This is a genomic window from Streptomyces sp. NPDC050121 (assembly GCF_044460385.1).
Lineage (GTDB): Bacteria > Actinomycetota > Actinomycetes > Streptomycetales > Streptomycetaceae > Streptomyces > Streptomyces soliscabiei.
This window is the reverse complement of record NZ_JBITJV010000024.1, coordinates 94,291-151,961: the sequence shown is the minus strand read 5'-3', so window position 1 is coordinate 151,961 and position 57,671 is coordinate 94,291. Positions and strand designations below refer to the sequence as shown.

Sequence of the window (57,671 nt, the reverse complement as noted above, 5' to 3'; positions counted from 1 at the left end):
TTGACGCCCTCACGGTCCTCGTAGGACCGCTGCTTCAGCCGGCCCTGCACGATGACGCGCATGCCTCGCTGGAGCGACTCCGCGACGTTCTCCGCCGCCTGACGCCAGACCGAGCAGGTCAGGAACAGGCTCTCGCCGTCCTTCCACTCGTTCGTCTGACGGTCGAAGGTGCGGGGAGTGGACGCGACACGGAACTTCGCGACCGCCGCACCGGAGGGGGTGAAGCGCAGCTCGGGGTCGTCGACAAGATTGCCGACGACCGTGATGACGGTCTCGCCTGCCATGGGGGTACCTCTCGGCGGGTTTGCTGCTGGCTGCTTGTGCTGCTACTCAGAATCCCGAGATCAGCTGAGCGTGCGAGCTCAGTGGGTCTCGGGACGGAGGACCTTGGTCCGGAGGACCGACTCGTTCAGGTTCATCTGGCGGTCGAGCTCCTTGACGACCGCAGGCTCGGCCTGCAGGTCGATGACCGAGTAGATGCCCTCAGGCTTCTTCTTGATCTCGTACGAGAGACGACGACGGCCCCAGGTGTCGACCTTCTCCACCTTTCCGTTGCCCTCACGGACGACGGAGAGGAAGTTCTCGATCAGCGGGGAGACAGCGCGCTCCTCGAGATCGGGGTCGAGGATGACCATCACCTCGTAGTGACGCATGTGGAACCCACCTCCTTTGGACTCAGCGGCCACGGTCGATCCGTGGCAGGAGGGTTGTGATGCGTACGCAACGGTATCGGCCGCCACTGACAGTCGGGGATCGGCAAGCGACATCCCCGCTCTGAGCTGGGCGGACTCCCTGGCTCTGCCTGGGCAGACACCGGTGCAGACGGTACAGACTACCTGCACACGTGCTTCCGGTTGAAATCCGGCGTGGGTGGGCGTCAATCTGTACACGTCGGGTGTGTATGGCGCTACGATGCGCCGCCTTCCGCAGGAGGTGCCACATGGCACAGGCATTGCGACCCAATACCGCCGGATCTCTCTTCGCCACCGACGGCAAACCCCATCCGCTCCAGGACACCCTGCTCGCAGTGACGCTGGTGCTCGGCGTGACGGCCTTCATCACGTCGTTCTTCCACAGCCTGCATCTGCTCAGTTCCTGGGCCGGCCTGGTGGCGATTCTCACCGGTGCGTACGGACAGTGGATCTCCGAGACCACCCGTGAGCGCTTCGGTCTGATCCTGGGTCTCGGTGCCGCGGGCGTCGGCTTCTTCATCGGAATGGCCCACGGGGGTCTCTTCGGCGGGGTCTGGTGACCCGGCCGGTGCCGGCACCGGGGACACCGTCCGCACCGAGAGACACGTAGAACACATACGAACCCTGACGGAACTCCCCGGCCGCGCACGGGCCGGGGCGAAGGTGCCGTACGCCCAGTCGGGGCGCTCGCAAGGCGCAGTAGGCTTCGGCGCGAGAGCCGGAGCCCCTGTACCCATGGGGACACACCAGCCCGAGGAGCGCCCCGAATGAGCCTGACCCTGAGGACGATCAGCCGCGAGCAGCATCTGGCATACATCCAGAGCCTGCCCTCGGCGAGCCACATGCAGGTTCCGGCCTGGGCAGACGTCAAGGCCGAGTGGCGGTCGGAGAGCCTCGGCTGGTTCGACGAGCGGACCGGTGAACTGGTCGGCGTGGGTCTCGTCCTCTACCGTCAGCTGCCCAAGATCAAGCGCTACCTGGCCTATCTGCCCGAGGGTCCGGTCATCAACTGGTATGCGCCGAATCTGACCGAGTGGCTGGAACCGATGCTCGCGCACCTCAAGCAGCAGGGCGCCTTCTCGGTGAAGATGGGCCCGCCGGTGATCATCCGGCGCTGGGAAGCCACCTCCATCAAGGCGGGCATCCAGAACCCGGACGTGAAGCGGCTGCGCGACATCGAGGCCGACTTCATCGAGCCGCGCGCCTTCGAGGTGGCCGACAAGCTGCGCCGTATGGGCTGGCAGCAGGGCGAGGACGGCGGCGCCGGCTTCGGCGACGTCCAGCCGCGTTACGTCTACCAGGTGCCGTTGGCGAACCGCTCGCTCGAAGAGGTCCACAAGAACTTCAACCAGTTGTGGCGCCGCAACATCAAGAAGGCCGAGAAGGCCGGTGTCGAGGTCGTCCAGGGCGGTTACCACGACCTCGAGGAGTGGCAGCGGCTGTACGAGATCACGGCCGTGCGCGACCACTTCCGGCCACGCCCGCTGTCGTACTTCCAGCGCATGTGGTCGGCCCTCAACACCGAGGACCCCAACCGCATGCGGCTGTACTTCGCCCGCCACAACGGCGTGAACCTGTCGGCGGCGACGATGCTGATCGTCGGCGGACACGTCTGGTACTCCTACGGCGCCTCGGACAACATCGGCCGTGAGTTCCGCCCGTCGAACGCCATGCAGTGGCGGATGCTGCGCGACGCATACGCGCTCGGCGCCACCGTCTACGACCTGCGCGGCATCTCCGACTCGCTGGACGAGACCGATCACCTGTTCGGCCTGATCCAGTTCAAGGTCGGCACGGGCGGACAGGCCGCGGAGTACCTCGGCGAGTGGGACTTCCCGCTCAACAAGCTGCTCCACAAGGCGCTCGACATCTACATGTCGCGCCGCTGACGTCGCGTTTCAGTGCTTCCATACCTCTGAACCCCTGACGCACTTCCCCACATCGCAGCCACGAGAAAGGTCCCAGGTCCGGCCATGGCGCTCACGCTCTACGTCGACACCGCGCGCTGGCGGGCGCACCACAAGCACGTGCAGGAGCAGTTCCCGGCACTCGTCCCGGTCTGCAAGGGCAACGGCTACGGCTTCGGGCACGAGCGGCTGGCGGAGGAGGCCACCCGGCTGGGCTCGGACATCCTCGCCGTCGGCACCACCTACGAGGCCGCGCGCATCAAGGACTTCTTCGGCGGCGATCTGCTGGTGCTGACGCCCTACCGGCGCGGCGAGGAGCCCGTCCCGCTGCCGGACCGCGTGGTGCGCTCGGTGTCGTCGGTGGACGGCGTGTACGGCCTTGTGGGGGCCCGTGTGGTCATCGAGGTGATGTCGTCGATGAAGCGGCACGGCATCAGCGAGCAGGACCTGGCGCAGCTGCACTCCGCGATCGAGAACGTCCGGCTGGAGGGCTTCGCCATCCACCTGCCGCTGGACCGAACCGACGGCTCCGACGCCGTCGAGGAGGTCATCGGCTGGATGGACCGCCTGCGGGCGGCCCGGCTGCCGCTGCACACGATGTTCGTCAGCCACCTCAAGGCGGACGAACTCGCCCGGTTGCAGCAGCAGTTCCCGCAGACCCGATTCCGCGCCCGGATCGGCACGCGGCTGTGGCTGGGGGACCACGACGCCACCGAGTACCGCGGGGCCGTCCTGGACGTCACGCGCGTCGCCAAGGGCGACCGCTTCGGCTACCGGCAGCAGAAGGCGGCCTCGGACGGCTTCCTGGTGGTCGTGGCGGGCGGAACGTCGCACGGGGTGGGTCTGGAGGCCCCGAAGGCCCTGCACGGCGTCATGCCGCGCGCCAAGGGCGTCGCCCGTGCCGGCCTCGCCACGGTGAACCGGAACCTCTCGCCGTTCGTCTGGGGTGGCAAACAGCGCTGGTTCGCCGAGCCACCGCACATGCAGGTGTCGATCCTGTTCGTGCCCTCGGACGCCCCGGAGCCGCACGTCGGCGACGAACTGGTGGCGCATCTGCGGCACACGACCACGCAGTTCGACCGACTGGTGGACCGCTGACCGTCGGGGCCCGCTGAACGGACGCAGCACAGGGAAGGGCCGTGTACGGAGACTCCGTGCACGGCCCTTCCCTGTGACGTATGGCCCCCGCAGCCCGGTGTTCGCTCAGGGCGAACCTTCGGTGGCGTCCTGCCTGCCCCATTCCACCAGCGGTCCGTCGAGGTGGGAGGCGTGCCGCGGCGGGTGGGCCGCGGCGCCGAGGACGAAGACGTCCTGCGCCCCGTCGAGCACGCCGCCCGAGGGATCGTCGTCTCCTGCCTGTCGCACCACATCCCTCTCCGGCATCAGGATGTCGCGCACGACCACCCCGCACAGGTAGAGCGTGCCCAGCAGGTGCACGCCGATGGCCCAGTGGTAGCCGTCGGTCGGCAGGCCCTTGTGGGCGTCTCCGCTCATCGTGTACGCGAGGTACATCCAGATGCCCAGGAAGTAGGCGACCTCGCAGGCCTGCCAGATCAGGAAGTCCCGCCACTTCGGCCGGGCCAGCACCGCCAGCGGCACCAACCACAGGACGTACTGCGGTGAATAGACCTTGTTGGTGAGGATGAAGGCCGCCACGATCAGGAAGGCCAGCTGGGCGAAGCGGGGCCGGCGGGGCGCGGTCAGGGCCAGCACCGCGATACCGACGGCGCAGAGCGCGACGAGCAACGTGGCGAGGGTGTTGACGCTGTCCGTGGTGAGGGGATCGCTGGAGTTCTGGGCAAGGATCAGCCAGAAGGAACCGAAGTCGACGCCCCGCTCCTGACTGAACCGGTAGAACTTCGACCACCCCTCGAAGGCGAAGAGCATCACCGGCAGGTTCACCACCACCCAGGCGACGGCCGCACCGCCGAACGCCTTGCCGAAGTCCCGCCATTTCCCCGCGCGCCAGCACAGCACGAACAGGGGGCCGAGCAGGAAGACGGGATAGAGCTTGGCGGCCGTGGCGAGCCCCAGCAGGACGCCGAAGGCCAGGGACCGGCCCCGCGACCACATGAGCATCGCGGCGGCCGTCAGAGCGACCGCCAGCAGGTCCCAGTTGATGGTCGCGGTCAGGGCGAAAGCGGGTGCCAGGGCGACGAGCAGGCCGTCCCAGGGGCGCCGCGCGTGCGTCCGGGCCACACAGACGGCGATGACGGCCGCGCACGCCATCAGCATCCCGGCGTTGACCATCCAGTACCACTGTTCCTGGTGTTGGATGCTGCCGCTGCCGGGCGTGAGCCAGGCGGCCACCTCCATGAACACACCGGTCAGCACCGGGTACTCGAGGTAGTCCATGTCGCCGGGGAGCTTGTCGAAGTACGGCACGAGCCCGTCGGCGAAACCGCGCCCCTGGTAGAGATGCGGGATGTCCGAGTAGCAGGCGTGGGTGTACTGGGAGGTGGCACCGAAGAACCAGCCTCCGTCGTAGCACGGCGCCTTCTGGATCAGTCCTAGGGCGAACATCCCGATCGCCACGAGCGCGACGATCCGCACGGGAGTCCACCAGGACGTCCCCAGCAGGGCCCGTCGGCCGAGAGGACCGCCGATGAGCTCACTGCCGGCCGCGGCCACCGGGTCGTCACTGGTCGGCCTCACCGGATCCGGCTCGTGCACGGGCGTCGGCGTCGATTCTGCACTGGGCATGGGCGACATCCTGCCGTACCGACCTAGGAAAAGGCCGAGGGCCGCTCCACCTGGTCCGGTGGAGCGGCCCTCGTTTCACGTGAAACATGCGCACGTTTCACGTGAAACACCCAAGCTGGGCACAGCGCGGCTAACCGTTTGAGCCTCCGAAGATGCCGCCGTTGCCGTTGCCTCTGCTGTTGCCGCTCGTGTCCGTGACGGTCGGCGTCGGGGTGACGTTTCCTGTTCCGCCGTTGTCGTTTCCGTTGGTCGTTCCACCGTTGCCGTCACAGAAGAAGCCGGAGCACGTCTGGGTAGCCGAGGGCGACGGCTCCACCTGCGTCACACTCGGAGACGGGGAAGGCGACGGCTTCTCGTCCTGGGTCTCGGTGGCCGAAGGAGTCGGGGTGGGGGACGGCTCCGCGTTGACGACCTCGCCGATCGGCTCGGGCTCGGGGAAGTCCTTCGGCTCTGTGCCCTTCAGCGCCTCGGCCATGTAGTCGTGCCAGATCTGCGCCGGGAACGAGGCTCCGTGGATCTTCTTCTGGCCACCCGTACCAAACATCTCCAAGAACGTACGGTTCTTTTTCGACTCGTCGTCGTCATAGCGGAACATGGTCACCGCGGTCGACAGCTGCGGGGTGTAGCCCACGAACCAGGCCGACTTGTTGCCGTCGGTGGTACCGGTCTTGCCCGCGACCTGACGGCCGGGCAGCTGGGCGTTGGTACCGGTGCCGTCCTCGACCACGGTCTTCAGGACATCGGTGACGTTGTCGGCGACCTTCGAGGTGAAGGCCTGCTTCGTCTGGTTCTCGTGCGTGAAGATCTGGCCCTTCTCGCTCGTGACCTTCTCCACCGAGTACGGATCACGCTGCTTGCCGCTGGCGGCGAAGGTGGCGTACGCCCCCGCCATCCGGATCGCGCTCGGGTCGGAGATGCCGATCGAGAACGACGGGAAGCCGCTGTTGGTGAGGCTGGAGTTCTTCAGGCCCGCGCTGACGGCGGCTTCCTTCACCTTGTCCAGACCGACATCCATGCCGAGCTGCACGAAAGCGGAGTTCACCGACTCGCGCATCGCCTCCCGCAGGTCGATCTTGTAGTCGGGCGGATTGCCGACGGAGACGTTGCCGTCATTGGTCTGCAGCCACTCCTCGCCCTTCTCGTTCTTCCAGACCGTGCGGTCATAGTTCTCGATCTTGAGCTTGTTCTTTCCGCTGAACAGGCTCTTGGGCGAGACGATGGTGCGTTCGTCCTGCGCCTGCGAGGACCCCAGGTCCGGATCGCGCACACCCCAGGTCATCGCGGCCGCCAGCACGAACGGCTTGAACGTCGAACCGACCTGGGCACCCGTCTGGTCGGCGTTGTCGGTGAAGTGCTTGGTGGCGTCCTCGCCGCCGTAGATGGCACGGATGGCGCCGGTGTCCGGTTCGACGGACGCCCCGCCGAACTGGACGTGTGTGTCCTCCGGCCGTTTCTCCGGCTTGATGTTGGCCTTCTGGACCTTGGTGACCGACTCCTCGAGCTCCTTGACCTTGTTCTTGTCGAAGGTCGTGTAGATCGAGTAACCGCCCTGCTGCAGCAGGTCCTGGGTAATCCCCGTCGTCTTGCTGTTGGTGACCAGGTAGCCGTTGGCGAGGTCGACGAGGTAGCCGATCTGCCCCTTCAGGTCGGTGTTCGACCGGGGGTTCTGCCACTTGGGGAGCGTCGTGTACTGGGCCCGCTTCGAAGCGTTGAGGTGACCGTACTCGACCATCTTGTTCAGGGTGTCCTGCATCTGCCGCAGGGCCCGCTTGCTGTTGGCCGCGGGCGTGGCGCCCGTCGGGTCGACGGAGGTCGCGCCGGCGGGGTCGTAGTACGTGGCGCCCTTCAGCATGGCGGCCAGGAAGGCGCACTCGCCAGGGTTGAGCTTGATCGCGTCCTTGTTGAAGTAGGCGCGGGCGGCGGCCTGGATTCCGTAGGCGTTGCGCCCGTAGTACGCGGAGTTCAGATAGCCGGCCATGATCTCGTCCTTGTCGACCTCCGCGCCCACCTTGATGGACACGAAGATCTCCTTGAACTTCCGGGAGATCGTCTGCGACTGGTCGTTCAGCATGGCGTTCTTGACGTACTGCTGGGTGATCGTCGAACCACCCTGCGTCTGTCCGCCCCGGGCCATGTTGAACACGGCGCGGGCGATGCCCTTGGGGTCGATGCCGCTGTCGTCGTAGAAGGTCTTGTTCTCCTGCGAGATCACCGCCCAGCGCATCTCCTCCGGGATCTGCGAGAGGTCGATGTTCTGACGGTTCGTCTCACCACCGGTGGCAACCATCTGGCTGCCGTCCTTCCAGTAGTAGACGTTGTTCTGCGCAGTCGCCGTCTTGGCGATGTCCGGGATGCCCACCATGGCGTATCCGATGCCCGCCACCGCCACCAGGCTGCCGACGAAGCCGACGAACAGGCCCGCGACAAGCTTCCAGGACGGCATCCAGCGCTGCCAGCCGTACTTGTCGGCGCGCGGATAGTCGATCAGGCGTTTACGGTCGGAGGCTGTGCGCCCTCGGCCCCGTCCGGGGCCGGTCGGGGCGCCACGGCGGCCCCCTGCGGGTTCGGCCGCTCTGCGCCGCCCGCCCGAGTTTCTCTGGGACGCGCGCCGGGCTTCGGTGCGGTTGCCGTTCGGCAGTTCCTCGCCTGCGGACCCGGTACCCAACCCGTAGTCGGAAGGAGATCCGGTGGCGCCTCGCGGTGCCGCGCGGCGGCCGGAGGACGGACCGGACTGGCCGCGTCGGGCCGCGGCACGTCCGCCTTCCTGCGGCTGCGGCGGTTTGCGACGGTGCTCGCTCATCGAACGATTACTCCTCGGGCAGGCGCATCCGTGCGCGCCTGGAAAGGGCGGCTGGTTTCCTGTCCCCCCGATGTACGGATGCGGTCGGTCGCGCATTCACCCGTACTGCACCGAGGACCTCGACGCCCCCCGGCGTCTCATGGGTCCCGGTGGTGTGCATGGCGCACAGACTACGCACCGCCAAAACCTGCCTAGGCCCGAAGTTCACCCCAAATCGGGCAAGTCACCTGCAACGAATCAGTGATGTGATCCCGTTCACCATCCCCCCTCTTGTCGCATCCGGAAGGCCGTTCTATCGTCGTGATGTATCGAGTCGATACATCGGAGCGACATAAGGACGAGAGGAGCGAACATGAGCCGGCGTGCCGGGATCCTTGAGTTCGCCGTCCTGGGCCTTCTTCGCGAGTCCCCGATGCACGGCTATGAGCTGCGTAAACGACTCAATACGTCACTGGGCGTGTTCCGTGCGTTCAGCTACGGCACGCTCTATCCCTGCCTCAAGACGCTGGTCGCCAACGGCTGGTTGATCGAAGAGCCGGGAAACACCTCTGAGGACGCCCTCGCCGCTCCACTCGCGGGGCGTCGCGCCAAGATCGTCTACAGATTGACGGCGGAGGGTAAGGAGCACTTCGAGGACCTGCTCTCGCAGACAGGCCCCGACGCGTACGAGGACGAACACTTCGCCGCCCGTTTCGCCTTCTTCGGGCAGACGTCACGCGATGTTCGCATGCGCGTACTGGAAGGCCGGCGCAGCCGGCTGGAGGAGCGCCTGGAGAAGATGCGCGCCTCCCTGGCACGCACGCGAGAGCGCCTCGACGACTACACGCTCGAGCTCCAGCGCCACGGGATGGAGTCCGTGGAGCGCGAAGTGCGCTGGCTGAACGAGCTCATCGAGAGCGAGCGGGCCGGACGGGACCTGAAGGGTTCCGCCTCCGGGGAGTCCGCTCAGCAGAACACCACATCTGGATCGTCGGGCGGCCTGCCCCGTCCCGGGGACACCCCCGAGGCGGATACGCCCGACGAAACCGCCACGTGAGCGCCCACTCAGGGCCTCACTCGTACACACAGGGAGCAACCGGAATGGGTTCGGTTCGCGTAGCCATCGTCGGCGTGGGCAACTGCGCGGCGTCGCTGGTGCAGGGCGTCGAGTACTACAAGGACGCCGACCCGGCGTCCAAGGTCCCGGGCCTGATGCACGTGCAGTTCGGGGACTACCACGTCGGTGACGTCGAGTTCGTCGCCGCCTTCGACGTCGACGCGAAGAAGGTCGGCCTCGACCTCTCGGACGCCATCGGTGCCAGCGAGAACAACACCATCAAGATCTGCGACGTCCCGAACAAGGGCGTCACGGTCCAGCGCGGTCACACCCTCGACGGTCTCGGCAAGTACTACCGCGAGACCATCGAGGAGTCCGCGGAGACCCCGGTCGACGTGGTGAAGGTCCTCAAGGACAAGCAGGTCGACGTCCTCGTCTGCTACCTGCCCGTCGGCTCGGAGGACGCGGCGAAGTTCTACGCCCAGGCCGCCATCGACGCCAAGGTCGCGTTCGTCAACGCCCTTCCGGTCTTCATCGCCGGCACCAAGGAGTGGGCGGACAAGTTCACCGAGGCGGGCGTCCCGATCGTCGGCGACGACATCAAGTCGCAGGTCGGCGCCACCATCACGCACCGTGTGATGGCGAAGCTGTTCGAGGACCGCGGTGTCCGTCTCGAGCGCACCATGCAGCTCAACGTCGGCGGCAACATGGACTTCAAGAACATGCTGGAGCGCGACCGCCTCGAGTCCAAGAAGATCTCGAAGACGCAGGCCGTCACCTCGCAGATCCCCGACCGCGACATGGGCGCGAAGAACGTCCACATCGGCCCGTCGGACTACGTGGCCTGGCTGGACGACCGCAAGTGGGCGTACGTCCGCCTCGAGGGCCGCGCCTTCGGCGATGTCCCGCTGAACCTGGAGTACAAGCTCGAGGTCTGGGACTCCCCGAACTCGGCCGGCGTCATCATCGACGCCCTGCGCGCCGCGAAGATCGCCAAGGACCGCGGCATCGGCGGCCCGATCCTGTCGGCGTCGAGCTACTTCATGAAGTCCCCGCCGGTCCAGTACTTCGACGACGAGGCCTACGACAACGTCGAGAAGTTCATCCGCGGCGAGGTCGAGCACTAGCTCGACCCGGACCGGAAAATTCGCTCCTGCCAGGGCTGAGAAGGGTCCCCGGGTCGCACGACCCGGGGACCCTCCCCGTGTGTGAGGCTGTGCCCCATGGCCGTCGTCCGTGATCTGCGCGTCCTGCTGCGCCTCGGAAACTTCCGGCGTCTGCTCGCCGTGCGGTTGCTGTCCCAGTGCGCGGACGGCGTCTATCAGGTCGCGCTCGCCACCTACGTCGTCTTCTCCCCCGAGAAACAGACCTCGGCCGCCGCGATCGCTTCCGCCATGGCGGTCCTGCTCCTGCCGTACTCGCTGGTCGGCCCCTTCGCCGGCGTCCTGCTGGACCGCTGGCGCCGCCGACAGGTCTTCCTCTACGGCAACCTGTTACGCGCCCTGCTGGCGTCCGCGACGGCCGTCCTGATGATCACCCACGTGCCGGACTGGCTCTTCTACGCCTCCGCGCTGTGCGTCACCGCGGTCAACCGCTTCGTCCTCGCCGGTCTGTCGGCGGCTCTGCCGCGCGTGGTCGACGGCGAGCGCCTGGTGCTGGCCAACTCCCTCTCCCCGACGGCCGGCACGCTCGCCGCGATCGCAGGCGGCGGCCTCGCCTTCGTCGTCCGACTGGTCATCGCGGACTCCGACGCCGCGGTGGTACTGCTGGGCTGCGTGCTGTACCTGTGCTCTGCGCTGGCGTCCCTGACCATGACCGCGGATCTGCTCGGGCCCGACCGTGACCTGGTCCAGCCCCGGCTGGCGACCGCGCTCAGGGGCACCGCCCGCGGCCTTTCGGCCGGCGTACGCCACCTGACCGAGCCGAAGCGCAGGGAGGCGGCCTGGGCACTCGGCTCGATCACCCTGATGCGGTTCTGCTACGGCGCCCTGACCGTCATGGTGCTGATGCTGTGCCGGTACGCGTGGTCGTCCGACCCGGACAAGGGGCTGGCCCTCCTGGGGCTGGCAGTGGGCATCTCCGGTGTCGGCTTCTTCGTCGCTGCGGTGGTGACCCCGCCGGCGGCGGGACGACTGGGCCCGCTGCGCTGGATCGTCGTCTGCTCGGCGGCCGCCGCGGTCCTGGAGCTCGCCCTGATGCTGCCGTTCACCCAAGTCACCACCTTCATCGCGGCGTTCGTGCTGGGGCTGGTCACCCAGGGAGCGAAGATCGCCACCGACACCATCGTCCAGTCCTCCGTGCAGGATGGCTTCCGCGGCCGAATCTTCTCCCTCTACGACGTCCTGTTCAACGTCGCCTTCGTCGGCGCCGCCGGGGTCGCCGCCCTGATGCTGCCGCCTGATGGCCGTTCAGCAGCGCTGGTGATCACGGTCGCCGTTATCTACGGAGCAATTGCTGGTGCTATGGCCCGCTTTGAACGCCAGTAAGTGTCACATCAATGACACAGACTCCCACTCGGTTACAAGGTTGTCAGTGGGTCCCGGTAACTTACGTGCGTCTTACCTCGCGCGCTGATTTCGCGCCACACGTCCACGTTTTCTAGGGGGACCCCCAAGTGTCGACTCCGCCGCCCCAGGGCCAGAACCCGTTCGCGCAGCAGGGCCAGCAGCCCTACGGCCAGCCCCAGGGCCAGGCCCCGTACCCGCCGCAGGGCGGTTACCCCCAGCAGCCCGGCCAGCCCGGCTACCCCACCGCCCCCTACGGCGCGGTTCCGCCGGAGCAGCCCCGCCGCAAGGTCAGCTTCAAGCTGATCAAGAACGTCGTCATCGTTCTCGCCGTCGCCGGTGTGGCCATCGGCGGCTACATATCCAGCCAGGACGACGCCAACACGGCGGCGGTCGGCGACTGCATGCACCGGGGCAGCAGCAACGACGACAACCCCGACCTCGAGGTCGTCAAGTGCGACTCCTCACAGGCGCAGTACATCGTGCTGGCGAAGGTCGAGGGCACGTACACCGACGTCACGGCCGACAGCAAGTGCCAGGAGAAGGCCAAGGACTTCCAGTACTCGTACACCGAGAGCGGTGACGGCAGTAACTTCCTGCTCTGTCTGAAGGACTACGCGAAGAAGTAAGGCAGCTGTGGAGAGGGGCGGTGTTTCACGTGAAACACCGCCCCTTCGCCTGTCCGCCTGCCGTGCCGCCCGGGTCATGTTTCACGTGAAACATGACTGGTTTCACGGCCTCAGTCCTGCTGGGCCCACCACTCCTTGAGGGCCTCCACAGCCGCGTCGTACTCCATCGGACCGTTCTCCAGGCGCAGTTCCAGCAGGTGCTTGTACGCCTTGCCGATGGCAGGCCCGGGACCGATGCCCAGGATCTCCATGATCTGGTTGCCGTCGAGGTCGGGACGGATCGCGTCCAGCTCCTCCTGCTCCTTCAGCTGGCTGATGCGCTCCTCCAGCCCGTCGTACGCCCGCGAGAGTGCGACCGCCTTGCGCTTGTTGCGCGTCGTGCAGTCCGAGCGGGTCAGCTTGTGGAGGCGTTCGAGGAGCGGGCCCCCGTCACGTACATAACGACGCACGGCGGAGTCCGTCCACTCGCCCGTGCCGTACCCGTGGAAGCGCAGGTGGAGCTCGACCAGGCGGGAAACGTCCTTCACCAGTTCGTTGGAGTACTTCAGAGCCGTCATCCGCTTCTTCGTCATCTTCGCTCCGACCACCTCGTGGTGGTGGAACGAGACCCGGCCGTCCTTCTCGAAGCGACGGGTGCGCGGCTTGCCGATGTCGTGCAGCAGTGCGGCGAGCCGCAGGGTGAGGTCGGGACCGCTCTCCTCCAGCTCGATGGCCTGCTCCAGGACGATCAGCGTGTGCTCGTAGACGTCCTTGTGCCGGTGGTGCTCGTCGCTCTCCAGCCGCAGCGCGGGCAGCTCCGGCAGCACATGGTCGGCGATGCCGGTGTCGACCAGGAGCGACAGGCCCTTGCGCGGACGCGCGGACAGGATCAGCTTGTTCAACTCGTCCCGGACCCGCTCGGCCGAGACGATCTCGATTCGGCCGGCCATCTCGCCCATCGCCGTGACGACCTCGGGGGCGACCTCGAAGTCGAGCTGGGCGGCGAAGCGCGCCGCCCGCATCATGCGCAGCGGGTCGTCCGAGAAGGACTCCTCGGGCGTACCCGGGGTGCGCAGCACCCGGCCCGCGAGGTCCTCCAGGCCACCGTGCGGGTCGATGAACTCCTTCTCGGGAAGCGCCACGGCCATGGCGTTCACGGTGAAGTCACGCCGGACGAGGTCCTGCTCGATGGAGTCGCCGTACGACACCTCGGGCTTGCGCGAGGTGCGGTCGTAGGCCTCGGAGCGATACGTCGTCACCTCGATCTGAAAACTTCGATCGACGTCTCCGACACGGGCGTCCTTCTGGACGCCGACGGTGCCGAAGGCGATCCCGACCTCCCACACCGCGTCCGCCCACGGCCGCACGATCTTCAAGACGTCCTCGGGCCGGGCGTCGGTGGTGAAGTCCAGGTCGTTGCCGAGTCGGCCGAGCAGCGCGTCCCGGACCGAGCCGCCGACCAGGGCGAGAGAGAACCCGGCCTCCTGGAAACGGCGGGCGAGGTCGTCGGCGACAGGGGCGACCCGTAGCAGTTCACTCACCGCACGGTGCTGCACCTGGCTCAGGACGCTGAGATTGTCTTCGTTGGCGTTCGGCACAACAGAAGAGGGTACGTGGCCCGGCGAACCGAGGGCGCCCCAATTCAGGGCGAACGGACATCTCCGCCGATAGGAGTGCAAGGCTGTCTCTTACCGCCTCCACCGGCTCTTCTCTTCATACACATACATAGCGGACGACCCGTCGGCCTTTCACGATCTTGTGGAGCAGACCGCGGCACTTCCCCTCAGCGCGCATCGTTACCATGCGTGGACGCACATCCGACGACCACTGACGACGACGAGGGACGGGCGAACGCGTGGCCGAGGCGGCAGACTTCCCGGGGATGAGTCCCTCACCTGCCCGCCGGTGGCTGCGGCGCACCGGCGCACTGCTCGCCGGCGCGCCTCTGCTGGCCGGTCTCCTCCAGCTGCCCGCCGCCCCCGCGGTGGCCGCCGGCCAGGCCTCCGCCAAGGAGGCCTCCGACACGGGCACCGTGGCCGTATCCGTCGACTCACTGACCCCGGCCGCTCCCTCCGACGGGGACACCCTGACCGTCTCCGGCACGGTCACCAACAACGGCAAGCGGGCCGTCACCGACGCCCATGTGGGCCTGCAGGTGGGTTCCGCGCTCACCACCCGCTCGGCGATCGACAGGGTCGCCATGCAGGCGGACGCCCTCACCGGCAACGAGGGCTCCGAAGTGGGCGGCAATTACGTCGCCAAGTTCGCCAAGCTCATGCCCGGCGTGGCCCAGCACTTCAGCATCGCTGTCCCGGTCGACAAGCTCGACCTCGGCGACGACGGCGTCTACCCGATCGGTGTCGCTCTCTCGGGCGAGACGTCCGCGCAGCCCTGGGAGAAGGTGCTGGGCATCCAGCGGACCTTCCTGCCCTGGCAGCCCGACGAGGCGGACACCCGCACCAGGACGACCGTGCTGTGGCCGCTGATGTCCACCGTGCACATGACGGCGGAGACCGGTTCGAACGCGCAGCAGACGCCGGTCTTCCTCAACGACGACCTGGCCGCGGAGATCGCTCCCGGCGGCCGCCTCGACCAGCTCCTGAGCCTGGGCAGGGAACTCGACGTCACCTGGGTGATCGACCCGGACCTGCTGGCGTCCGTGGACGCCATGACCGGCAGCTACCGGATCCGTGGCGACGGCGACACCACCACGGCGGGCACCCACCAGGCGGTCGCCAAGCAGTGGCTCGACGACCTGCAGGACGCGGTGACCGGCAAGGAGGTCGTCGCGCTGCCCTTCGCCGATCCCGACCTGGCCGCCCTCGCCCACAACGGCACAGGCGTCGCCGGCTCTCTCAGCCAGCTCAAGGCGGCCACCGATGTCGCCGCCACCACGGTGGAGACCGTGCTCCATGTGACACCGAGCACCGACTTCACCTGGCCGGTGGACGGCGCCGTCGACCCGTCGATCGTCAAGGTCGCCACCTCCGCCGGCGCCGACAAGGTGATCGCGCGCAGCGACAGCCTGGCGGAGACCGGCGATCTCTCGTACACCCCGTCCGCGGCCCGGCCCATCGGCGGCGGCACCACGGCGGTCGTCGCGGACGCGCGGCTGTCGACGGCGTTCCAGGGCGATCTGGTGCGGGCCTCTGCGTCCACGCTCGCCGTGCAGGAGTTCCTCGCGCAGAGCCTGGAGCTGAACCTGCAGACCGGCAAGCAGCGCAGCATCGTCGTCGCCCCGCAGCGCATGCCGACCGCGAGCCAGGCCCGGTCGCTGGCGCAGGCCGTCACCCTGCTCCAGGACGCCACATGGTCGCAGCCACAGCAGCTCGCGGCGACCGCCAAGGCCAAGCCCGACCCGAGTGCCACCACAAAGGTGCCGTCGAGTTCGGCGTACCCGTTCTCGCTGCGCAAGCAGGAGCTGCCCCGGTCGGCGTTCGAGCAGATCGCGGACACGCAGGACAAGCTCGACAACTTCAAGGTGATCCTCACCAACGAGGCCCGGGTCGTGACCCCCTTCGGGCGGGCCATAAACCGTGAGATGTCCACGTCGTGGCGCGGCCGGACCACAGCCACCAGCACGTTCCGGCAGGACGTGCAGGCGTATCTCGGCAGTCTCACCGGCCAGGTCAAGCTGATCGACAAGTCGGAGACCAAGCTCTCCGGCCGCAGCGCCACCATCCCCGTGACCGTGCAGAACAATCTGGTCCAGGGCGTCGACCATCTGGTGCTGCGGCTCACCTCGACCAACGACACCCGCCTGGAGATCGACGGCGACGTCTACGCGGAGCAGCCCATCGAGGTCTCCGGCGGGCACACCACGACGGTGAAGTTCCCCACGTCCGCCAACGTCAACGGCCAGACGACGGTGATCGCCCAGCTGTACACCGAGGACGGCCAGGAGTACGGCGACCCGGTCACCTTCGACGTGAAGGTCACCGAGATCACGGCCACCGTGATGCTGGTCATCGGCGGCGGCGTCCTGCTGCTCGTGCTGGCCGGGTTCCGTATGTACACCCAGCGCAAGCGTGCCGCGGCCCGGGAGGCCGAGGATGCCGACGAAAACGGCGAGTCCGCCGGGGAAGCGGAGGACGGCGCCGACGAGGCGGAAGAGCCCGCCGACGGCCCGGAGACCCCCGAACATCCCGGGAACCGCAACAAGGAAGAGTCCGACGCCCGAGCCGGGGCAGGCGACCCGGAGCAGCCGAGTGACGAGACACCGGACACCGCAGCGGAAAACGCCGACCCGTCCGCCACGGGTGAGAGAGTGGACCGTTGAGGATGTCGTGGCCGGTGGGCCGGGGACGATGAGGTGGGGTAACCATGAACGCGCCGTACGACGGTGACCGCGGCCAGGCCGCGGGCGGCTCGGGCCACCCCGAGGGCCCGCCGCCCGAGCACGGCCAGGTGCCGCCGCAGCACCCCGCGGACATGTATCTCCAGGACGCCTACGACCAGGACCCCTACCGGGCCCAGGACCTCACCGCGCAGGATCCGGTCGCCGAGGCGCTCTACGACCGCGCCGCGCACCCCCCACCGCCCCCGGGCACGTACCAGCCGCAGCAGCCGCTGTACGGCCGGCCGCCGCAGTCCCCGTACGCCCCCGACCCGCAGGTGTGGGCGCAGACCCCGGCGCCCGAGCCGGAGGGTCCCACTCAGTACCTGCCGTACGGCGACGACCCGCGCACGACGCAGTTCGTGGGCGTGGACGACCTGGTGACGCACTCCGGCGAGGAGCAGCACCAGCCGGACGCGTTCGCCCATCTCTTCCGGGACCAGCAGCAGAGCGGCTCCCGCGGCCCGACGGAGCCCCCGGCGGTGCCGGGCCCGGCACAGGCTCCCGGCGCTCACACAGCCGCCCCGCAGTACCAGGCCCCGCAGTACCAGGCCCCCCAGTACCAGGCACCGCAATACCAGGCCGCGGCCCCCTCGCCCGTGACCGACCAGACCATGAACCTCACCGCCACTCCGGCCGCGGACCCCGCGCCGGCTGCCGCCCCCGCCGCGAAGAAGGGCGGACGTGCCTCGGGCCTGCTGAAGTCCAGCGCCGTCATGGCGGCGGGCACCATGGTCTCCCGCCTCACCGGCTTCGTCCGCTCCGCGCTGATCGTCTCGGCGCTCGGCGTCGGTCTGCTGGGCGACACCTTCCAGGTCGCCTATCAGCTGCCGACGATGATCTACATCCTGACCGTCGGCGGCGGCCTCAACTCCGTCTTCGTACCGCAGCTCGTGCGGGCCATGAAGGAGGACGAGGACGGCGGCGAGGCGTACGCCAACCGCCTGCTGACGCTGGTGATGGTGGCGCTGGGCATGCTCACGGTCGCCGCGATCGCCGCGGCGCCGGTGCTGATCCGCCTCCTGTCCGACTCGGTCGCCAGCGACCCGGCGGCCAACGAGGTCGGCATCACCTTCGTCCGCTACTTCCTGCCCTCGATCTTCTTCATGGGCGTCCACGTGGTGATGGGCCAGATCCTCAACGCGCGCGGCAAGTTCGGCGCGATGATGTGGACGCCGGTCCTGAACAACATCGTCATCATCGTGACACTGGGCATGTTCATCTGGGTCTACGGCACCGCCGCCGACTCCGGCATGAAGGTCACGACCATCCCGCCGGAGGGCGAGCGGCTCCTCGGCATCGGGGTCCTGCTCGGTCTGGTCGTCCAGGCCCTCGCGATGATCCCCTACCTGCGCGAGACCGGGTTCCGGCTGCGGCTGCGCTTCGACTGGAAGGGCCACGGCCTCGGCAAGGCGGCGACCCTCGCCAAGTGGACCGTCCTGTTCGTCCTGGCCAACCAGGCCGGCGCCCTCGTCGTCACCCAGCTGTCCACGTCGGCCGGCAAGGACTCGCCGGTCGACGGTACCGGCTTCGCCGCCTACGCCAACGCCCAGCTGATCTGGGGCCTGCCGCAGGCCATCATCACCGTCTCGCTGATGGCCGCCCTGCTGCCCCGCATCTCCCGCTCGGCGGCCGAGGGCGACGCCGGCGCGGTCCGCGACGACATCTCCCAGGGACTGCGCACCACCGCCGTCGCGATCGTGCCGATCGCCTTCGGCTTCCTCGCACTCGGCATCCCGATGTGCACGCTGATCTTCGGCTCCTCCGGCACCAGCGAGGCCACGAACATGGGCTTCATGCTGATGGCCTTCGGCCTCGGCCTGATCCCCTACTCCGTGCAGTACGTCGTCCTGCGCGCCTTCTACGCCTACGAGGACACCAGGACGCCCTTCTACAACACGGTCATCGTGGCCGCGGTCAACGCGAGCGCCTCGGCGGTCTGTTACTTCGTGCTTCCGGCCCGTTGGGCCGTGGTCGGCATGGCGGCCTCCTACGGCCTGGCGTACGCGATCGGCGTCGGCGTCGCCTGGAACCGGCTGCGCAAGCGGCTCGGCGGCGACCTCGACGGCTCCCACGTGCTGCGCACGTACGCCCGGCTGTGCATCGCCTCCGTACCGGCCGCCGTGGTCAGCGGCCTCGCCTGCTACGGCATCGGCCACAGCCTGGGCCAGGGCGTCCTCGGTTCCTTCGCCGCGCTGATGGCCGGTGGAGCCCTGCTGCTCGGCGTCTTCTTCGTCGCCGCCCGCCGCATGCGCATCGAGGAGCTCAACTCGCTCGTCGGCATGGTCCGCGGACGACTGGGTCGCTGAGTCGGGAGGCAGGCGCACAACCATCGTCCGCCGCCGCGTGTCGTGCATAGCGGCGGACTGTGGGCACAATTGGGTTCGGCGTCGGACGGCGCGCACGAGGTCGGACGGCGCGCATTGAATGGGGAGGCAGGAACGACGGTGGCGGAACGGAGCACAGCTGCCGTCGACGTGGCAGACAACAGCGGTGACGAGCCGCTGACCGCACAAGCGGACCAGTCCACGGCCGACGGGGTGGTCAAGAACCGGGAGCAGGACACGGACAGCGACGAGGCACAGGGGAGCGGCGGGGCGGAGCGTCCCGGGAAGAAGGCCTCACCGCCGGAGCTGCACAGCGGTCACAAGCTCGCCAGACGCTATCGCCTAGAGGAGTGCGTCACCCGTCTGGACGGTTTCAGCAGTTGGCGTGCGGTCGACGAGAAACTCCGTCGTGCCGTGGGCGTCCATATCCTGCCCGCGGACCACGCACGGGCCCGTTCGGTGCTGGCCGCGGCCCGTTCCTCGGCCCTGCTCGGCGATCCCCGCTTCGTCCAAGTGCTGGACGCCGTCGAGGAGAACGACCTCGTCTACGTCGTCCACGAATGGCTGCCCGACGCCACCGAGCTGACGGCGTTGCTCGCGGCCGGCCCGTTGGAGCCGCACGACGCCTACCAGATGGTCAGTCAGATCGCGTCCGCCATGGCCGCCGCCCACCGCGAGGGCCTCTCGCATCTGCGTCTGAACCCGAATGCCGTACTGCGCACCTCCTCAGGTCAGTGGCGCATCCGCGGCCTCGCCGTGAACGCCGCCCTGCGCGGCATCACCACCGACACCCCCCAGCGCACCGACACCGAGGCGATCGGCGCGCTGCTGTACGCGGCGCTCACCCAGCGCTGGCCGTACGAGAACGACGCGTACGGCCTGTCCGGGCTGCCCAAGGACATCGGGCTGATCGCCCCCGACCAGGTGCGCGCGGGCATCCACCGGGGCCTGTCGGAGCTCGCCATGCGCGCCCTCGCCAACGACGGCGCGACCGCCTCCCGGCACGAGGCCGCCTGCACCACGCCGGAGGAGCTGGTGAAGGCGATCGGCGAGATGCCCCGCATCCGCCCGCCGGAGCCTTCGTTCGCGGCGCCGCCGGAGTACCAGCGCACCACGTACCAGCAGGGCACATACGGCCGCCCGTCGGCGCACCCGGGCGTCGCCCAGCCCCTGTCGGCCCCGCCGCCCACGCTGCAGAGCCGCACCGGCAAGGCCCTGAAGTGGGCGGTCTCCGCCCTCCTCATCGCCGCGCTCGGCCTGGGCAGTTGGCAGCTCGCGGACGCCCTGAAGGGCGGGTCCGACGACACGAACCAGACCCAGACGACGGACGACGGCGACAAGGGCAGCACAGCGCCCAAGCCGGTCAAGGCGCTCAAGATCCATGACGCCGCCGAGTACTACCCGGACGGCAACCCCCAGCACGCCGGCGACGCGAAGCTCACCTACGACGGTGACAGCTCCACGTACTGGCGGACATATTCGTTCGACGACGGGCCCGTGCTCGCGCCGTTCAAGAAGGGCGTGGGCATCGTCTACGACCTGGGCTCGGAGCACAGCGTTTCGACCGCCTCAATAGGGCTTCACTATGGAGGCAGCTACACCGCGGCGACCCTGTACGCGGCCGGTTCGCTCTCGTCGTCGGCTCCCCTCAGCTCCATGACGAAGATCGCTTCGGCTCGGACCTCGGGAGAGGAACTGAAGATCTCCGCCAAGTCGCCCGTGAAGACGCGGTACGTTCTCGTATGGATCACCGCCGCGCCGCGCTCAGGGCAGGACGAGTACAGCCGCGCCGGCTACAAGCAGGCCATCACCGACGTGAAGTTCACGGGCTGACGTCTCACCGGAGGGGGAGGAGGTCCGATGGCGGAAGGCGCCGGATATGACGGAGTGAGCGACCAGGACCTCCTCACTCGCCACGTCGAGGGCGACCCCGACGCCTTCGGCGAGCTCGTGCGGCGTCACCGTGACCGGCTCTGGGCGGTGGCACTGCGCACGTTGGGAGACCGCGAGGAGGCCGCTGACGCCGTCCAGGACGCTCTGGTGTCCGCGTACCGGGCCGCCCACACCTTCCGCGGCCAGTCCGCCGTCACGACCTGGCTGCACCGCATCACGGTGAACGCTTGTCTGGACCGCGCCCGCAAAGCGGCTTCCCGCAAGACCTCACCGGTCGACGACACCGAGAGGCTGGAGCAGTTGCTCGAGCCGCACGAGGCGGCGTCGGCCCCCGCCGAACGCAATGACCTGCACCGCCAGCTCCTCGAAGCCCTGGGCACCCTCCCGCCCGACCAGCGGGCCGCCCTCGTCCTCGTCGACATGCAGGGCTACCCGGTCGCCGAAGCCGCCCGCATGCTCGACGTACCCTCCGGGACGGTGAAGAGCCGCTGTGCCCGGGGCAGAGCCAGGCTCCTGCCGCTGCTCACCCATCTACGGCCGGACGCCACTGGCGGCGGCGACAGAGAAACCCGCGCAGGACGGAACCGCACGCAGGGGACATCCGTCCCACCGGCAGCGGAACCTCGCGACGAGGGGCCGGGCAACGCCGGGACAGGCGATTCAGCTGCTGTGAAGGGCGGAGGTGGGCGAGCGTGACATCGACGACGGACACGACCGGGCACCCGGACGTCGCGGAGATCTCCGACCTCACCGAGGGCCTGCTCGCTCCCTCCCGAAGCGCCGATGTGCGTCGGCATCTGGACACCTGCGAACTCTGCGCGGACGTCCACGCCTCGCTGGAGGAGATCCGCGGTCTTCTGGGCGCTCTCCCCGGCCCGCCTCGAATGCCGGACGACGTCGCCCACCGCATCGATGCCGCGCTCGCCGCCGAGGCCCTGCTGAATGCCACGCCCTCGGAGAACGAGGATGCTCCGAAGAGTTCCGCCGGTGCGGCCGACGCCGACATGGACGCACTCCATGTTTCACGTGAAACAACGACGGCGACGGGCCGACCGGCGGGACATGCCCGCACCACCACCACCGGCCCGGGCCGCAAGGACCGCAAGCGGGCCGGACGCCGCAAGGTCGCCGTCCTCGGCGCGGTCTTCACGGCCGCGGCACTGGGGCTCGGTTCCGTCCTCGTGTCATCGCTCACGGGCTCCGGGCCGGGCAGTTCGGCCCATCAGTCCACCGGGCCGGACACGTTTTCCGCGAGCAAGCTGGAGTCACAGGTCACCGATCTCCTGGCCAAGGCCGGCGGCTCCCGTGCGTCGGAGGGCATGAAGGCCGAGGGTCAGTCCGGCAGCCCGGAGAACAGGACTTTCCTGCAGCCCCCCGCTGTGCCCCCGTGCGTCCAGCAGGGCATCGGACGCAGTGATGAGGCTCTCGCCGTCGAGGATGGCAGGTACCAGGGGACGGACGCCCTGCTTGTCGTGCTGTCCGACACCTCCGACAGCACCCGGGTCCGGGTCTACATCATGGACAAGACCTGTGTGAAGCATCCGTCGTCGAGCCCTGCCAAGGTTCTGTTGACGAACTCCTACACGCGTCACTGACGGTCGACGGCTCGTCTCGTTCCCGCGCTCGTATTCCCCGTGGCATCCCCTCCGGTGTCATCGCTCCGTGTGCCCGGACACACCGGGAATGCGCGCCCCTTAGGATCCGTTGGGTGGGGTGAGAGTCCAAGAAGCTCCCCCGGTCGACCGACGCAGTCCAGAGACGAGGAAACAAGCCGTGAGCGACGTCCGTAACGTGATCATCATCGGCTCCGGGCCCGCCGGCTACACCGCGGCCCTCTACACCGCACGCGCGTCGCTGAAGCCGCTGGTGTTCGAAGGAGCCGTCACCGCGGGCGGTGCCCTGATGAACACCACCGAGGTGGAGAACTTCCCGGGCTTCCAGGACGGCATCATGGGCCCCGAGCTCATGGACAACATGCGCGCCCAGGCCGAGCGCTTCGGCGCGGAACTGATCCCCGACGACATCGTCTCCGTAGACCTCACGGGTGAGATCAAGACCGTCACGGACACCGCCGGCACGGTCCACCGCGCGAAGGCCGTCATCGTGACGACCGGCTCCCAGCACCGCAAGCTCGGCCTGCCGAACGAGGACGCCCTGTCCGGCCGCGGCGTCTCCTGGTGCGCCACCTGCGACGGCTTCTTCTTCAAGGAGCAGGACATCGCCGTGATCGGCGGCGGGGACACCGCGATGGAGGAGGCCACGTTCCTCTCCCGCTTCGCCAAGTCCGTGACGATCGTCCACCGGCGTGACACCCTGCGTGCCTCCAAGGCGATGCAGGAGCGCGCCTTCGCCGACCCGAAGATCAAGTTCGTCTGGGACAGCGAGGTCGCCGAGGTCCAGGGCGACCAGAAGCTGGCCGGGCTGAAGCTGCGCAACCTCAAGACCGGCGAGCTCTCGGATCTGCCGGTGACCGGCCTGTTCATCGCGATCGGTCACGACCCGCGTACCGAGCTCTTCAAGGGCCAGCTCGACCTCGACGAGGAGGGCTACCTCAAGGTCGCCGCCCCCTCCACCCGCACGAACCTGACCGGTGTCTTCGCCGCGGGTGACGTGGTCGACCACACTTACCGCCAGGCGATCACCGCGGCCGGCACCGGCTGCTCCTCCGCCCTCGACGCCGAGCGCTACCTCGCCGCCCTCGCGGACGAGGAGCAGGCCGAGCCCGAGAAGACCGCTGTCTGACCCTCTCCCTCCCCACCGCACAAGGAATTAAGGAGCCCCCTGTGGCCGGCACCCTGAAGCATGTGACCGACGCCGACTTCGATGAGGTCGTCCTCAAGAGCGACAAGCCCGTCCTGGTGGACTTCTGGGCCGAGTGGTGCGGCCCGTGCCGCCAGATCGCTCCCTCGCTTGAGGCCATCGCCGCCGAGCACGGCGACAAGATCGAGATCGTCAAGCTCAACATCGACGAGAACCCGACCACGGCCGCCAAGTACGGCGTCATGTCGATCCCGACCCTGAATGTCTACCAGGGCGGCGAGGTCGCGAAGACCATCGTCGGCGCCAAGCCCAAGGCCGCGCTCGTCCGCGACCTGGAGACCTTCATCTCCGAGTGAGGCACTGAACCGTCCCGCCGACGGCCGATGTTTCACGTGAAACACGATGGGGCCGACCCGCAAGGGTCGGCCCCATCGCTGTGCCCCACACAACGCGTTACAGCGGGCGCAGCGCCGGCTCCTTCTGGACCGCCCCCAGCAACCGGTCGAGCGCCATCTCCACGTCCTCTTTCCAGGAGAGTGTGGTCCGCAGCTCCAGCCTCAGTCGAGGATGGACGGGATGGGGACGCACCGTCTTGAAGCCCACCGCCAGCAAGTGATCGGCAGGGAGCATGCAGGCAGGCTCTTTCCAACGAGCGTCGCCGAACGCCTCGATCGCCTTGAAGCCGCGTCGCAGCAGATCCTTGGCAACCGTCTGGACCATCACGCGGCCAAGTCCCTGGCCCTGGTAGCCCGGCATGATGAACGCGGTCATCAACTGCACCGCATCCGGCGACACAGGACTTGTGGGAAAGGCCGTCGAGCGGGGGACATAGGCGGGCGGCGCGTACAGGACGAAACCCACGGGAGCATCGTCCACGTAGACGACCCGACCGCACGACCCCCAGTCCAGCAGGACGGCGGAGATCCAGGACTCCTTCTCCAGGGAGGATGTCCCCGCCTTTACCGCGGCCGCACCGCTGACGGGGTCCAGCTCCCAGAAGACGCACGAACGACAGCGCTTGGGAAGGTCCTGAAGGTTGTCCAGCGTGAGCGGTACAAGCCGGCGCCCCATGAAGGCTGTTCCTCACTTCCTTCGCCCGCAGCATCGCGAGCGGCCGTCAGAGCACTCCGTTCTCTGAGCAGACTGCCGACGAAACCGCCGACCGCGCCCAGCCCCAGTCCGGCGCTCACCAATCCGGTCCGGCTCATCGTTCGCATGGCCCCCGCCTCCCGCTCCGAGGTACTGCAAGGTGGATGCGCCAAAGCCTCATCGCATCGTATCCACGATGCGATTCCGTCGATACCGACTGAAAGCAAAGAGCGAGCCGTGTTCCGATACGCACCGGACACGGCTCGCTCAGCGGATCCGACAGCCGACAGGGGCCCGGCCGAGCCGCGGCTCAGTCTTCCGATTCCTCGATGTCGCCCTCCACGAGGCCCTTCTGCATGACAGGGCCCTCACCGGGAGCGAGCGTGCCAAGGATGCGCTCAAGGTCCTCCATCGACGCGAACTCGACGGTGATCTTGCCCTTCTTCTGCCCCAGGTCGACCTTCACCCGTGTCTCGAAACGGTCCGAGAGCCGGGTCGCAAGGTCGGTCAGCGCCGGGGAGACCCGGCCACCGGCACGCGGCCCTTTGGCACGCTGAGCCGTCTGCGGACGTGATCCCATGAGGGTCACGATCTCCTCGACGGCCCGCACCGAGAGCCCTTCGGCCACGATGCGGTGGGCCAGCCGGTCCTGCTCTTCCGAGTCGTCCACGGAGAGCAGCGCACGGGCGTGACCGGCGGAGAGGACTCCCGCCGCGACCCTGCGCTGCACCGCCGGCGAAAGCTTCAGCAGCCGCAGTGTGTTGGAGACCTGCGGACGGGATCGACCGATGCGGTCCGCCAACTGGTCGTGCGTGCAGTTGAAGTCCTTCAGCAACTGGTCGTAGGCGGCTGCCTCTTCCAGCGGGTTCAGCTGAGCCCGGTGGAGGTTCTCCAGGAGGGCATCCAGGAGGAGCTTCTCGTCGTCCGTGGCCCGCACGATCGCTGGGATGGCCTCCAGGCCGGCCTCGCGGCAAGCCCGCCAGCGCCGCTCACCCATGATGAGCTCGTAGCGCGCGGGACCGGTCTGGCGTACGACGACCGGCTGGAGGAGACCGACCTCCTTGATGGAGGTGATGAGCTCGTGCAGCGCGTCCTCGTCGAAGACCTCACGGGGCTGGCGCGGGTTCGGCGTGATGTGGTCGAGGGGGATCTCCGCGAAGTGTGCGCCGATCGGCGCTGCGGGGGTCTCCAGGACGCCGTTCGCCGACAACTCCTCTGTTTCACGTGAAACATGCGGGAGCGTGGCCACCTTCGCCGCGGCCACCCCGCGGTCCGTCGTCAGAACCGGGACGGCTGCGGGGGATGTGGATCCCCCGCCTCCCACCGCGGCCTGCGCCGGAGTCTTCTCCGTCGGGGCAGCAGGGATCAACGCGCCAAGGCCACGGCCCAACCCCCTCCGTCGCTCACTCACTGGATCCCCTCCACCATGTTCGGGTTGTTCTGGGCGCCGATATGGGCGTGCGTCGGGTCGTAACTGACATCGACACCCTTCAGCGCAAGCTCTCGTGCTGCCTCAAGGTAGGAGAGGGCACCGCTCGATCCAGGATCGTAGGTCAGCACCGTCTGCCCATAGCTCGGCGCCTCGGAGATACGGACCGAGCGGGGAATGCTCGTCCGCAGCACCTCGTCACCGAAGTGGGTGCGCACCTCTTCGGCGACCTGCGACGCGAGACGCGTCCGGCCGTCGTACATGGTGAGCAGGATGGTCGACACATGCAGGGTGGGGTTGAGGTGCCCCCGTACCAGGTCGACGTTGCGCAGCAACTGCCCGAGCCCCTCCAGCGCGTAGTACTCGCACTGGATCGGGATGAGGACCTCGGCACCGGCGACCAGCGCGTTGACCGTCAGCAGGCCCAGGGAAGGCGGGCAGTCGATGAGGATGTAGTCCAGCGGCTGTTCGTATGCCTGGATCGCTCGCTGAAGACGGCTCTCACGTGCCACCAGGGAGACCAACTCGATCTCCGCACCGGCGAGATCGATCGTGGCGGGAGCGCAGAACAGGCCTTCTACATCGGGTACGGGCTGAACGACTTCAGCGAGGGGACGGCTCTCGACCAACACGTCATAGATGGACGGAACCTCGGCGTGGTGGTCGATCCCCAGGGCGGTGGACGCGTTGCCCTGCGGGTCGAGGTCGACCACCAGGACACGGCCCCCGTGCAGGGCCAGGGAGGCGGCAAGGTTGACCGTCGTCGTCGTCTTGCCCACCCCGCCCTTCTGGTTGGCGACCACGATCACACGGGTTTGTTCAGGGCGTGGCAGACCCTCGCCGGCGCGGCCCAGAGCCTCCACCGCGAGTTGGGCAGCACGACCGATCGGAGTGTCGTCCATGGGGGGCGGTGTTTCACGTGAAACATCCTCCCCGAACGACTCGGCACGGGGACCGGGGACCGGATCGGTCATCGGTCCCGCGATGTTGGCGTCGGACCGCAAGGATTCACTCTCCTCGACTTCAGGCTCGCAATGAACAGAGCCTCCCATGGCTTCGGGGTGGTGAACCAGTGAGGCCTGTTGTTCTGTGGAGAAATCCGCCTCTGTGGACAACTCCGGTACCTCATCGAGTGAACCGAGAGGCTTGCGGTCGCGGGGTTCGGCCGCGGCGCGGCCGCGACTGATAATGCCGTGGAGCAGGGAGCGACGTTTCACGTGAAACACGATGCACAGCGCCCGCGGCCGGGATCCTCGCGACACTCCGTGATGCGTGGGTTTGGCAGCTTGTGTGGAGTACGTCTCAGCGGCGTCGGCGCGCGCGGCCCGTGCGGGCCGCCTTGGCCCGTTTGGCCGCGAATCGCACACCGCCCGGGCTTTCCCCGACCTCGACCCGCACCACCGTGGACAGCGGATCGACGACGCCCTCGCCGACCTGCAGGATCGAGGTGCTCACGGCACCGAGCTTGTTCAGTGCCGAGGAGGCGCTCTTGAGCTCTTCCTCGGCGGTGTCGCCCTTGAGGGCGAGCATCTCGCCGTAGGGACGCAGCAGCGGGATGCCCCAGGCGGCCAGTCGGTCCAGGGGCGCCACGGCGCGGGCGGTCACCACATGGACCGGCGGCACCTTGCCCATGACCTCCTCTGCACGGCCCCGCTCCACCGTCACATGGTCGAGGCCGAGGAGCTCGACGACCTCGGTGAGGAAGTTGGTGCGTCGCAGAAGCGGCTCCAGCAGGGTGATCTTCAGGTCTTCCCGGACGAGCGCCAGCGGAATGCCGGGGAGGCCGGCACCCGATCCGACGTCGCACACGGTCACGCCCTCGGGCACGACCTCGGAGAGCACCGCGCAGTTCAGGATGTGTCTCTCCCACAGGCGGGGTACCTCTCGTGGGCCGATGAGCCCGCGTTGCACACCTGCCTCGGCCAGAAGCTCGGCGTACCGGACCGCATCACCGAAGCGATCGCCGAATACCTCACGTGCCACTTCGGGCGCAGGGGGGAGCTCCGCTGCCTCCGTCACGGGGACCGTCCTTCCGTACCGCATCAGCGCTTCGAGCGCCGACCACCAGAACTACCAGGCTGACAAAGACCGGCCCCGTCTGCGCTACAGACGGGGCCGGGGATACGTACGTACCGAATCAGTTGGGCAGCACGACGACGAAGCGCTGCGGCTCCTCGCCCTCGGACTCACTGCGCAGGCCGGCGGCCTTGACCGCGTCGTGCACGACCTTGCGCTCGAAGGGCGTCATCGGCTTCATCTTCACCGGCTCACCGCTGTTCTTCGCGTCGGCCGCGGCCTTGGCCCCCAGCTCGGAGAGCTCGGCCCGCTTCTTGGCGCGGTAACCCGCGATGTCCAGCATCAGACGGCTGCGGTCGCCGGTCTCCCGGTGCACGGCCAGGCGCGTGAGCTCCTGCAGCGCCTCAAGCACCTCGCCGTCCCGGCCGACCAGCTTGTGCAGGTCACGGGTGCCCGCGTCGCTGATGATCGACACAGAGGCGCGGTCGGCCTCGACGTCCATGTCGATGTCGCCGTCGAGATCGGCGATGTCCAGCAGACCCTCGAGGTAGTCCGCCGCGATCTCGCCCTCCTGCTCCAGGCGGGTCAGGGTGTCTGCACCCTCGGCGGCAGCGGAGGTGGTGCCTTCCGTCACGGGATGGGCTCCTTCTTACTTCTTGGACGGGGACTTGGGGCGCTGCGGGCCGCCCTTGCGCTGCCCGGACTGGGCCTTGCTGCGGCCTCCGGTGCCGGGCTTGGGAGCGTCCTGCTTCGCGGCTCCGGAGGGCTTGGCGTCCTCCGGCTCGTCGGACTTGCTCAGCAAGGTGGTCGGGGTGGTCTCGCCGGCCGCCTTGGGGGTCGTGGACTGTCGCTGGGACTTCGACTGCCGCTTGGGCTGCTGACGCTTGGCGGCGGCGCTGGTCGGCGTGCCGTCCTCGGCCTGGGCGGCTGCCTGGGTCTCGCTCTTGATCACGGTGCCGTCGGCCTGGGCCGCGAAGCCCACCTTGGTCAGACCGTTGATGAACTTGCGCTCGGCGTCGTTGCGGTCGCGGCCCTTGGCCACGATGGCCTTGACGATGGCCCTCTCACCGCGGCTGCGGGTCTTGCCGTGGTGCGTGACGTGCTTGTACAGGCGCTCCAGGTACGCGGCCTGAGCCTTGGAACCCGGCGTCGGGTTGTTGCGGATCACGTACATCTGCTGGCCCATGGTCCACACGTTGGTGGTCAGCCAGTAGACGAGGACACCGACGGGGAAGTTGATGCCGAAGACGGCGAACATGACCGGGAAGACGTACATCAGCATCTTCTGCTGCTGCATGAACGGCGTCTTCACCGAGGTGTCGACGTTCTTCGTCATCAGCTGGCGCTGGGTGAAGAACTGCGAGGCCGACATCAGCACGATCATGATCGCGGTGACGACGCGGACGTCCGTCAGCGAGGCGCCGAGCGACTCCACCTTCGCCGAGCCGTCGGTGAACTTCGCGGCCAGCGGGGCGCCGAAGATGTGCGCCTTACGGGCGCTGGCGAGCAGCGACTCGTTGATGACGCCGATCGTCGAGCCCGTGGCGATGCCGTTGAGCACGTGGTACAGGGCGAAGAAGAACGGGGACTGCGCCAGGATGGGAAGGCACGAGGAGAGCGGGTTGGTGCCCGTCTCCTTGTACAGCTTCATCATCTCTTCGGACTGACGCGCCTTGTCGTTCTTGTAGCGCTCCTGGATCTTCTTCATCTCGGGCTGGAGCGTCTGCATGGCCCGCGTCGACTTGATCTGCTTCACGAAGAGCGGGATCAGGCAGATACGGATCAGGATCACCAGAGACACGATGGACAGGCCCCAGGCCCACCCGGTGTCGGGGCCGAAGATGGCGCCGTACACCGTGTGGAACTGGACGATGACCCAGGAGACAGGTGTCGTGATGAAGCTGAAGAGGCTGGCAATCGTGTCCACTAATCATGCTCCTTGGGCATGGGACGGTGTCTCTGCGGCCGGGTCCGAAGCGAGGTTCTCTTCGGTGGCCGTTTCGGCGGCGGAGGTCCCGCCCCTGCGTGCACGCCAGGCGTCACGCAACATTTCGTGCCACCGCGGGCGCTTACGCGGCGGAACATGATCCACTCCACCCAGCGACCACGGATTGCACCGCAGGATGCGCCAGGCCGTGAGTGCCGTTCCCTTGATCGCACCGTGCCGGTCGATGGCCGTGTAGCCGTAGTGGGAACACGACGGGTAGTACTTGCACACCGGCCCGAGCAGCGGACTGATCGTCCACTGGTAGAGCTTGATCAGAGCCAGTAGCGGGTACTTCATCGCGCGCCCCCTCCCAGTAGCCGTTGCAGGGCGGCATCCAGGTCTTGGGCCAGCTGTGCGTGGTCGGCGTCGCCCGCCCCGGGCAGCGCCCGTACGACTACCAGGCTACCGGGGGGGAACAGAGTGACTCGGTCGCGCATCAGGTGACGCAGTCTGCGCTTCACCTGGTTGCGGACGACTGCGCCTCCCACGGCCTTGCTCACGACGAAACCCGCACGCGTCGGGGGAGCGCTCTCCCCAGGCGCGTGCGGGTCCGTGGCACCGCTACGAAGATGGACGACGAGGGTCGGGCGTCCGGCCCGACGGCCCCGTCGTACCGCGGTCGCGAAGTCCTCGCGCCGCCTCAGCCGATGCTCGGTAGGCAGCACGACGTCATGACCTGATCAGGATCAGGCGGACAGGCTCGCGCGACCCTTGCTGCGGCGGTTCGCGAGAATCGCGCGGCCGGCACGGGTACGCATCCGCAGACGGAAGCCGTGGGTCTTGGCGCGACGGCGGTTGTTCGGCTGGAAGGTGCGCTTGCTCACTCGGGGGCTCCAGAAATCAATCGGTGGTGGCGGGGTGCCGTCCTGGCTGTCACCGTGCGCCCACGAGGTAGCTCGCGGTCAACGCCCGAGTGCACCGCTTCCCGATCACCTGACGCGATCTGTGCCCATCGGAGGCAGGCGGCAGCAGCCATCGACAACTCGACCTGGTTACGGTACGCGCGGCTACGCCATCCGGTCAAACCGGCAGTCACGGGGAGACACTATCCACAGCCTGGGGACAACAACTTGAACCGCAGCCGTCGCCCTGACTACCTTGGCTGAACTCCGATTCGTTCCTTTGTCCCTGCCCCCGCCCGATATGAATCCCCGCCGTCCCACAACCACACGTTCGTGGGACCCACGAGAGAGCGTGCCCTGTGGCTGACGTACCTGCCGATCTTGCCGCAGTGTGGCCACGAGTACTGGAACAGCTCCTGGGTGAGGGCCGGGGCCAGGGTGTCGAGGTGAAGGACGAGCACTGGATCCGGCGCTGCCAGCCGCTCGCGCTGGTCGCGGACACCGCCCTGCTCGCCGTACCGAACGAATTCGCGAAGGGCGTCCTCGAGGGGCGCCTCGCGCCGATCGTCAGCGAGACGCTGAGCCGCGAGTGCGGCCGCCCGATCCGTATCGCGATCACCGTCGACGACTCCGCCGGCGAGCCCCCGGCCCCGCCGGCGCCCCCTGTCCAGCAGCAGCCGCGCTACGAAGAGCCCGAGCTGCCGTCCGGCCCGTACGACGGACAGCGGGACGGACAGCAGGAGGGCCGCTACGACGGCGGATACGACCAGGCGTACGACAGCCCGTACGAGAGCTACGGTCGGCATCGCGCCGAGCAGTTGCCGCCGACGCCCGGCGACCAGCTCCCCTCGCGCCCGGACCCGCTGCCCACCGCGCGGCCGGCGTACCCGTCGGAGTACCAGCGCCCCGAGCCCGGCGCATGGCCGCGGCCCCAGCAGGACGAGTACGGCTGGCAGCAGCAGCGCCTCGGTTTCCCGGAGCGCGACCCGTACGCGTCGCCGTCGCAGGACCAGTACGGCGGGCCGGCCTCCCAGGACCCGTACGGCTCCCCGTCGCAGGACTCCTACGGCCCGCCGTCGCAGGACTACCGCCCCCAGTCCATGGAGCGGCCGCCCTACGATCCGTCGCTGTACGAGCACAAGCGTGCGGAGTACGAGTCGTCGCGCTCCGACTACGACCAGCGCGAGCCGGGTCGGCGTGAGCTGCCCGAGCCGCAGGCCGGTCCCGGGCATCCGCACCGCGGCGGCCCGGGCGGTCCCGGCCAGCAGGGCTCGGGCGGTCCCGGGCCGTCGGGCGCGCAGTCCTCGGCGAAGGCCGGCCCCGGTGAGCCGACCGCGCGGCTGAACCCGAAGTACCTCTTCGACACCTTCGTCATCGGCGCCTCCAACCGGTTCGCGCACGCGGCCGCCGTCGCCGTCGCCGAGGCGCCCGCGAAGGCCTACAACCCCCTGTTCATCTATGGGGAGTCGGGCCTCGGCAAGACGCACCTGCTGCACGCCATCGGGCACTACGCGCGAAGCCTCTACCCCGGCACGCGCGTGCGGTACGTGAGCTCCGAGGAGTTCACCAACGAGTTCATCAACTCCATCCGCGACGGCAAGGGCGACAGCTTCCGCAAGCGGTACCGCGAGATGGACATCCTGCTCGTCGACGACATCCAGTTCCTCGCGGACAAGGAGTCGACGCAGGAGGAGTTCTTCCACACCTTCAACACGCTCCACAACGCCAACAAGCAGATCGTGCTGTCCAGCGACCGGCCGCCCAAGCAGCTGGTGACGCTGGAGGACCGGTTGAGGAACCGTTTCGAATGGGGTCTGATCACCGACGTCCAGCCGCCCGAGCTGGAGACGCGGATCGCGATCCTGCGCAAGAAGGCGGTCCAGGAGCAGCTGAACGCCCCGCCGGAGGTGCTGGAGTTCATCGCCTCCCGGATCTCGCGCAACATCCGTGAGCTGGAGGGCGCGCTGATCCGGGTGACGGCGTTCGCGTCGCTCAACCGGCAGCCGGTGGACCTTGGGCTGACCGAGATCGTCCTGAAGGACCTGATCCCCGGCGGTGACGACTCCACGCCGGAGATCACCTCGACGGCCATCATGAGCGCGACCGCCGACTACTTCGGCCTCACGATCGAGGACCTGTGCGGCAGTTCGCGCGGCCGCCAGCTCGTCACGGCCCGGCAGATCGCCATGTATCTGTGCCGCGAGCTGACGGACCTGTCGCTGCCGAAGATCGGAGCGCTGTTCGGCGGCCGTGACCACACGACGGTCATGCACGCGGACCGCAAGATCCGCAATCTGATGGCCGAGCGGCGCTCCATCTACAACCAGGTGACCGAGCTGACCAACCGCATCAAGAACGGCTGACGACGCCGGAGCACGCGTCGCGAGCCCCACCGAGAGCGCCCCCGGAGGACATCCGGGGGCGCTTTTCGTCGTTCCGGGGGCCGGGAGCGGGGACCGGCGACGCCGGACGGGGCTCGACGAGGGTCGTCCGCCGCTCACCCGTTGTTCGATTACTGGCCGGGTTACGGCCACTCTCCACAGATTCGGTGACTTTTTCCCGTCCACACCCTGGGGACCGGGAAGTTGTCCAGACTGTATCCACAGGCGTCCTGGGTAAGGGACGATCGGACCAGGTCAACAGGCTGTGGATTCGTGGACGAAGGATCTCCACAGGCTGTGGACAAAAAAATGATCCACAGGCTGTGCATGAAGTTGTCCACCGGCAACCCACAGGCTGAGGCCGGTTGTCCCCAGCGATCTCCGGCTTCTCCACATGTCTGTCCACTGTTCGGCAACCCGACGCGCCTCCTCACCGGGTCGAGTGAAAGGCGTCACACGAAGTTGCCGGGTTGGCCTGTGGGAAAGACGGGTAAAGCTGGGGACGGCGCTGGGGACAAGTCGCCCCTCCCTGTGCATGGGGTGTGCAGAACTTTCTGTTCTCCACAGAAGACCCCGGTTATCCACCGCCTCCGCCCACAGGGCCAGTGGATAAAAAACCGCCTCTGAGCTGCGAAAACGGGGTTATCCACGGTATCCACAGGCCCTACTACTACTGACAACTAGAGAGAGCTGGGAATCCGTTTCGAAGCGGGGCCTGTGCACAACTCGCTCTTCGCTGCCCGGCCGCCCCTCGTCACGACTTGACCCCGAGGGGCACCGACTGACAGTGCGGTGCGTCAGACTGGTCCCCGATGGTCCTTCCCCTCGACGGGACCGACCACACCGAGACAGATGACGAAGGCCAGGCAGGGCGAGAAGCGCCGGCAACAGCAGGAGGCGGCAAGAGTGAAGATCCGGGTGGAACGCGACGTACTCGCGGAGGCCGTGGCCTGGGCGGCGCGCAGCCTCCCGGCCCGCCCGCCGGCGCCTGTCCTCGCCGGCCTGCTGCTGAAGTCCGAGGACGGCCAGCTGAGCCTGTCGAGCTTCGACTACGAGGTCTCCGCGCGGGTCTCCGTGGAGGCCGAGGTCGAGGAGGAGGGCACGGTCCTCGTCTCCGGCCGCCTGCTCGCGGACATCTGCCGCGCTCTGCCCAACCGCCCGGTGGAGATCTCCACAGACGGTGTACGGGCGACGGTGGTCTGCGGCTCCTCGCGGTTCACCCTCCACACCCTGCCGGTGGAGGAGTACCCGTCCCTGCCGCAGATGCCGAACGCGACGGGCACCGTCCCCGGCGAGGTCTTCGCCTCCGCGGCCGCCCAGGTCGCCATCGCCGCCGGGCGTGACGACACGCTGCCCGTCCTCACCGGTGTGCGCATCGAGATCGAGGGCGACACGGTCACGCTGGCCTCCACCGACCGCTACCGCTTCGCGGTCCGCGAGTTCCTGTGGAAGCCGGAGAACCCGGAGGCCTCCGCGGTCGCCCTGGTGCCCGCCAAGACGCTCCTGGACACCGCCAAGGCCCTCACGAGCGGCGACAGCGTCATCCTGGCGCTGTCCGGCTCCGGCTCCGGCGAGGGCCTGATCGGCTTCGAGGGCGCGGGCCGGCGTACGACGACCCGCCTCCTGGAGGGCGACCTCCCGAAGTACCGCACCCTGTTCCCGACCGAGTTCAACTCCGTCGCCGTGATCGAGACCGCCCCCTTCGTGGAGGCCGTCAAGCGCGTGGCCCTGGTCGCCGAGCGCAACACCCCGGTGCGGCTGAGCTTCGAGCAGGGCGTGCTCATCCTGGAGGCCGGCTCCAGCGACGACGCACAGGCTGTGGAGCGCGTCGACGCCCAGCTGGAGGGCGACGACATCTCGATCGCCTTCAACCCGACCTTCCTGCTGGACGGCCTGAGTGCCATCGACTCGCCGGTCGCCCAGCTGTCCTTCACGACGTCCACGAAGCCCGCGCTGCTCAGCGGCAAGCCGGCGCTGGACGCGGAGGCGGACGAGGCCTACAAGTACCTGATCATGCCGGTGCGCCTCAGCGGCTGACCGGCTGACCGGCCCCCGCGTCGGCGTCGCCCCCGGCGTCGGAGGTCGTCCACAGGCTGTGGCCGAAGGGTCCCCGGTCTGTGGACGAAGCCGCAGGTGAGCGGCGAGATGGGCAGCACGTCTGAGCGCGTATGCCCACAGGTGTGCGTGACGGTCCGGGTTTAGGCTCGGACATGGGTACGAAGGTGCCCCACACGCCACACAGCGACCTAAGGAACAACTGATGGAGCTCGGTCTCGTCGGCCTCGGCAAGATGGGCGGCAACATGCGCGAGCGGATCCGCCGCGCCGGCCACACCGTCGTCGGATACGACCGCAACCCGGACCTCGCGGACGTCCACAGCCTCAAAGAGCTTGTGGACGGCCTCGCGGCCCCGCGGGTGGTCTGGGTGATGGTCCCGGCCGGCGCCGCCACGCAGTCGACCGTCGACGAGCTCGCCGAGCTGCTGGAGCCGGGGGACGTCGTCGTGGACGGCGGCAACTCCCGCTGGACGGACGACGAGAAGCACGCCGAGGAGCTGGCGGCCAAGGGCATCGGCTTCGTCGACTGCGGCGTCTCCGGCGGCGTCTGGGGCCTGGACAACGGCTACGCGCTGATGTACGGCGGCGAGAAGGAGCACGTCGCCAAGGTGCAGCCGGTCTTCGACGCGCTCAAGCCCGAGGGCGACTTCGGCGCGGTGCACGCCGGCAAGGTCGGCGCCGGCCACTTCGCGAAGATGGTCCACAACGGCATCGAGTACGCCATGATGCAGGCCTACGCCGAGGGCTGGGAGCTGCTGGAGAAGGTCGACTCCGTCACGGATGTGCGCGAGGTCTTCCGCTCCTGGCAGGAGGGCACGGTCATCCGTTCCTGGCTGCTCGACCTGGCCGTCAACGCCCTCGACGAGGACGAGCACCTCGACAGGCTGCGCGGCTTCGCACAGGACTCCGGCGAGGGCCGCTGGACCGTGGAGGCCGCGATCGACAACGCCGTGCCGCTGCCCGCGATCACGGCCTCGCTCTTCGCGCGGTTCGCCTCCCGGCAGGAGGACTCGCCGCAGATGAAGATGATCGCGGCGCTGCGCAACCAGTTCGGCGGCCACGCCGTCGAGAAGAAGTAATCCACAGGGTCGCCCCGCGATCCACAACCCTGGGGGAGGTCGGCGAACGACCATGCACGTCACGCATCTGTCGCTGGCCGACTTCCGCTCGTACGCCCGGGTCGAAGTTCCGCTCGACCCGGGCGTCACCGCCTTCGTGGGCCCCAACGGGCAGGGCAAGACCAACCTCGTCGAGGCCGTCGGCTACCTCGCCACCCTGGGCAGCCATCGGGTCGCCTCGGACGCGCCCCTGGTCCGCGTGGGCGCCGACCGCGCGATCATCCGGGCGCAGGTCAAACAGGGCGAGCGGCAGCAGCTGGTCGAGCTGGAGCTGAACCCGGGCAAGGCCAACCGCGCCCGCATCAACAGGTCCTCGCAGGTCAGGCCCCGTGACGTGCTGGGCATCGTACGGACCGTGCTGTTCGCGCCCGAGGATCTCGCACTGATCAAGGGCGATCCCGGTGAGCGGCGCCGCTTCCTGGACGAGCTGATCACCGCGCGCTCCCCGCGCATGGCGGGCGTGCGCTCCGACTACGAGCGGGTGCTCAAGCAGCGCAACACGCTGCTGAAGTCGGCCGCGCTCGCCCGGCGGCACGGGGGTCGCTCCATGGACCTGTCGACCCTGGACGTGTGGGATCAGCACCTCGCGCGCGTGGGCGCCGAGTTGTTCGCCCAGCGGCTCGACCTGGTGGCCGCGCTCCAGCCGCTGGCGGACAAGGCGTATGAGCAACTGGCCCCGGGCGGCGGTCCGGTGGCCCTGGAGTACAAGCCGTCGGCGCCGGGCGAGGCGCACACGCGTGAGGACCTCTACGGGCAGCTGATGGCCGCGCTCGCGGAGGTCCGCAAGCAGGAGATCGAACGGGGCGTCACCCTCGTGGGGCCCCATCGGGACGATGTGATTCTCAAACTCGGCTCCATGCCCGCCAAGGGATACGCCTCCCACGGCGAGTCCTGGTCCTACGCGCTCGCCCTGCGGCTGGCCTCCTACGACCTGCTGCGGGCCGAGGGCAACGAGCCGGTGCTGGTCCTGGACGACGTCTTCGCCGAGCTGGACGCCCGGCGGCGGGAGCGGCTGGCCGAACTGGTCGCGCCCGGCGAGCAGGTGCTGGTGACGGCCGCCGTCGACGACGACGTACCGCATGTGCTGGCCGGGGCGCGGTACACGGTGTCCGAGGGGACGGTGGAGCGCGTATGACCGCCGACGAGTCGGCCCCGAAGAAGGCGACCGAGCCGTCCGGCGTCGACCTCGCGCGCGTGGCGCTCAGGGCGGCCCGCGCGCAGGCACGCGCGCGTGGGGACGCGGCACAGCAGAAGAAGCAGGCCCGGCGCGGGGGCGGTCTGCGCTCCGGCGCGCGCGCCGACGGCCGCGACCCGATGGCGCTGGGCGCCGCGATCAACCGGCTGCTCACCGAGCGCGGCTGGGAGGCGCCGGCCGCGGTGGGCGGTGTGATGGGCCGGTGGCCGCAGATCGTCGGCGAGGACGTCGCCAAGCACTGCGTGCCCGAGCGCTACGACGAGGACGAGCGGGTGCTGATCGTGCGCTGCGACTCCACGGCCTGGGCGACGAACCTCAGGCTGCTCGCGCCGACCCTGGTCGCGCGCCTCAACGAGGATCTGGGCCATGGCGCGGTGCGGCTGATCAAGGTGCTCGGTCCCGGTGGCCCCGCGCGCCGCTACGGCCCCCTCAGGGCCCCTGGAAGCACCGGTCCCGGCGACACCTACGGGTGACGTGCGTCACGTGTTCGAAGGCCGGGCCGGTCCCGTGACGACCGCCCGGCCTTCGTCGTGGGCGCCCGCCCGCGGTGGCTGATTCGGACCTGACTCCCAAGTAGCCAAGGGTTGACACCCGGAAGCGCTGAGTGCCTCCGTGAGCCTCTTGGAGCCCCCATCCACATATCGGGACCCGGAAGAGACCGGTTGAGGGCGGCACATGCGGACTCAGGTACCGGCAAACCCCCATCACTGTCGGTGCTACCGGTAGACTGAAGCCAATCCCGCCCCGAACGTGGGGACCGCCCGGGAAAAGCTGAGCAACGCTGATCAAGGCTTACCAACGCAACATGCCGCAGCCGCTCCGGCAACCTGCCGACGAGCCTGGCTGGTGCTGTGCCAGAAAGGGCGCTTCGTGGCCGATTCCGGCAACCCCAACGAGAACATCCCGTCCACCGACGCCGGCGCGAACAGCGAGGCAAGCACCTCGAGCCACGAGGTCACCGCCTCCTACGACGCCAGCGCCATTACCGTCCTCGAGGGTCTGGACGCGGTCCGCAAGCGACCCGGTATGTACATCGGCTCCACCGGTGAGCGCGGTCTGCACCACCTCGTGTACGAGGTCGTCGACAACTCGGTCGACGAGGCGCTGGCCGGCCACGCGGACACCATCGACGTGACGATCCTGGCCGACGGCGGCGTGCGGGTCACCGACAACGGCCGAGGCATCCCGGTGGGCATCGTCGCCTCCGAGGGCAAGCCGGCCCTCGAGGTCGTGCTGACCGTGCTGCACGCGGGCGGCAAGTTCGGCGGCGGCGGCTACGCGGTCTCCGGCGGTCTGCACGGCGTCGGCGTCTCGGTGGTGAACGCGCTGTCGAGCAAGGTCTCCGTCGAGGTGCGCACGGACGGCCACCGCTGGACGCAGGACTACAAGATGGGCGTCCCCACGGCGCCGCTCGCCAAGCACGAGGCCATCGAGCAGACCGGCACCTCGGTCACCTTCTGGGCCGACGCGGACATCTTCGAGACCACCGAGTACTCCTTCGAGACGCTGTCGCGGCGCTTCCAGGAGATGGCGTTCCTCAACAAGGGTTTGACGATCAAACTCACTGACGAGCGCGAGTCGGCGAAGGCCACCGCCGGCGCGGACGAGGCGGGTGCGGACGAGAAGGACGAGGTCAAGACCGTCACGTACCACTACGAGGGCGGCATCGTCGACTTCGTGAAGTACCTCAACTCCCGCAAGGGAGACGCGGTGCACCCCACCGTCATCGACCTGGAGGCGGAGGACAAGGACAAGAGCCTGTCCCTCGAGGTCGCCATGCAGTGGAACAGCGGTTACAGCGAGGGCGTCTACTCCTTCGCCAACATCATCCACACGCATGAGGGCGGTACGCACGAGGAGGGCTTCCGCGCGGCGCTGACGAACCTCGTCAACAAGTACGCGCGCGACAAGAAGCTGCTGCGCGAGAAGGACGACAACCTCACGGGCGACGACATCCGCGAGGGTCTGACGGCGATCATCTCGGTGAAGCTGAGCGAGCCGCAGTTCGAGGGCCAGACCAAGACCAAACTGGGCAACACGGAGGCGAAGACCTTCGTCCAGAAGGCGGTCTACGAGCACCTCAACGACTGGCTGGACCGCAACCCGGTCGAGGCGGCGGACATCGTCCGCAAGGGCATCCAGGCGGCCACCGCGCGCGTGGCGGCCCGCAAGGCCCGCGATCTGACCCGCCGCAAGGGTCTGCTGGAGTCCGCGTCGCTGCCTGGCAAGCTCTCCGACTGCCAGTCCAACGACCCCACCAAGTGCGAGATCTTCATCGTCGAGGGTGACTCCGCCGGCGGCTCGGCCAAGTCCGGCCGCAACCCGCAGTACCAGGCGATCCTCCCGATCCGCGGCAAGATCCTCAACGTCGAGAAGGCGCGGATCGACAAGATCCTGCAGAACCAGGAGATCCAGGCGCTGATCTCCGCGTTCGGCACCGGGGTCCACGAGGACTTCGACATCGAGAAGCTCCGCTATCACAAGATCATTCTGATGGCGGACGCCGACGTCGACGGCCAGCACATCAGCACCCTGCTGCTGACCTTCCTGTTCCGCTTCATGCGGCCGCTGGTCGAGGCCGGGCACGTGTACCTCTCCCGTCCCCCGCTCTACAAGATCAAGTGGGGCCGGGACGACATCGAGTACGCGTACTCCGACCGCGAGCGCGACGCGCTGATCGAGATGGGCCGCCAGCGCGGCAAGCGGGTGCGCGAGGACTCCATCCAGCGCTTCAAGGGTCTCGGCGAGATGAACGCCGAGGAGCTGCGCGTCACCACGATGGACCAGGAGCACCGCGTCCTCGGCCAGGTCACCCTCGACGACGCCGCCCAGGCCGACGACCTGTTCTCGGTCCTCATGGGCGAGGACGTCGAGGCGCGCCGTGCCTTCATCCAGCGCAACGCCAAGGACGTCCGCTTCCTCGACATCTGAGTCGGTCTCAGCTGACCGCACCAGGAAGGATCCCCACCAGCAATGACCGACGAGAACACTCCCGTCACCCCTGAAGAGGGCGGCGACATCGCCATGCGCATCGAGCCCGTCGGGCTCGAGACGGAGATGCAGCGCTCGTACCTCGACTACGCGATGTCCGTCATCGTCTCCCGCGCGCTGCCCGACGTCCGCGACGGCCTCAAGCCCGTCCACCGCCGCGTCCTGTACGCGATGTACGACGGCGGCTACCGGCCCGAGCGCGGCTTCTACAAGTGCGCCCGCGTCGTCGGCGACGTCATGGGCAACTACCACCCGCACGGCGACTCCTCGATCTACGACGCGCTGGTCCGCCTCGCGCAGCCGTGGTCGATGCGGATGCCGCTGGTGGACTCCAACGGCAACTTCGGCTCTCCGGGCAACGACCCGGCGGCCGCCATGCGCTACACCGAGTGCAAGATGGCGCCGCTGTCGATGGAGATGGTCCGTGACATCGACGAGGAGACCGTCGACTTCACGGACAACTACGACGGCCGCTCCCAGGAGCCGACCGTCCTGCCGGCCCGCTTCCCCAACCTGCTGATCAACGGCTCGGCCGGTATCGCGGTCGGTATGGCGACCAACATCCCCTCGCACAACCTGCGCGAGGTCGCCTCGGGCGCCCAGTGGTACCTGGAGAACCCGGAGGCCTCGCACGAGGAGCTCCTGGACGCGCTGATCGAGCGCATCAAGGGCCCCGACTTCCCGACCGGCGCCCTGGTGGTGGGCCGTAAGGGCATCGAGGAGGCGTACCGAACGGGTCGCGGCTCGATCACCATGCGGGCGGTCGTCGAGGTCGAGGAGATCCAGAACCGCCAGTGCCTGGTGGTCACGGAGCTGCCCTACCAGGTCAACCCCGACAACCTTGCGCAGAAGATCGCCGACCTGGTCAAGGACGGCAAGATCGGCGGCATCGCGGACGTCCGCGACGAGACGTCGTCCCGTACGGGCCAGCGCCTGGTGATCGTCCTGAAGCGGGACGCGGTCGCCAAGGTCGTCCTGAACAACCTGTACAAGCACACGGACCTGCAGACGAACTTCGGCGCCAACATGCTGGCCCTGGTCGACGGCGTCCCGCGCACGCTCTCGCTCGACGCGTTCATCCGCCACTGGGTGACGCACCAGATCGAGGTCGTCGTCCGCCGTACGCGCTTCAGGCTGCGCAAGGCCGAGGAGCGGGCGCACATCCTGCGCGGCCTGCTGAAGGCCCTGGACGCCATCGACGAGGTCATCGCGCTGATCCGGCGCAGCGACACCGTCGACATCGCGCGCGGGGGCCTGATGAGCCTCCTGGAGATCGACGAGATCCAGGCCAACGCCATCCTCGAGATGCAGCTGCGCCGCCTCGCCGCCCTGGAGCGCCAGAAGATCGTCCAGGAGCACGACGAACTCCAGGCGAAGATCAACGAGTACAACCAGATCCTCGCGTCGCCGGTCCGCCAGCGCGGCATCGTGAGCGAGGAACTCGCCGCGATCGTCGAGAAGTACGGCGACGACCGCAAGACGATGCTGGTGCCCTACGACGGTGACATGTCCATCGAGGACCTGATCGCCGAGGAGGACATCGTCGTCACCATCTCGCGCGGGGGCTACGTCAAGCGCACGAAGACGGACGACTACCGCTCCCAGAAGCGCGGCGGCAAGGGCGTACGGGGCGCGAAGCTGAAGGAAGACGACATCGTCGACCACTTCTTCGTCTCCACCACGCACCACTGGCTGCTGTTCTTCACCAACAAGGGCCGCGTCTACCGGGCGAAGGCGTACGAGCTGCCCGACGCCGGGCGTGACGCGCGTGGACAGCACGTCGCCAACCTGCTGGCCTTCCAGCCGGACGAGGCGATCGCCGAGATCCTCGCGATCCGCGACTACGAGGCGGCGCCGTACCTGGTCCTGGCCACCAAGGGCGGTCTGGTGAAGAAGACGCCTCTGAAGGATTACGATTCGCCGCGTGCCGGTGGTGTCATCGCGATCAACCTCCGTGAGACGGAGGACGGTTCGGACGACGAACTGATCGGAGCCGAACTCGTCTCGGCCGAGGACGATCTGCTTCTGATCAGCAAGAAGGCGCAGTCGATCAGGTTCACCGCCACGGACGAGGCGCTGCGCCCCATGGGCCGTGCCACCTCGGGCGTCAAGGGCATGAGCTTCCGTGAGGGCGACCAGCTGCTCTCGATGAATGTTGTTCGACCCGGTACGTTCGTGTTCACTGCCACAGACGGCGGGTACGCGAAGCGGACCGCTGTCGACGAGTACCGCGTCCAGGGTCGCGGCGGCCTCGGTATCAAGGCCGCCAAGATCGTCGAGGACCGTGGTTCTCTCGTCGGCGCGCTGGTGGTCGAGGAGACCGATGAGATCCTCGCCATCACGCTGTCCGGCGGTGTGATTCGTACGCGAGTCAACGAGGTCAGGGAGACGGGCCGTGACACCATGGGCGTCCAACTGATCAACCTGGGCAAGCGCGATGCCGTCGTCGGTATCGCACGTAACGCCGAGGCGGGGCGCGAGGCGGAAGAGGTCGACGGCGAGGGCGCCGTGGACGAGTCCGCCGAGGCAGCCACGACCACCGGCACGGACGAGGGTGAGTCGCCCTCGACCGAGTAGGTACGAGGAGTGAGTCATCGTGAGCGGAGCCACGGGCGCCGGTACGTCTGCCGGTACGGACAAGAACGGCGGCGGCCGTGGCTCCGCCGCGCCGGGGGGGAACGCGCGTACGACCGACGCGCGGGGCGCCGGGGGCGGTGACGGGCGTCCGGCGGACACCCACACGACCCAGCTGAAGGCCATCAAGGCGCCCGTGGCTGACTCGCCCTCGCCGTCGTCCTCGCCCGACACGCAAGGATCAAAGGGATCCCAGGGGGGAACCGTGACTGACACCCGAGGCGCGCAGGCCAAACAGCCTGCCGAAGGCTCGCCGCTGCCCGGGGAACGGCAGCCGCAGCAGCCCGCCGGGCCCTACCACCCGCCGCAGGCCTACCCGACGCAGGCGCCCCCGGCGCCGGCCGGCGCCGTACGGCGCCCGCGGACCGGCGTCCGTACCACGCCCCGCGTGCGCAAGGCGCGGCTGCGGGTGTCGAAGGCCGACCCGTGGTCGGTGATGAAGGTCAGCTTCCTGCTCTCCATCGCGCTCGGCATCTGCACGATCGTCGCGGCCGCCGTGCTGTGGATGGTCATGGACGCGATGGGTGTCTTCTCGTCGGTCGGCGGCACGATTGCGGAGGCGACCGGCTCGAACGAGTCGAACGGCTTCGACCTCCAGGCGTTCCTGTCGCTCCCCCACGTCCTGATGTTCACGTCGATCATCGCGGTCATCGACGTCGTCCTCGCGACGGCCCTCGCGACGCTCGGCGCGTTCATCTACAACCTCTCGGCCGGCTTCGTCGGCGGCGTCGAGCTGACGCTCGCCGAGGACGAGTGAGCTTTGTCGTCGCAGCGGTTTCAAACCTCCCCCGAGGGCCCCGCGACTATCGATTTTGGGACTGCCCACGTCGTGCGCTAATCTTCAGGAGTCAGCGCGCGGGACACACACCGCAGAGCGCGGCGGGGCTATAGCTCAGTTGGTTAGAGCGCATCCCTGATAAGGATGAGGCCACAGGTTCAAATCCTGTTAGCCCCACCAGCCAGAAGACCCCTGGACCTTTGGTCCGGGGGTTTTTGGCGTCTATGGCTGCGGTTTGCAGCGGCTGCGGTCTGCCGATGGCGGGCATGCCTACTCCGATGACGAGTTCGAGATCCGCGCGGAGCCCGATCGCCTGCCGGGGTTGGAGTTCGTGCGGGTCGACGAGGGCCGGACGGCGAAGAGCCGACTGCATCTCGACTTCAGGCCCGATGACCAGGCCGCCGAGGTGGCCCGCCTCGAGGCCCATGGCGCGAAGCGTGTCGACATCGGCCAGGGCGAGCAGTCGTGGGTCGTCATGGCAGACCCCGAGGGCAACGAGTTCTGTGTCCTTGGCCAACGGCGTAAGTGAGAACCCCGGCGAAGGCCCCCGACCGGTCATGGTCGGAGGCCCTCGGCGTATCCGGGGGACGCGAGGCGGGGCGCCCCGAACGAAGACCGGCGGTTGCCAACCACCGCTGACGCCGACGACGACGCACGGCGAAGGCCCGGTGGCTCCTGGGGGAGCTGCCGGGCCTGGTCCGTGCGGGCTGTACGCAAGTTCGCCGTTACGTCGGGGGGTGGGGGTGCTCAGCGCTGGAGGGGGATGGCTGGTTCGGCTGGTTCGTCCGGGTCCGCGGGGGCGCAGGCGGTTGTGGTGTGCTCGGCCGGGTCCGTGTCCGGGAGACCGCGGTGGCGGCAGCCGGGGGACTTGCCGTGCGCCTCGGCGCGGATGCGCTGTTTCATCGTGGGGGGCAGGGAGCGGGCTTGGGGCCAGACCCGGGGGGTCGAGATCGTCGGCCAGGCCGTGGTGCGCGCGGTGGCGTCGCTCTCGCTGCTGCGCGTCGGCTCGGTCCGGGCCGACGCCGTCGAGGCCGACGCCGTCGCGGCGGTCGTCGTGATGAGTCCGAGCGCCGTGCACAGCGCGAGGAAGGCGGTGACGATCGTGGTCCACAGCGTCATGACCCGGTTCTCGGTCATGGCCCCTCACTTTCGGGTTGGGCGATTTGCGTACTTTCCTCATGATGTGTATGGAGGCCGCGAAGTGGTGGACCGACGCTCGCGGCGTGGCGTTGTTCCGATGAACACCACTCGTATGGACGCAAGAGGCCATAAAACGGGAGGAGAGGCGAAGAAAGGTGAGTAAGTGGTGTGAGCGGGGGCGAATCTCACCCTCTGTGGAGATGTGATCACCCTCCGATCGGAGTGATGAGATCCGCTTCTACTGCGCTGCCGAGGGCGGGAGTTGAGCGGCGGGCGTAGGTCACCGATCGGTATCGGCCGGTGTGTATAGTCGGGCGCCAGAGGTCCCCTACGTCAAGGAAAGACGAGGTCGCGCGGTGAAGAAGCTTCTCCTGGTCGCACTGGCCGCCATCGGCGGGCTCCTTGTGTACCGCCAGATCCAGGCGGATCGCGCCGAGCAGGATCTGTGGACGGAGGCGACTGACTCCGTGCCCACGGGTTCGTGAGTATCGATACCGAAGACTGAGCAAACCCCGGCCGCCGCTCGCGGTCGGGGTTTTGTGTTGCGCGTTCCCGGGACCGCGGTTAGAAGCGGGCTTTTCGGACGCTCGTGCCGGATGCGCGGGTGACGCGCGCGCGGGCGGGGCAGGATGGGCCACGTTCGGTCTAAGGCGAGGGGGCGGGATCGATGGCCCGGCGTGCGGGGCTTGCGAGGCGTGGGACGGCTGTGCGGCGGTCCGTCGCGCGGATCACTGCCGTGGGAGCGGTGCTCTGCGCGTCATCGGTGGCGCTGCCAGGGCCGGCCGCCGTCGCCGCGCCGGACGTCCCGTCGTACGCCTTCGCGGACGACGTCCGCAGCGCCCCGGCGGCGACGGGCACCAGCGACGCCGTACGCCTGGACCCCGGCGCGACGTACCGAAGCTCCCTCAAGGGGCAGGACCAGAGCCAGGGCCAGGACCAGAGCCAGGGCCAGGGCCGGGAGAAGCGGGTGAAGGCCTACTACCGGCTCGAACTCGACGGTGCGTCGAACGTGTACGTCTCCGTGACGGCGATCCCGCGCGCGGGAGCCGTCCTGTCCGTCGGAGACGGGATCAGCGTCTCCGTGCAGAACGCCGACGGCCTCCGATGTTCCAACGACTCGGCCGGCGTGGGCGCGTCCAAGAGCCCGCAGCCGATCACGGCGTGGGGCGCGCGCGAACTCGTACCCGGCAAGGGGGTGTGCCAGGAGCCCGGTACGTACTACGTCGTCGTCGAGCGCACCGGCACCGGCACCGGCACCAGCACCGGCACCGGTGTCGAGGACCCCTGGGAGCTGGAGCTCGCGGCCGTCTCCGAGGCGCCCGTGCGGAAGGCGGTCTCGACGAGCGTGCCCGAGCAGTGGGACTCCGCGACGCCCACGCCGCCCGTCGCCGAGCCGGTGGCGGTGCGGGGCGGGGCCGGCTTCGCCAGGGCGACCACCGTGGAGCCGGGCGTGTGGAGCGACGAGATCGTCCCCGGGCAGACCCTCTTCTACAAGGTCCCCGTCGACTGGGGCCGGCAGGTGTCCGCCGCCGTCGACCTGGGCAGTGCGGACACGGACTCCGGATATGTGGTCGACGCCCTGGACCTGACCCTCTACAACCCGGTGCGAGCCGAGGTGAAGGACGCGAGCGTCGGCTTCGGCGGCACCCAGAAGTCGGCCTCGCTGCCGCCCGTGCCGCCGGTCAGGTACGTCAACCGGTACGCGCCCACCGATCCGACGAACTCGCTGCGGTTCGCCGGCTCGTACTACCTCGTGGTGCACCTGGCCTCGCAGGTGGCCCAACGTTTCGGCGAGGGGCCCTACGGGCTCACCCTGCGCGTCCGGGTGGGCGGCAGCACGCAGGCCGGTCCGGGGTACTCGGCGCAGTCGGTGCCGCGCGGGTTCTTCGACGTCGGCGCGCCGGACCCGGAACCCTTGGCGGGCGGCAGCGCGTCGAGGGGCGGTGCGTCGGGCGGTGACCCCGTGATGCGGGCGGTCGCCGTGGGTGGCCTCGGCACCGGGAGCGCGCTGCTGACAGTGCTGGGGGTGTGGACGCTGACCGCCCGGCGCAGGGCCGCCGCTCAGACGCGGGCCAGCGCCCAGAACCCCACGGCGTAGCAGACCAGCGCCAGGAGCAGCAGCGGCACCGCGACCTTGGCGGGCGGCCCGGGACGCCCCCGGCGGACGGCGCGATGACCGCGTCGACCGCCCCGCGGCGCAACCGCCTGCGCGGCCGGCTGCGGAACCTGCGGGTCCTGGGCGGTGTACGAGGCTGTGGACACCTCGGCGCGCGGCCCACGGGAGGGCAACACGAACGTGGACTCGTGCGGTGCGTGTGGCCCGGGGGACTCGTACGGGGACTCGTACGCAGCCGCGGAAGAGGCCGGCGGATACGGAGTGGGGGACTGCGGGGGCGGCAGGTGGAAGCTTCCGGTGTCCGACATGGAGGGGACGTGAGCGGGCGCTGGTGCTGGTGCCGGCGCCGGGGTGGGAGTCGGCGCGGAGTCCGGGGCGTGCAGTGGCGCGGGCGGCAGGGGTACGGAGCCGGAGACGGGTACGGAGCCGGGTACGGAGCCGGGTACGGAGTGGGATGCGGCGACCGGCGGCGTGGAAGTCCCGTCCGTCCGGGAGGGCAGGCCGCCGGTGCCCGGGTGGGCCGGATCGGCCGCTCTTCCCGGACCGGAGGGATACGGCCCCGAGGGGAACGATCCGCTGCCCGCAGAGGCCGGATCGGGAGTCGGGTGCGGACGGGAGGGCAGCGAGCCGGTGCCCGGGTGGGCGGGGGCGGGAGGGGTGTTCGGGCGGGTGGGCACGGAGCCGGTTCCGATTCCGGTACCGGTTCTGCCTCCGGTTCGCGGCCTCGGTGCGGACGGACCGTCGGCCCCGAACCCCTTGGGCAACGGGCCGAGTTGGTCGAAGATCTCGATCATCTCGTCGTCCGGGCTGGGCTCGGGCAGGAGTTCGACGGCGGCCGCGAGCGCCTTGCGTGCCCCCGTCGCCGTACGGAACCGTGCCTGCGGGTCCGGCTGGAGCAGGGTGGCGACGACCTGCCACAGCGGCTCCGGCACGCTCTTCGGAGCGCCCGGCGTGCCGTGTTCCGCGAAGTACTGGATGAGTGCCTTGGCGTCCGGCTTGGCGCCTTCCAGCAGATACAGGGCGACCAGGCCGACGGCGAAGAGGTCGGCCGGGAAGTCCGGGTCCGCGCCCATCATCTGCTCGGGCGCGAGGTAACCGGGCGTCCCCACCACGAGGTTGGTCTCGGTCAGCCGGGGCTCGCCCAGCCGCATCGCGATGCCGAAGTCGGACAGCCGCAGTCGGGGCCGGGCGGTCCCGGTGGCTTCCAGCAGGATGTTGGCGGGTTTGATGTCGCGGTGCACGACGCCTTCCGCGTGGACCGCGGTGAGCCCGGAGAGCAGCTGGTCGAGCAGGGTGCACACGAAGCCCGGGGGGAGGGGGCCGTAGTCGCCGACGAGGTGGACCAGTGAACCGCCGCCGACGAGGTCCATGGTGAACAGGACCTTGTCGTCGTCGGCGGCCCAGCTGGCGGGCGCGAGCACATGGGGGTGGTCGATCCGCAGCGCCTGCTCGCGCACGAAGCGCAGCAGCGCGTGTGCGTCGCTCTGCTGGAGCACCTTGGCGGCCACGTAGCGGCGGCGGCGGTGGTCCCAGGCACGCCAGACCGCGCCGACCCCTCCGCGTCCGATCGGGTCGGCCAGTTCGTACCGTCCGGCGAAGACCTCACCCATGGCAGTGCCTCGCTCCTCCCCCTGGTCCCCGGGTCCCCTCGGTTCCCCCCTTGCTACCCCCGTGATGAGCGATACGACCCCCGTGTTCTGGCTGCGTTGTGCCAACCCCCCAGTTGCCCCCGAGCTGCCGGCCGCCCGGTTGCCGAACCCCCTTCGGCGACCGGGCCGGCGGCTCAGCTCTGGTGGGACTGGTAGTGCGTGACTGCGTCGGAGGTGCGGCCGGCGCCGTACACCCGGAGGAACTCTGCCAGTTCGGGGTGGGTCGGGGCGAGGGTGTCGGCGGCGTCGATGATGTCGCCGGCGGCGGCCACCGAGCGCAGCAGGGACTGGATCTCGCGGACGACCCGCTTGACCGTGGGAGCCCCCGAACTGCTCGTCGTCTGCGTGGTGTTGCTGAGCACCGAGCCCCCCTGCGACCGCTTGATCTCGTCCATGCGCTCGGTCGCCTCGGCGGCGCTGACGCTGCCGTCCGCGACCTGCGCCGCCAACTCCTGGAGCAGCTGCACCCGCTGCACCACCGCCGGGTTGCCGATCTTCGCCCGCTGACCGCTCATCAGCTGCGACAGCATCGGCGCCGACAGTCCAAGTACCCCCGCGAGACGAGCCTGGTTGAGGCCAAGATCGTCGATGAGCTTACGGAAGAGCGCCCCCAGCGGCTCCCCGTACCAGTTCCGCTGCAGTTCCCGCGCTCTCGCGGTCGCTTCCTGCTGTGCGGCGTCCATTGCGTCTCCCCATCGCTTCCCCAGAAACCGCGGTTCGCTGTAGCGAACCACGTCCGAGCATCTTACGGAGAGTGGTCATCCGCGGGGACCCCAATCTTTTTGCGAGATACCCCGGGTGACCCGGTACTCTGGTCTGCGGCGCCCGCCGGTGCGAGGTTCTTCCGGCCGGACGTCCCCTTCCGGGGCCTTAGCTCAGTTGGTAGAGCGCTGTCTTTGCATGGCAGATGTCAGGGGTTCGACTCCCCTAGGCTCCACGCACAAGACCCCTCCCACCTGCGGAAACGCAGAAGGGAGGGGTCTTTTTCGATGTGCGGACGGTACTGCTCAGCTACGGTCCTCGCGGTTCGCCGCCTCGTTCTCGGCGTCCTTCTCGGCCTCCTTGGCCTGTACCTCGGGGTCGAGGACCGACGGGTCGGCGCTGCCGTCCACCGATGTCAGGCCGCCCACGGCGGGTACCTCGGTGGCGGCCGGCGGCTCGACGAGCCAGTCCGGGTTCGCCTGCCTGTCCCACCATTTCCAGGCCGCGTAGGCACCGCCGGTGACGGCTGCGAGCACGGCCAGTGCCTTGGCGAGCCGGCCGGCCTTGGCTCGCCGCCGGTGCTTACGCGCCAGCCTCTCGATCTCCTTCGGCGTCACCTGACCGCGCAGGGCGGCCAGCGCGGCGACGCCACGGGCGGTGGCCTCGTCCTTGACGGGCCCGGCCGCGGCCACGGCCTGCTCGATCCTCGGCCGCGAGTAGTCGGCGGCCTGCCGCGCCGCCAGGCGGGTACGGGCGGCCGCTTCCTGCGCGGCCAGGTCTACCTTCGACGGGACATGTGTCTTCGCCTGTTCCATCGCGTGTTCCAGACGCGGGGCGACATGGGCGTCGTACTGGACGCGGGCCTGTTCGGCGGCCTGCGACACCTTGGGCGCGAGCCGTACGCGGGCCTCATGCGCGTAAAGCGCGGCCCGCTCCTTGGCCGTGTCGGCGTAGGGCGCCACCACTTCCGCGGCGTGCAGCACGCTGTCCTTCGCCGAGCCGGTCGCGGCGCGCACGCTGTCGATGCGGGTCACGGGATCCTCCTCCTCGGTGGCGTACGGTATTTCGACTTTCCACCCTTTTACGGATCATGCCTGCCGTGCGCCGTCACGGCATGTGCGGGCGGGCATACGGCGGACGGGCATATCGTCGACAGGCCGACAAAACCGACGATGCCACGGATCGGCCCCGCCCGCTCCCGTCCGGAGCGAGTCGAGTGCATTTCCGTACCCGAACCGACGGGTCCGGTGCAGGAACGGGCCGTACGGCGGCGTACCGCGTCGGGCGTGCGAGGATCGGGGGGTCACAGAAAGACAACGGAAGGCAGACCGTGGCCGAGCAGCTGTACGCCACCCTGAAGACCAACCACGGCGACATCGAAATCCGGCTCTTTCCGGACCACGCCCCGAAGACGGTCAGGAACTTCGTGGACCTCGCCACGGGCGGGCGTGAGTGGGTCAACCCGCAGACGGGCGTGAGGTCCTCGGACAGGCTGTACGACGGCACGGTCTTCCACCGGGTGATCAGCGGTTTCATGATCCAGGGCGGTGACCCGCTGGGCGACGGCACCGGGGATCCCGGATACCAGTTCGCGGACGAGTTCCACCCCGACCTGCGCTTCGACAGGCCCTACCTGCTGGCCATGGCCAACGCCGGGCCGGGCACCAACGGCTCGCAGTTCTTCATCACCGTCTCCCCGACGGCCTGGCTGACCCGCAAGCACACCATCTTCGGCGAGGTCACCGACGCGGCGAGTCAGAAGGTCGTGGACGCCATCGCGGCCGTCCAGACCAACCCGCGCACCGAACGTCCGCTGAAGGACGTCGTCATCGAGTCGGTCGTCGTCGAGACCCGCCAGGTCTGAAGCCGGGCGGGTCCGAGCCCGCCGGGTTCGCGGCGAAAACGCCCCAGGCGAACCATGGGGAACCTAACGCCCTGCTCGTCCGTCAGGATGTGCAGGGCGGTTCCTTTCCGACCACGAACGACCCCGTCACGACTCCGACCACGACCACGACCTCTTCCACTTGTTTAGGGGAGCCCATGGACCAGGCGCCTGGCAGCCGGCAGGACGACGCGCGCAGCGGCCTGCCCGTCTGCTACCGGCACCCCGACCGGGAGACCGGCATTCGCTGCACCCGCTGCGAGCGCCCGATCTGCCCCGAGTGCATGGTCAGCGCCTCCGTCGGATTCCAGTGCCCGAACTGCGTCCGTGAGGGATCCGGGACGGGGCACCCGCCCGGCGCCTCACAGCCCCGCACGCTCGCGGGGGGCACGATCGCCGCCGACCCCCACCTGCTCACCAAGATCCTCATCGGGCTCAACGCGGTGATGTTCGTCCTGCAGCAGGCCGTCGGCGACAGTTTCACCGACCGGTTCGACATGATCGGCCGCGCGATCATGCCGGCCCTCGGGTACGGCGAGCTCCAGGGCGTCGCCGAAGGGCAGTGGTACCGGCTGCTGACCTCGATGTTCCTGCACGCCAGCATCATCCACATCCTGTCCAACATGCTGAGCCTGTGGTGGATCGGCGGTCCGCTCGAAGCGGCCCTCGGCCGGGCCCGGTTCCTGGCGCTGTACCTGGTCTCCGGTCTCGCCGGCAGCGCGCTGACGTACCTGATCGCCGAGCCCAACCAGGCCTCGCTCGGTGCTTCGGGGGCCATCTTCGGGCTCTTCGGCGCGCTCGCCGTGCTGGTGCGGCGCCAGCGCCTCGACATGCGGCCGGTCATCGCCCTGCTGGTGATCAACCTGGTCATCACGTTCGGGTGGAGCGGTATCGCCTGGCAGGCCCACATCGGCGGCCTGGTCGCCGGCGTCGTCATCGGCATCGCCATGGTCCACGCCCCGCGCGAGCGCCGGGCCCTCGTGCAGTACGGGACCTGCGCGGTGATGCTGGCCGCCGTGGTGATCGTGACGCTCCTGAGGACGGCTCAGCTCACCTGAGCGCGCTGTTGTCCACAGTCTGTGTCGAATCTTGTGCACAACGTGCGGGAACGGCTGCGCCCCCTGCCATCGACCCGCGTTTGTGCAGGTCAGGCAGGGGGCGAACAGTTTTTCGAGTGAGGGTGACAGCCGGTACTTACGTCACACCGGCGTCAACCTCCGATGAGTTATCCACAGATCGTCTTTCTTTTCCCCATGTGGAAAACCGCTGTGGATAACTCAGTGGATAGCCCTGGGCAGAGCTACGGGACAGCCCTATTTCCACTGGGTGGAGACGCCGAACCCGGCCGCGATGAACCCGAAGCCCACCACGATGTTCCAGTTGTCGAGCTGGTCGATCGGCATCGAGCCGTCGGTGACGTAGAAGACCACGATCCAGGCGAGCCCGATGAGGAACATGGCCAGCATCACGGGCGCGACCCAGGCACGGCTGTTCAGCTTGATGGCGGTCGCCTGCTTCGCCGGGGGCGGCGTGTAGTCGGCCTTCTTGCGGATACGTGACTTCGGCACGAGGGTCTCTCCTGTCGATGCGCTGCGTGGCCGCGCAGGTGCTGGGTCGGGCTCGGGGGCTGCGTACTAGGGGACTGAGGGGCTCCCCCGGGCGTCCGTTAGCGTAGTGCTTCTACGGCGCCGAAGGAGATAAGGGTACGTTGAGCAATTCTGCCGACTCCCCCGGGACAGGTACAACGGGTTCCGGCACCGGCTCCTCCCCTGGTGCCGGTGATTCCGGAGATTCCGGACGCCGGGGCGGCTTCCGGCCCGTGCGGGTGCTCACCGTCGGTGTCTTCGCCCTCGCCGGCCTTCTCTTCTTCACCAGCTTCAACACCGCCAAGGGCACCAACATCCGCACGGACGCCTCCCTGCTGAGGCTGTCCGACCTCATCGAGGAACGCAGCCAGAAGAACGGCGAACTCGACGAGGCCAACGGGGCCCTGCGCGACGACGTGGAGTCGCTGGCCGAGGCCGACGACGGCAGCAGCAAGGCCCAGGACGACAAGCTCGCGGGACTGGAGAAGAACGCCGGCACCCAGAAACTCAAGGGCAAGGCCATCACCGTCACCCTCAACGACGCCCCGCCGAACGCCACCGCCAAGCTCCCCGGCTACCCGGAACCGCAGCCCGACTACCTGGTCATCCACCAGCAGGACCTCCAGGCCGTGGTGAACGCCCTCTGGCACGGCGGCGCCCAGGGCATCAAGGTCATGGACCAGCGGCTGATCTCCACCAGCGCCGTCCGCTGCGTCGGCAACACCCTGATCCTCCAGGGCCGCGTCTACTCACCCCCGTACAAGATCCAGGCGGTCGGCGACCCGGAGAAGCTGCAGCAGGCGCTGGCGGACTCCCCGGCGATCCAGAACTACATGGTCTACGTGAACGTCTACGGCCTCGGCTGGAAAGTCACCGAGGACGGGACGGTGACTCTGCCGGGCTACTCGGGCACAGTGGATCTGCACTACGCCAAGCCTGTGAAATAGCCGCCGGGGGGCGCCTGTGTCGGTGCGGGTGATCGTCAGGACGTTCAGCGAGCTGTGCATCACCGTAGGCGCCGTCATCGTCCTCTTCGTCGTCTACGTGCTGTTCTGGACCGGCGTCCAGGCCGACCGCGTCATGGACGACCAGATCGACGACCTGCACGACCAGTGGGCCCGCCATAGCGCGGGCCCCGCCCCGAGCGCCGGCCCCGCCACCACCGTCCAGCCGGCGCCCTACCGCAGCGGCAGACCCTTCGCCGTGATGTACATCCCGCGCCTTGGTTTCACGTGGAACAAGCCGGTCCTCGAAGGCACGGCGACCGGCACCCTGAAGAAGGGGCTCGGACACTACGCCGGGACGGCGCGGCTCGGACAGACCGGGAACTTCTCCGTCGCAGGTCACCGCCGTACCTATGGCGACCCGTTCAAGGACTTCCCCAAGCTCGGGCGCGGCGACGCGGTAGTGCTGACGGACGGCACGACCTGGTTCACGTATCGGATCGACAAAGGCCCTTACAAAACCGTTCCCTCGGACGTCGAGGTGATCGACGCTGTGCCACGTAAGTCGGGGTACACGCGTCCGGGCCGGTACCTGACGTTGACCACGTGCGATCCGGAATGGGGGCACAGTCACCGGCTGATCGTCTGGGCGCACCTGGACTCCACACAGCCTGTGGAGGCAGGCGAACCGAAGGCTCTGCGCCGTTAGTCTGGTGGCGTACGGCGTGAGTCAGGTGCCGTGGTGCGACGGAAGGGACGGCATGTACGGCTGGATCTGGCGGCATCTGCCGGGAAACGCGTGGGTGAAGGCGCTGCTCTCGATCGTGCTGGTCGTCGCCGTGGTGTACGCGCTGTTCCAGTACGTCTTCCCATGGGCCGAACCGCTGCTTCCCTTCAACGATGTGACGGTGGACAACCAGTGAGCGCGCGCATTCTCGTCGTCGACAACTACGACAGCTTCGTCTTCAACCTGGTCCAGTACCTGTACCAGCTGGGCGCCGAGTGCGAGGTCCTGCGCAACGACGAGGTCTCCACAGCCCATGCCCAGGACGGCTTCGACGGCGTCCTGCTGTCCCCCGGGCCGGGCACGCCCGAGGAGGCCGGCGTCTGCATCGAGATGGTCCGCCACTGCGCGGCGACCGGCGTCCCCGTCTTCGGCGTCTGCCTCGGCATGCAGTCGATGCAGGTGGCCTACGGCGGTGTCGTGGACCGCGCGCCGGAGCTGCTGCACGGCAAGACCTCGCTGGTGGAGCACGGCGGCAAGGGCGTCTTCGCCGGCCTGCCGACGCCGTTCACCGCGACCCGCTACCACTCGCTGGCCGCCGAGCCGCAGACGGTCCCGGCCGAACTCGAGGTCACCGCGCGTACGCACGACGGCATCATCATGGGCCTGCGTCATCGTGAACTGCCCGTCGAGGGCGTCCAGTTCCACCCGGAGTCGGTGCTGACCGAGCACGGGCACCGGATGCTGGCCAACTGGCTCGTGGAGTGCGGCGACCAGGGCGCGGTGGCGAGGTCGGCGGGGCTCGCCCCGGTGGTGGGCAGGGCCACGGCGTGACCGCGCTGCGCCCCGAGCGCGAGGACTCGTACGGCACCGCGCCGTACGAGTCCTTCGGCGGTGATCAGTACGGCGCAGGATCCGCGTCCTACGCGGGGGAGCCGTACCTGCCGCCCATCGACGAGGAGACGGTGGCGCTGCGGATACCGCCGTCGCCGGCGTCCACGTTCGGCGGCGAGTCCGTATCGGCCTCTGGCGCCCCAGGAACCTCTCCCGCCCCTGGATCACCGGCCGGTGGCCGCGCGGCCCGCAGAAAGGCCGCCAAGGGCCGTCATGGGCGTCATGGCGGCCCGGGCGAGGCGCCCGAGTCGTACGACGGAGCCGACGCGCCCGCGCAGGACGAGCGGCCGCTGTCGCGCGTCGAGGCCCGCCGCCGGGAGCGAGCACGTAAGCCGAGCGCGGCCGTGGTCGCCAGCCGGGCGGTGGGCGAGGTGTTCATCACCACGGGCGTGCTGATGCTGCTGTTCGTCTCCTACCAGCTGTGGTGGACGAACGTGCGGGCCCACGCGCAGGCCGACAAGGAGGCGAGCAGCCTTCAGGACGACTGGGCCAGCGGCAAGGGCGCCCCCGGGGCGTTCTCGCCGGGGCAGGGCTTCGCGATCCTCCACATCCCCAAGCTGGACGTGGTGGTGCCGATCGCCGAGGGCGTCAGCAACAAGAAGGTGCTCGACAAGGGCATGGTCGGGCACTACGGCGAGGGCGCGCTGAAGACGGCGATGCCCGACGCGAAGACCGGCAACTTCGGGCTCGCGGGCCACCGCAACACGCACGGCGAGCCGTTCCGGTACATCAACAGGCTGCAGGCGGGCGACGAGATGGTCGTCGAGACGCAGAACGAGTACTTCGTCTACAAGATGACGTCCTCGCTGCCGGTGACCGCGCCCGGCAACACCAGCGTCCTCGACCCGGTCCCGCCGGGCTCCGGGTTCACCGGGCCGGGCCGGTACATCACGCTCACCACCTGCACCCCGGAGTTCACCAGCAAGTACCGCTTGATCGTCTGGGGCAAGATGGTCGAGGAACGGCCGCGCAGCAAGGGCAAGCCGGATGCGCTCGTCGAGTAGGCAGGCAAGCGGGTAGGCGTGCAGTCGAGTAGGGGCAGAGTGAACGTGGCAGCGACCACCGGCGACACCGAGCACGAGGAACACGCGCGCGTGGACGCGTCCGAGCCCCCGCCGCGGCGCCGCGCGGGCGGCCGGATCGCGCTGGCCGTCAGCGTCTTCGGTGAGCTTCTCATCACGGCCGGCCTGGTGCTCGGCCTGTTCGTCGTCTACTCCCTGTGGTGGACCAACGTCGTCGCCGACCGGCACGCGGACCGGCAGGGCGACAAGGTGCGCGACAACTGGGCGCAGGAGGACACCGGTCCCGGAGCGCTCGACACCAAGGACGGCATCGGCTTCCTCCATGTGCCCGCGATGAAGAACGGCGAGGTGCTGGTCGAGCAGGGCACCTCGTCGAAGGTCCTCAACGAGGGCGTCGCCGGCTACTACACCGACCCCCTCAAGGCCGTCCTCCCGACGAGCGGCAAGGAGGGCAACTTCACGCTCGCCGCCCACCGCGACGGTCACGGCGCGAAGTTCCACAACATCGACAAGCTGGAGAAGGGCGACCCGATCGTCTTCGAGACGCGGGACAACTGGTACGTGTACAAGGTCTACGCGGTCCTTCCCGAGACCTCGAAGTACAACGTCGACGTCCTCGGCCAGATCCCCAAGGAGTCCGGCAAGAAGAAGGCCGGCCACTACATCACCCTGACCACCTGCACGCCGGTGTACACGAGCCGGTACCGGTATGTGGTGTGGGGCGAGCTGGAGCGGGTGCAGAAGGTCGACGCGGACCGCACACCGCCGAAGGAACTCGGCTGAGCCGATTCTGAAACGGCCTGAGCCGACCTGAACAGGCCTGAGCCGGCCGAGGCTCGGGGCAAAGGCGTGGGCCCCACCGGAGGTCTCCGGTGGGGCCCACGTCGTTCACCGCACGCGGCTAGCCCTGGCCGCCGCCGAAGCCGCCG

General features: G+C 68.7%; 53 protein-coding genes and 2 tRNA genes (2 of these 55 only partly in view). 35 read left to right on the top strand and 20 right to left on the bottom strand.

What is annotated here, in order from left to right; translation table 11 throughout:
- A protein-coding gene (locus ACIBTS_RS31500) for a single-stranded DNA-binding protein (RefSeq protein WP_399323838.1) crosses the window boundary here: on the bottom strand, window positions 1-284 show its start. Its footprint begins 307 nt before the window's first position; 284 of the gene's 591 nt are visible here — the first part of the coding sequence; its start codon is at window positions 282-284; its stop codon lies off the left edge, out of view.
- Between the two features lie 78 nt (window positions 285-362).
- Entirely contained in the window at window positions 363-653 is a 291-nt protein-coding gene (gene rpsF, locus ACIBTS_RS31495; protein WP_006604399.1) for a 30S ribosomal protein S6, read from the bottom strand.
- A 287-nt stretch (window positions 654-940) separates the two neighbouring features.
- Here rpsF and ACIBTS_RS31490 point away from each other — a divergent pair, with 287 nt between their 5' ends.
- The 3 genes from ACIBTS_RS31490 (at window position 941) to ACIBTS_RS31480 (ending at window position 3,697) form a co-directional block, all read left to right on the top strand.
- Window positions 941-1,252 (top strand): hypothetical protein, encoded by a 312-nt coding sequence (locus ACIBTS_RS31490; protein ID WP_079661191.1) that lies wholly within the window; start codon window positions 941-943, stop codon window positions 1,250-1,252.
- A 207-nt stretch (window positions 1,253-1,459) separates the two neighbouring features.
- The gene (femX, locus tag ACIBTS_RS31485) at window positions 1,460-2,581 is read left to right on the top strand and encodes a peptidoglycan bridge formation glycyltransferase FemX (protein ID WP_079661190.1); all 1,122 of its coding nucleotides are present in this window, start codon (window positions 1,460-1,462) and stop codon (window positions 2,579-2,581) included.
- Window positions 2,582-2,665: 84 nt separating this feature from the next.
- Window positions 2,666-3,697 (top strand): alanine racemase, encoded by a 1,032-nt coding sequence (locus tag ACIBTS_RS31480; RefSeq protein WP_079661189.1) that lies wholly within the window; start codon window positions 2,666-2,668, stop codon window positions 3,695-3,697.
- A 105-nt stretch (window positions 3,698-3,802) separates the two neighbouring features.
- On the opposite strand, the gene ACIBTS_RS31475 is transcribed toward ACIBTS_RS31480, so the two are convergent.
- Entirely contained in the window at window positions 3,803-5,302 is a 1,500-nt protein-coding gene (locus ACIBTS_RS31475; RefSeq protein WP_399323835.1) for a glycosyltransferase family 87 protein, read from the bottom strand.
- Between the two features lie 130 nt (window positions 5,303-5,432).
- On the bottom strand, window positions 5,433-8,102 hold the full coding sequence (locus ACIBTS_RS31470; protein WP_399323833.1) for a transglycosylase domain-containing protein: 2,670 nt from the start codon (window positions 8,100-8,102) through the stop codon (window positions 5,433-5,435).
- A gap of 352 nt (window positions 8,103-8,454) precedes the next feature.
- Here ACIBTS_RS31470 and ACIBTS_RS31465 point away from each other — a divergent pair, with 352 nt between their 5' ends.
- From ACIBTS_RS31465 to ACIBTS_RS31450, 4 genes are all read left to right on the top strand, one after another.
- Window positions 8,455-9,138, top strand: a complete 684-nt coding sequence (locus tag ACIBTS_RS31465; RefSeq protein WP_079661186.1) for a PadR family transcriptional regulator — start codon at window positions 8,455-8,457, stop codon at window positions 9,136-9,138.
- Between the two features lie 44 nt (window positions 9,139-9,182).
- Window positions 9,183-10,265 carry an inositol-3-phosphate synthase gene (locus ACIBTS_RS31460; RefSeq protein WP_399323832.1) on the top strand — a complete coding sequence of 361 codons (1,083 nt, stop codon included), beginning with the start codon at window positions 9,183-9,185 and terminating at the stop codon, window positions 10,263-10,265.
- Between the two features lie 96 nt (window positions 10,266-10,361).
- A complete protein-coding gene (locus ACIBTS_RS31455; protein ID WP_399323830.1) occupies window positions 10,362-11,624 on the top strand; it encodes an MFS transporter in 1,263 nt (420 codons plus the stop codon).
- Between the two features lie 128 nt (window positions 11,625-11,752).
- Complete coding sequence (locus ACIBTS_RS31450; protein ID WP_319670896.1) at window positions 11,753-12,271, top strand: hypothetical protein; 519 nt, start codon at window positions 11,753-11,755, stop codon at window positions 12,269-12,271.
- A 110-nt stretch (window positions 12,272-12,381) separates the two neighbouring features.
- Here ACIBTS_RS31450 and ACIBTS_RS31445 read toward each other — a convergent pair whose 3' ends face one another.
- On the bottom strand, window positions 12,382-13,848 hold the full coding sequence (locus ACIBTS_RS31445; protein ID WP_399323828.1) for a CCA tRNA nucleotidyltransferase: 1,467 nt from the start codon (window positions 13,846-13,848) through the stop codon (window positions 12,382-12,384).
- Between the two features lie 257 nt (window positions 13,849-14,105).
- Here ACIBTS_RS31445 and ACIBTS_RS31440 point away from each other — a divergent pair, with 257 nt between their 5' ends.
- The 7 genes from ACIBTS_RS31440 to trxA all read left to right on the top strand — a co-directional run bounded on the left by ACIBTS_RS31440 (window position 14,106) and on the right by trxA (window position 23,922).
- On the top strand, window positions 14,106-16,529 hold the full coding sequence (locus tag ACIBTS_RS31440) for a DUF6049 family protein (RefSeq protein WP_399323826.1): 2,424 nt from the start codon (window positions 14,106-14,108) through the stop codon (window positions 16,527-16,529).
- Between the two features lie 44 nt (window positions 16,530-16,573).
- Window positions 16,574-18,895, top strand: coding sequence for a murein biosynthesis integral membrane protein MurJ (murJ, locus tag ACIBTS_RS31435; protein ID WP_399323824.1), 2,322 nt, complete (start codon window positions 16,574-16,576; stop codon window positions 18,893-18,895).
- Window positions 18,896-19,033: 138 nt separating this feature from the next.
- Window positions 19,034-20,746 carry a protein kinase family protein gene (locus ACIBTS_RS31430; RefSeq protein WP_399323822.1) on the top strand — a complete coding sequence of 571 codons (1,713 nt, stop codon included), beginning with the start codon at window positions 19,034-19,036 and terminating at the stop codon, window positions 20,744-20,746.
- Between the two features lie 27 nt (window positions 20,747-20,773).
- Window positions 20,774-21,502 (top strand): RNA polymerase sigma factor SigM, encoded by a 729-nt coding sequence (gene sigM / locus ACIBTS_RS31425; RefSeq protein WP_399323821.1) that lies wholly within the window; start codon window positions 20,774-20,776, stop codon window positions 21,500-21,502.
- The gene (locus ACIBTS_RS31420) at window positions 21,499-22,401 is read left to right on the top strand and encodes an anti-sigma factor family protein (RefSeq protein WP_399323820.1); all 903 of its coding nucleotides are present in this window, start codon (window positions 21,499-21,501) and stop codon (window positions 22,399-22,401) included. The genes sigM and ACIBTS_RS31420 overlap by 4 nt, the downstream gene beginning before the upstream one ends.
- 178 nt (window positions 22,402-22,579) lie before the next feature.
- On the top strand, window positions 22,580-23,548 hold the full coding sequence (gene trxB, locus ACIBTS_RS31415) for a thioredoxin-disulfide reductase (protein ID WP_079661176.1): 969 nt from the start codon (window positions 22,580-22,582) through the stop codon (window positions 23,546-23,548).
- A 41-nt stretch (window positions 23,549-23,589) separates the two neighbouring features.
- A complete protein-coding gene (trxA, locus tag ACIBTS_RS31410) occupies window positions 23,590-23,922 on the top strand; it encodes a thioredoxin (protein WP_079661175.1) in 333 nt (110 codons plus the stop codon).
- 97 nt (window positions 23,923-24,019) lie between these two features.
- Here trxA and ACIBTS_RS31405 read toward each other — a convergent pair whose 3' ends face one another.
- From ACIBTS_RS31405 to rpmH, 9 genes are all read right to left on the bottom strand, one after another.
- Complete coding sequence (locus ACIBTS_RS31405) at window positions 24,020-24,637, bottom strand: GNAT family N-acetyltransferase (RefSeq protein WP_079661174.1); 618 nt, start codon at window positions 24,635-24,637, stop codon at window positions 24,020-24,022.
- Window positions 24,638-24,965: 328 nt separating this feature from the next.
- Window positions 24,966-26,066 (bottom strand): ParB/RepB/Spo0J family partition protein, encoded by a 1,101-nt coding sequence (locus tag ACIBTS_RS31400; RefSeq protein WP_399323817.1) that lies wholly within the window; start codon window positions 26,064-26,066, stop codon window positions 24,966-24,968.
- Entirely contained in the window at window positions 26,063-27,136 is a 1,074-nt protein-coding gene (locus tag ACIBTS_RS31395) for an AAA family ATPase (protein ID WP_399323851.1), read from the bottom strand. Before ACIBTS_RS31395 ends, ACIBTS_RS31400 begins: the two co-directional genes overlap by 4 nt.
- 250 nt (window positions 27,137-27,386) lie before the next feature.
- Window positions 27,387-28,103, bottom strand: coding sequence for a 16S rRNA (guanine(527)-N(7))-methyltransferase RsmG (gene rsmG / locus ACIBTS_RS31390; RefSeq protein ID WP_319670887.1), 717 nt, complete (start codon window positions 28,101-28,103; stop codon window positions 27,387-27,389).
- Between the two features lie 118 nt (window positions 28,104-28,221).
- Window positions 28,222-28,734: a R3H domain-containing nucleic acid-binding protein gene (locus ACIBTS_RS31385; RefSeq protein WP_319337478.1), complete on the bottom strand. Its 513-nt coding sequence runs from the start codon at window positions 28,732-28,734 to the stop codon at window positions 28,222-28,224.
- Window positions 28,735-28,749: 15 nt separating this feature from the next.
- Entirely contained in the window at window positions 28,750-30,027 is a 1,278-nt protein-coding gene (gene yidC, locus ACIBTS_RS31380; protein WP_399323815.1) for a membrane protein insertase YidC, read from the bottom strand.
- Between the two features lie 3 nt (window positions 30,028-30,030).
- Window positions 30,031-30,384 (bottom strand): membrane protein insertion efficiency factor YidD, encoded by a 354-nt coding sequence (gene yidD / locus ACIBTS_RS31375; protein WP_399323813.1) that lies wholly within the window; start codon window positions 30,382-30,384, stop codon window positions 30,031-30,033.
- Window positions 30,381-30,752, bottom strand: a complete 372-nt coding sequence (gene rnpA / locus ACIBTS_RS31370) for a ribonuclease P protein component (RefSeq protein ID WP_079661167.1) — start codon at window positions 30,750-30,752, stop codon at window positions 30,381-30,383. The genes yidD and rnpA overlap by 4 nt, the downstream gene beginning before the upstream one ends.
- 21 nt (window positions 30,753-30,773) lie before the next feature.
- Window positions 30,774-30,911: a 50S ribosomal protein L34 gene (gene rpmH / locus ACIBTS_RS31365; RefSeq protein WP_005482975.1), complete on the bottom strand. Its 138-nt coding sequence runs from the start codon at window positions 30,909-30,911 to the stop codon at window positions 30,774-30,776.
- A gap of 377 nt (window positions 30,912-31,288) precedes the next feature.
- Here rpmH and dnaA point away from each other — a divergent pair, with 377 nt between their 5' ends.
- From dnaA to ACIBTS_RS31315, 10 genes are all read left to right on the top strand, one after another.
- On the top strand, window positions 31,289-33,292 hold the full coding sequence (gene dnaA / locus ACIBTS_RS31360; RefSeq protein ID WP_399323811.1) for a chromosomal replication initiator protein DnaA: 2,004 nt from the start codon (window positions 31,289-31,291) through the stop codon (window positions 33,290-33,292).
- 924 nt (window positions 33,293-34,216) lie between these two features.
- A complete protein-coding gene (gene dnaN, locus ACIBTS_RS31355; protein WP_079661164.1) occupies window positions 34,217-35,347 on the top strand; it encodes a DNA polymerase III subunit beta in 1,131 nt (376 codons plus the stop codon).
- Window positions 35,348-35,570: 223 nt separating this feature from the next.
- Complete coding sequence (gene gnd, locus ACIBTS_RS31350; RefSeq protein WP_399323810.1) at window positions 35,571-36,446, top strand: phosphogluconate dehydrogenase (NAD(+)-dependent, decarboxylating); 876 nt, start codon at window positions 35,571-35,573, stop codon at window positions 36,444-36,446.
- A 52-nt stretch (window positions 36,447-36,498) separates the two neighbouring features.
- Window positions 36,499-37,620, top strand: a complete 1,122-nt coding sequence (gene recF / locus ACIBTS_RS31345; RefSeq protein ID WP_319337491.1) for a DNA replication/repair protein RecF — start codon at window positions 36,499-36,501, stop codon at window positions 37,618-37,620.
- A complete protein-coding gene (locus ACIBTS_RS31340) occupies window positions 37,617-38,153 on the top strand; it encodes a DUF721 domain-containing protein (protein ID WP_399323808.1) in 537 nt (178 codons plus the stop codon). Before recF ends, ACIBTS_RS31340 begins: the two co-directional genes overlap by 4 nt.
- Window positions 38,154-38,550: 397 nt before the next feature.
- Window positions 38,551-40,611 carry a DNA topoisomerase (ATP-hydrolyzing) subunit B gene (gyrB, locus tag ACIBTS_RS31335; protein ID WP_180291564.1) on the top strand — a complete coding sequence of 687 codons (2,061 nt, stop codon included), beginning with the start codon at window positions 38,551-38,553 and terminating at the stop codon, window positions 40,609-40,611.
- A gap of 42 nt (window positions 40,612-40,653) precedes the next feature.
- On the top strand, window positions 40,654-43,248 hold the full coding sequence (gene gyrA / locus ACIBTS_RS31330) for a DNA gyrase subunit A (RefSeq protein WP_399323805.1): 2,595 nt from the start codon (window positions 40,654-40,656) through the stop codon (window positions 43,246-43,248).
- Between the two features lie 19 nt (window positions 43,249-43,267).
- Window positions 43,268-44,062 carry a DUF3566 domain-containing protein gene (locus tag ACIBTS_RS31325; protein ID WP_319670878.1) on the top strand — a complete coding sequence of 265 codons (795 nt, stop codon included), beginning with the start codon at window positions 43,268-43,270 and terminating at the stop codon, window positions 44,060-44,062.
- 124 nt (window positions 44,063-44,186) lie between these two features.
- Window positions 44,187-44,263 (top strand) — tRNA-Ile (locus ACIBTS_RS31320).
- Window positions 44,264-44,318: 55 nt separating this feature from the next.
- Window positions 44,319-44,612 (top strand): VOC family protein, encoded by a 294-nt coding sequence (locus ACIBTS_RS31315; RefSeq protein WP_319670877.1) that lies wholly within the window; start codon window positions 44,319-44,321, stop codon window positions 44,610-44,612.
- Between the two features lie 218 nt (window positions 44,613-44,830).
- Here the strand turns inward: ACIBTS_RS31315 and ACIBTS_RS31310 are convergent, their stop codons facing one another.
- Complete coding sequence (locus ACIBTS_RS31310; protein ID WP_399323803.1) at window positions 44,831-45,220, bottom strand: DUF6344 domain-containing protein; 390 nt, start codon at window positions 45,218-45,220, stop codon at window positions 44,831-44,833.
- A 359-nt stretch (window positions 45,221-45,579) separates the two neighbouring features.
- Between ACIBTS_RS31310 and ACIBTS_RS31305 the strand changes: the two genes are divergently transcribed.
- Complete coding sequence (locus tag ACIBTS_RS31305; protein WP_003999697.1) at window positions 45,580-45,708, top strand: DLW-39 family protein; 129 nt, start codon at window positions 45,580-45,582, stop codon at window positions 45,706-45,708.
- A gap of 251 nt (window positions 45,709-45,959) precedes the next feature.
- Window positions 45,960-47,321: a hypothetical protein gene (locus tag ACIBTS_RS31300; RefSeq protein ID WP_399323801.1), complete on the top strand. Its 1,362-nt coding sequence runs from the start codon at window positions 45,960-45,962 to the stop codon at window positions 47,319-47,321.
- On the opposite strand, the gene ACIBTS_RS31295 is transcribed toward ACIBTS_RS31300, so the two are convergent.
- Window positions 47,285-48,949 carry a protein kinase gene (locus ACIBTS_RS31295; RefSeq protein WP_399323800.1) on the bottom strand — a complete coding sequence of 555 codons (1,665 nt, stop codon included), beginning with the start codon at window positions 48,947-48,949 and terminating at the stop codon, window positions 47,285-47,287. The two genes, ACIBTS_RS31300 and ACIBTS_RS31295, sit on opposite strands and share 37 nt — an antisense overlap.
- Before the next feature lie 173 nt (window positions 48,950-49,122).
- A complete protein-coding gene (locus ACIBTS_RS31290; RefSeq protein ID WP_319337508.1) occupies window positions 49,123-49,671 on the bottom strand; it encodes a DNA-binding protein in 549 nt (182 codons plus the stop codon).
- 181 nt (window positions 49,672-49,852) lie between these two features.
- Between ACIBTS_RS31290 and ACIBTS_RS31285 the strand changes: the two genes are divergently transcribed.
- Window positions 49,853-49,925 (top strand) — tRNA-Ala (locus ACIBTS_RS31285).
- Window positions 49,926-49,995: 70 nt separating this feature from the next.
- Here ACIBTS_RS31285 and ACIBTS_RS31280 read toward each other — a convergent pair.
- The gene (locus tag ACIBTS_RS31280) at window positions 49,996-50,724 is read right to left on the bottom strand and encodes a DUF5324 family protein (protein WP_399323798.1); all 729 of its coding nucleotides are present in this window, start codon (window positions 50,722-50,724) and stop codon (window positions 49,996-49,998) included.
- Window positions 50,725-51,020: 296 nt separating this feature from the next.
- Here ACIBTS_RS31280 and ACIBTS_RS31275 point away from each other — a divergent pair, with 296 nt between their 5' ends.
- Complete coding sequence (locus ACIBTS_RS31275; RefSeq protein ID WP_399323796.1) at window positions 51,021-51,554, top strand: peptidylprolyl isomerase; 534 nt, start codon at window positions 51,021-51,023, stop codon at window positions 51,552-51,554.
- 176 nt (window positions 51,555-51,730) lie between these two features.
- Window positions 51,731-52,630 carry a rhomboid family intramembrane serine protease gene (locus ACIBTS_RS31270; protein WP_399323794.1) on the top strand — a complete coding sequence of 300 codons (900 nt, stop codon included), beginning with the start codon at window positions 51,731-51,733 and terminating at the stop codon, window positions 52,628-52,630.
- Between the two features lie 255 nt (window positions 52,631-52,885).
- Here the strand turns inward: ACIBTS_RS31270 and crgA are convergent, their stop codons facing one another.
- Window positions 52,886-53,140: a cell division protein CrgA gene (gene crgA / locus ACIBTS_RS31265; RefSeq protein WP_079661149.1), complete on the bottom strand. Its 255-nt coding sequence runs from the start codon at window positions 53,138-53,140 to the stop codon at window positions 52,886-52,888.
- Between the two features lie 140 nt (window positions 53,141-53,280).
- On the opposite strand from crgA, the gene ACIBTS_RS31260 reads away from it, so the two are divergent.
- The 6 genes from ACIBTS_RS31260 to ACIBTS_RS31235 are packed head-to-tail and all read left to right on the top strand — an operon-like array spanning window position 53,281 to window position 57,525.
- Entirely contained in the window at window positions 53,281-54,105 is an 825-nt protein-coding gene (locus ACIBTS_RS31260) for a DUF881 domain-containing protein (RefSeq protein WP_399323792.1), read from the top strand.
- A gap of 22 nt (window positions 54,106-54,127) precedes the next feature.
- Window positions 54,128-54,811 carry a class E sortase gene (locus ACIBTS_RS31255; RefSeq protein ID WP_399323849.1) on the top strand — a complete coding sequence of 228 codons (684 nt, stop codon included), beginning with the start codon at window positions 54,128-54,130 and terminating at the stop codon, window positions 54,809-54,811.
- Between the two features lie 16 nt (window positions 54,812-54,827).
- The gene (locus ACIBTS_RS31250) at window positions 54,828-55,025 is read left to right on the top strand and encodes a hypothetical protein (protein WP_319676302.1); all 198 of its coding nucleotides are present in this window, start codon (window positions 54,828-54,830) and stop codon (window positions 55,023-55,025) included.
- Complete coding sequence (locus ACIBTS_RS31245) at window positions 55,022-55,660, top strand: aminodeoxychorismate/anthranilate synthase component II (protein ID WP_319337525.1); 639 nt, start codon at window positions 55,022-55,024, stop codon at window positions 55,658-55,660. Before ACIBTS_RS31250 ends, ACIBTS_RS31245 begins: the two co-directional genes overlap by 4 nt.
- Window positions 55,657-56,724, top strand: coding sequence for a class E sortase (locus tag ACIBTS_RS31240; protein ID WP_399323790.1), 1,068 nt, complete (start codon window positions 55,657-55,659; stop codon window positions 56,722-56,724). Before ACIBTS_RS31245 ends, ACIBTS_RS31240 begins: the two co-directional genes overlap by 4 nt.
- A gap of 45 nt (window positions 56,725-56,769) precedes the next feature.
- Window positions 56,770-57,525 (top strand): class E sortase, encoded by a 756-nt coding sequence (locus ACIBTS_RS31235; protein ID WP_399323788.1) that lies wholly within the window; start codon window positions 56,770-56,772, stop codon window positions 57,523-57,525.
- A 118-nt stretch (window positions 57,526-57,643) separates the two neighbouring features.
- Here ACIBTS_RS31235 and pknB read toward each other — a convergent pair whose 3' ends face one another.
- Window positions 57,644-57,671: the final stretch of a Stk1 family PASTA domain-containing Ser/Thr kinase gene (gene pknB / locus ACIBTS_RS31230; RefSeq protein WP_399323786.1), read on the bottom strand. Its footprint extends 1,946 nt past the window's final position; 28 of the gene's 1,974 nt are visible here — the last part of the coding sequence; its start codon lies beyond the right edge, outside the window; its stop codon occupies window positions 57,644-57,646.

What these genes read in the sequence shown, in the direction of transcription:
- recF (WP_319337491.1), top strand. Translation starts at nt 36,499, where the DNA reads ATGCACGTCACGCATCTGTCGCTGGCCGACTTCCGCTCGTACGCCCGG.
- ACIBTS_RS31405 (WP_079661174.1), bottom strand. Translation starts at nt 24,637, where the DNA reads ATGGGGCGCCGGCTTGTACCGCTCACGCTGGACAACCTTCAGGACCTT.
- ACIBTS_RS31480 (WP_079661189.1), top strand. Translation starts at nt 2,666, where the DNA reads ATGGCGCTCACGCTCTACGTCGACACCGCGCGCTGGCGGGCGCACCAC.
- ACIBTS_RS31270 (WP_399323794.1), top strand. Translation starts at nt 51,731, where the DNA reads ATGGACCAGGCGCCTGGCAGCCGGCAGGACGACGCGCGCAGCGGCCTG.
- murJ (WP_399323824.1), top strand. Translation starts at nt 16,574, where the DNA reads ATGAACGCGCCGTACGACGGTGACCGCGGCCAGGCCGCGGGCGGCTCG.
- ACIBTS_RS31295 (WP_399323800.1), bottom strand. Translation starts at nt 48,949, where the DNA reads ATGGGTGAGGTCTTCGCCGGACGGTACGAACTGGCCGACCCGATCGGA.
- femX (WP_079661190.1), top strand. Translation starts at nt 1,460, where the DNA reads ATGAGCCTGACCCTGAGGACGATCAGCCGCGAGCAGCATCTGGCATAC.
- rpsF (WP_006604399.1), bottom strand. Translation starts at nt 653, where the DNA reads ATGCGTCACTACGAGGTGATGGTCATCCTCGACCCCGATCTCGAGGAG.
- gnd (WP_399323810.1), top strand. Translation starts at nt 35,571, where the DNA reads ATGGAGCTCGGTCTCGTCGGCCTCGGCAAGATGGGCGGCAACATGCGC.
- ACIBTS_RS31455 (WP_399323830.1), top strand. Translation starts at nt 10,362, where the DNA reads ATGGCCGTCGTCCGTGATCTGCGCGTCCTGCTGCGCCTCGGAAACTTC.
- gyrA (WP_399323805.1), top strand. Translation starts at nt 40,654, where the DNA reads ATGACCGACGAGAACACTCCCGTCACCCCTGAAGAGGGCGGCGACATC.
- ACIBTS_RS31340 (WP_399323808.1), top strand. Translation starts at nt 37,617, where the DNA reads ATGACCGCCGACGAGTCGGCCCCGAAGAAGGCGACCGAGCCGTCCGGC.
- ACIBTS_RS31490 (WP_079661191.1), top strand. Translation starts at nt 941, where the DNA reads ATGGCACAGGCATTGCGACCCAATACCGCCGGATCTCTCTTCGCCACC.
- ACIBTS_RS31475 (WP_399323835.1), bottom strand. Translation starts at nt 5,302, where the DNA reads ATGCCCAGTGCAGAATCGACGCCGACGCCCGTGCACGAGCCGGATCCG.
- ACIBTS_RS31290 (WP_319337508.1), bottom strand. Translation starts at nt 49,671, where the DNA reads ATGGACGCCGCACAGCAGGAAGCGACCGCGAGAGCGCGGGAACTGCAG.
- ACIBTS_RS31470 (WP_399323833.1), bottom strand. Translation starts at nt 8,102, where the DNA reads ATGAGCGAGCACCGTCGCAAACCGCCGCAGCCGCAGGAAGGCGGACGT.
- ACIBTS_RS31460 (WP_399323832.1), top strand. Translation starts at nt 9,183, where the DNA reads ATGGGTTCGGTTCGCGTAGCCATCGTCGGCGTGGGCAACTGCGCGGCG.
- ACIBTS_RS31395 (WP_399323851.1), bottom strand. Translation starts at nt 27,136, where the DNA reads ATGGGAGGCTCTGTTCATTGCGAGCCTGAAGTCGAGGAGAGTGAATCC.
- yidD (WP_399323813.1), bottom strand. Translation starts at nt 30,384, where the DNA reads ATGAAGTACCCGCTACTGGCTCTGATCAAGCTCTACCAGTGGACGATC.
- ACIBTS_RS31465 (WP_079661186.1), top strand. Translation starts at nt 8,455, where the DNA reads ATGAGCCGGCGTGCCGGGATCCTTGAGTTCGCCGTCCTGGGCCTTCTT.
- sigM (WP_399323821.1), top strand. Translation starts at nt 20,774, where the DNA reads ATGGCGGAAGGCGCCGGATATGACGGAGTGAGCGACCAGGACCTCCTC.
- ACIBTS_RS31310 (WP_399323803.1), bottom strand. Translation starts at nt 45,220, where the DNA reads ATGACCGAGAACCGGGTCATGACGCTGTGGACCACGATCGTCACCGCC.